The following is a 57671-nucleotide window of genomic DNA, read 5'->3' on the forward strand; positions in this document are numbered from 1 at the left end:
AAAAAGGAAATTGGGTTTATTACGGACTAATGCACGGACCAATAACGGTCGAATTTTATACGGACGGTACGGTTTGGGGCAGTGTGGTGGCCAACATCTACCGGGTCGATTTGAAGAATGCCGGGAAGGGCAACGGTGTCCATGCCTACAGTTTTGAGGTACCAGCGGGATTGAAAGACGGCAACACACGCCTGATTCGGGCCCGGGTGTCGGGTTCAACGTACGATCTGAAAGATTCGGGCAAACCGCTCACCTGTCCCTCGCCGGTTCGGCTGTCGGCCGAAAGCAGCGAAGGGTTACAAGTGACGGTTTTGGGCAATCCGGTTAGCGACCAGATCGAGTTGGAAGTGCGCGGAGCCGAAGGCCAGCCCCTACGGTTTCGGTTGTCCGATGCCAGTGGGCGGCTATTCCAGGAACACCGGATTGAAGCGGCCAAACCGGTGGAACACCAAACCATATCCATCCAGAAGCAGCCACCCGGCCTGCTCCTGCTGCGCGTCGATACCAGGGCGCAAAATCACACGCTGAAAATTCTGAAACGCTAATCATTCATGCCCCCAAAAGACTCGAAGGAGTCTTTTGGGGGCCATCGAAAGTCAGGGGCAACGGCATGGGGATCGATGCAGTTTATAGGGTCTTTTTCCTATATTTACCCCAGATTCCTTTAACCGACAACGCATTCATGCAAGCCACCCTCTCTCCCCCGGTTATACGTACCAAAATCCCCACGTATATCTACGCCGTGGTGTTCTCCTCGCTCTGCATCGTGTGGGGCCTGCTCTGGGACATCATGTGGCACATGAGCATTGGCCGCGACGGCCTGTTTGCGCCCCCGCATCTGCTCATGTACGTTGGAGCCGTCGTAGCGGGTGCTTTTTCCGGGTTTAAGATTCTGCAGTTGACCTTCGCCAAAAGGAGTCCCGAGCGCACCAGCTCCGTCCGGTTCTGGGGCATTTTCTACGGATCGCTGGGGGCCATGTACTGCGTCTGGGGTGCCCTGACCATGCTGACCTCCGCGCCCTTCGACGACTGGTGGCACAACACCTACGGCCTTGACGTCCAGATCCTGACTCCTCCGCATACGGTTTTGCTGATTGGCATGATGACCGTACAATTCGGGGCCATGATTGGCGTGCTGGCGTTGCAAAACCGGGTAACCAACGATCTTTCGGCAGACAGTGCGTGGGATAAGAAACAGGCGCAGCGGCTTAAGATCATGTTTACCATTGCCGCCGGTCTGCTGTTAAGCATCCTGTATACGATGCTCGCCGAAAAACTGGGGCAGTGGGCTTCCCACCATTCCTCCTCCTACATCACCATCGGCATTGCCTTTCCGTTTTACCTGCTGGCAGTGGGCCGCGCGTCGTCACTTCGCTATCCGATCACCCTCACGGCGGCTGCCTACATGCTGACGATGCTGATTCCGAGCTGGATTCTGCCTTTCTTCCCGGCCACGCCCCGGCTTGGCCCGGTTCTGAACCCCATCACCCACTACCAGGCCTTCATGTTCCCGCTCTTGCTGGTCATTCCCGGTTTTGTGCTCGACAAACTGCTCCACCGCTTCGATGGCGGCAAGCTCAACGACTGGCTGCTTTCTGCGCTCACCGGCACGGTTTTCATTCTGGTTGTCACGGGGGTTCAGTGGTATTTCGGCGAATTTCTCCATACATCACCCTACGCCCAAAACGGTTTTTTCTTTTCCAATTCAATGTCGTACGGAGAAGATCCTTCCTGGCCCTATCATCACCAGTTTCATCCCCACTGGCTGCAGTCGACCCCGGACTTTCTGAAGGGCATCGGGATTGCCATTCTGTGCGCCATCGGGTCGGCCCGGGTGGGACTGCTGTGGGGCAACTGGATGAAACGGGTGCAACGCTAAGGATTAAGAGTTAAGAATTATGAGTTAAGAATTATGAGTTAAGAATTATGAGTTAAGAGCTAATAGGTAAGATGGTGCGTCCTTTCAAAATGAAGAATTTCCTGGTGCGGGTCCTGTTGTATTCACTCATTCTCTCATTCACTCATTCTCTCATTGCTTTCGCCCACATCGGTAGTCCGGGCGTGCTGGTGCAGAAGCAGGCCGGAAAATACCAGGTGCTGGTGAGTGTTATTCCGCCGGATGTGGTGCCCGGAACGGCCAAAGTAACGGTTTATGTGGAAAGCGGCCGGGCGTCGTCCATTCTGGCGCGGCCGATCTATTTTTCGTCCGGCGACGAGGGCGCACCGGTTCACGACGAGCTTCAGGCGGTGGGTGAAAACCGCTACGAGGGCGTTGTCTGGATGATGGATTCCGGCTCGTCCAGCATCGAACTGAACATCGGCGGCCCCGACGGAAAAGCCTCCCTGGTGGCCCCGGTTCTCTCCGTCCCGACCAAAATGGAGCCTATGCCTACCGGAACCGGCGTCGGCTTGGCAGCCCTCGGCATTTTACTGGTCGTTCTGTTCATTACAACGGTGGGGGCCAGCCTGGCCGACGGAACGCTGAAACCGGGTCAGTCCGTACCCACCTCTTACCGGCGGAAGCGGCTGATCGGCATGGGCATTGCCGCCATTCTGCTGGGCGTTGGTCTGACCGGCTGGCGAACGTGGTGGACGAGTTGGGCGGACGGCTACCGCAACCACGAATTGTATGCGCCAACACCGATTCAGTCTACCGTGAAAGCAGCGGCCAACGGACAGCCGGTTCTGTCGATCCGGATCGACACCTCGCACTTTGCCGAAGGCGGCATCAAACGCCGTCGCCTGGGTTTCATCGTGCCGGATCACGGCAAGCTGATGCACGTTTTTCTGGCCCGAACGCCCGGACTCAATGCCTTTGCTCACCTCCACCCCGACCGGAAAGAACTCGATCAGTTTGAGTCGAATCTGCCTGATTTGCCCGCAGGCCAGTATCTGCTGTATGCCGATGTGGTATTCCGCAGCGGTTTTGCTGAAACCCTGACCGACACCATCACGATTCCCGATCGTTCCCAAAAAACCGTTGCGGATGGGAAAAACCGGACGGAAACCGATCGGGACGATAGCTGGCTGGTGACGGAAGCCATGGGGGTCAAACCCAATGCCGTGGGCTTGCCTCACCTCGACGATGACATGGTGCTGTGCGGCATTCCGGGGGCCAGTTCAAAGCTGAGCGATGGTTCGACCATGCTCTGGACCGACAAACCGGCTGCTGTGCTGGAAACCGGAACCCCCTATGTCCTTAAGTTCGCCCTTGCCGACGCCCAGGGCAAACCCGCACCCCTGGAACCGTATCTGGGAATGGGTGGCCACGCGGCCATTGTCCGTTCCGACGGCACGGTGTATATTCACCTGCATCCGGTGGGAACGTATTCGATGGCGGCCGAATCCTTTCTGGTCGACCGCATTGCCGACACCACCCGCCGGTTTCAGTATCCTGATGCCACCCAATTCCGCGACAGCATCGACCGCTATGTGGCCCGGCTGAAACAGTTGCCCGAAGCGGAGAAAAATGCGTTGCTGCTGGCGGGGATGCCCGCGATGTCGCACCCGATGAAGGTCAATAACATGGTCGAATTTCCGTATGCTTTTCCCCGATCCGGCCATTATCGCATCTGGATTCAGGTCAAACGCAATGGACAGGTGCTGACGGGCGTTTTTGATACGCAGGTGAAGGACGGTTTGCTCTAATCGTCTATCTTTACGAAAAGTCAACTTTGCGTTATGAGAATTGTGTGTATATGGAGTCTTTTTTTTCTGACGACAACCGTTTTTGCTCAAACTAAAAAACCAGCGTTAAAAGCCGGACCGGGCCACAAGGTGTACGAACAGTATTGCCTCACCTGCCACCAGGCCGATGGCGGTGGCGTTCCGAACCTGAATCCGCCCCTGAAGCAGACCGACTGGGTGCAGGGCGACAAAACCCGGCTGATCAACGTCATTCTGAAAGGACTCCAGGAACCGATCGAAATCAATGGAGAAACGTTTGACAATGTGATGCCCGCCCATGATTTTCTTTCCGATAAAGAAATTGCTGACGTTCTGACGTTCATTCGCAACAGTTTTGGAAACAAAGCCGATGCCATTACGGCGGAGGACGTGAAGAAAGTGCGAAGTGCGAAATAAAACTGTATGCACTGTGATTAGAAAGATTAATGGATTAACTATGACCGTTGATAAATCCTGAAAACCGATCAGGAAACGCCTAAACCCATGAAAAACCGTCTCTTTGCTACCCTTTTTGCCTTTAGTCTGCTGGCTTCGGCCTTTGCCCAACCCAAGTCGCCGGTGGGCCTGCAATTGTATAGTTTCCGGGAACAATTTCCGAAAGATGTGCCCGGAATGCTGGCGAAAGTCCGCCAGATGGGTTTCCGGGAAGTCGAACTGGCCGGAACGTACGGCATGGAACCCGCTGAATTTCGGAAACTGGTTGAAAAAAACGGACTGAAACCGATCAGCACCGGGGCTTCCTACGAGGATTTGTCCAATAACGTTCCGAAGGTACTGGCCGAAGCCAAAGCACTGGGCGTCAAATACGTAATGTGTGCCTGGATTCCGCACAATGGCGACGTCTTTACGCTGGAAGATGCCAAAAAAGCGGCTGATGTGTTCAACACCGCCGGAAAACTCCTGAAAGACCACGGCATTCTGTTCTGCTACCACATTCACGGCTACGAGTTCCAACCGTATAAAGACGGCACGTTTTTCGATTATTTAGCCGAAAATCTGGAGCCTCGCTATTGTAACTTTGAAATGGACGTCTTCTGGGTAAAACACCCCGGTCAGGACCCGATTGCACTCCTGAAAAAATACCCGAACCGCTTCCCGCTCATGCACCTGAAAGACCGCAAACCCGGCACCCCCGGCAACAACACCGGCCACGTCGACGTGGAATCGAACGTGGCCATTGGCAAAGGCGATCTGGGCATTGCCGAGATTATGAAGCAGGCCAAAAAATCGGGCGTCAAGCACTATTTCATCGAAGACGAATCTTCACGCTCGATGGAGCAAATGCCCGAAAGCATAGCGTATTTGCAGAGCTTGAAATAAGCACAAAAAAAGCCCTTGCGGGCTTTTCAAGTCTGTATTGATCTTAAATCAGGCCGAAACCTTCAGGTGTTTGCCACTAGCTTCCCGGTTTTTCTGCGGATCGTAGGCGATGAAGAACGTCAGCCACGAACGACGCGCCAGCCGGAAAAAATAGGGCGTCAGGATCACCAGTGTCGGCACCAGTCCCATCAGGTAATAATCCAGATCGACCTTCAGCCAGCTCACGAACACGAAGAAGGTAAGAAGGGTGTAGATCGTGTAAAATGCGTAACTCACAAACATCGAACCCCAGTAGAATCCCGGTTCCGGAATAAGGGCTTCCCCACAATGCGAACAGTTTTCGTGCATTTCATCAAACCGGCGGCTGTAGGCACTGCTGGTGATGAAAAAGTCGCCCTGATGACAACGGGGACATTTGTTGAACACGACGCTATACAATCGATTATCTTTTAACATGGCTTTCGGACGTTAACATACCCAGAAGCCGCCGGGCGGCCATCAGGTATGCAACAAAGGTACGTCATGGGTCCCCCTTTCGGAAAGACAGAACCGGACAGGTATGGTACAAATCAACGATCAGGCACTCACCGACTGGCGAAATTCGGCGGGCGTTTGGCGGGTGTGTTTTTTGAAAAACCGGACAAAATAAGACGGATCGTCGAAGCCCAGCAGAAAACTGATTTCTTTCACCGACCGGGTGGTATGCGTCAGCAGCCGTTGCGCTTCGATGGTCAGCCGTTCGTGCAGCAACTGGCTGGCGGTTTTTCCCAGCACCTTTTTACAGATGGAATTGAGGTAGTTGGGTGTCAGGTGCATCTGTTCGGCATAAGCCGCCACTTCCCGAACCGTTAAAAACTGCTGTTCCAGCAATTCCTCATACTGCCGGATTTTGTCGAAAAGATGGGTATCGGTATCGGTCTGTTTTTCGGTATATAGCCGGTTGGCGGCTTCCAGCATGAGGTGAACAAAGGAGAGTAAAATCTCCGTCCGGTTGGGCAGTCGCGTTTCGTATTCCTGCCAGGTATACGTAAATAAATCCTGAAAAAGAGCCGACGAACCCGCCACTTCCAGCAGCGGCTGGTGTTGGTGCGAATGGAAAAACGGATACTGAAACAAGCGATTTCCAAACCGGCTTCGGCAAAAATTGGCTTCAAAAAACAGGTTGAAGCCTTCTATATCGTCGGACAACTGCCAGCTGTGAACCTGCCCCGGGGTGAGAAAATAGAGCTGGTGGGGTGCAATCGCATACGTTTTGAAGTCGATGGTATGCGTGCCGCTGCCCTTAACAATCCACATCACGAGGTAAAACGTGTGCGAATGCGGTTTGTCGATTCCTTTAAATTCCTGCACCAGTTTCTCCAGCCGCGTCATGTAAAAGAGCGCGTTGGGCTCGTGACGGGGAAACGCCTGAAGATTGTAAACCGGTACGGGCGTGGACATGGTTGTTTTTAAATTTTATGATAAATGTAAAATGATAAATGATGAATAGAAAAGTGGGGCGGGCGCATGCTAAGCACCTTTACATTCATCATTTATCATTTGATATTTTACATTCTTTTAAATCCCCGTTTTTACAACCCTTTTGACCCGCAAAAATCGGTTCAATTCGTAGGCGTCGAAATTCGGTGCTGCCGGATCGACGCTGGTGACCCGGATGTGGCCCGATGCGTGGATAAACTCGTTGTTACCAATCCACATGGCGACGTGAACCACGCGCTCGGGTTTATCGGCGGTGGCGGGTTCACCAAAGAACAGCAGGTCGCCAGGTTTGAGTTGGGCGAAGGTTTTGTTGGGCGTGTCGATCAGTTCGCCCTCGTTCACCTGCTGCGACGCATCGCGCGACAATTGCTGCCCGTTGAGCAGGTAAACGGTTTTGGTAAAACCGCTGCAATCCATGCCCTTCACCGACGTGCCGCCCCACAAATACGGAATACCCATCAGACTTTTCGCCGTGCTGACCAGGGCTTCTTCCGTGGGTTTGGCGGTTTCTTTCCACCGATCAAACCGCTGGGCTTCCCGTTTGGAAACATAGCCCGTCCGGCCGTCGGGATACCGGACCTGAAAATACTGCCGCTGTTCGCTGACCAGCACCAGCGTATTCCCGGCCACAATGTCGGATACGGTTTGGGATCGTTTGCCCGGTTCGCTGTAGACAAACCCGAAAGGACGCGTGTAGATGATTTTTTCAGCCGACTGCCACTGTTCAAAATCGGCCTTCGTCATCAGTTGGATGGCACCCGCATCTGTCCAGGCAATGTACTGATCGGGCGTTTGCACCTGATACCAGCCCCGGTCTTTGTCCCATACTTTCAGCGGCATGCCCAGCAGGGCCTGCGTGGACAGTTCGGCGGCATTCCGGGCGTTGGAGCGCAAATTGGCAACGGATACATTGGCAACGGCGTAGATCCTTTCACCCAAAACCGGTGAGGGTAACAATTGAATCTGATCGACAACCGCCACATCCGCGGCTTTCAATTGCGTGAGTAAAGCCTGTTTGGCTTCGGGTAGGTTGGTAAAACCGGTCAGTTGACCCGACGAATCTGCTTCCACATTGAAAATCGCCACCCGTTTATCCGGCGCATACTGCTTCCGAACAGCATCAACAACCTGACTGATGGATTGCGTAAAACCGTCGGCGGAGATCATAAAAAGCAGCGAAAATCCAATAAAGATTCGTTTCATGGTACCCAGAAAAGAAGAAAGATAACAGACGAAAGAGAAAAGACCTATACCGAATGATTCAAATTTCTGATATTCATTGCTCTGGAATCGATTGAATCAGGCATCGGCCGGCAGAACGCACAAAAATACAAAAGCCGGAAGCAAATTCGTCTCCGGCTTTTTATAGTTTTTGGTTTACGGTTTTTATTTATTCGCGTTGAAAGACAGCAGCAGTTCGTCGCCAGTTTCGGAGGTTCCGGAAACATTAAAGATGATGAAACCGCCGTCGGCATCGCCAATCCGTTCGCCATCGGCATACAGCCCAAAAACTTTCCCGGACTCCCGCACATCGACTTCCAGGTCTTCCAGCACCGGAATGGTTCCTTCGCCTTCAATCACGAGGTTTACATTCATCAGCACTTTTCCATCCGATTTTTTGGTCAGTTTCACCGTTCCGGAAGCGACCGTTTTGCCGCTTTCCACCACGGGTAATTTTTCCAGTTCGACTTCGTTGGCGCCGTTGATGAAGTGGAAAGAGCTCAGTTTGTACGTTCCTGCTACTTTGGCCGCCGGTTCAGCAGGCTGATCGGGTTTGGGATCGTCGTTGTTGTCCTTTTTACAAGCAGCCAGTACACCGAGTACAAACAGAAAAACGAGTATTTTTTTCATCAGTAGAGTTGTTTTGTTCGCTGCAAACCTAGCGTTGAACAAACCGTATCTCAACCGATGGTTACCTGAATCGTCATTTTGCCTACTTGAACCGTTAGCAATGGTTCCTGAATCCGATCAGGTGGGTAAGCAGGTGACGAAAGACGGGTGCCGGATTTGCGGGTTGGCAGGATGTAAGCGAACCGTAACAGCCTTGCGGAAAGTTGTTTCCGCAAGGCTGCATCGCTCGTTGGTCTATCAGAAGCGGTTTATAGATCGGTTCGTGGTTGTTCTGTTAATAAGTCACCTTGTAACTGTAACAGCCCGGTTTGGGCGGAGCCTCCACGGCAACTGAAAACCGCTCGCAGGGCCGTAGCCCTTGGGTTACGATCAATAATCGTACGAAAGCTGTAAGGGCTAATAAACCCTTACAGCGGTGATGCTAGACTAGTACGCTTCGACCACCTGGTTGATAAAGTCAGTCGAAGCATTGCCCCCGCTGCGGGTATTGAGCGAAACCCGGTAAAACGTTCCGTCTTCGTTGGAACTGATGAAGCTATACCAGGCCAGAATGTCGTTCCCCATCGTATTAAGCTGTCCTACAGACCAGTCCTTCCACTGGTCCCAGTCGCCGGTTGTAAAGGTGACCTGAAAAAACAAGTTCGTAACGGTAGCGGTGTTCCACCACGACAGGCGGTTGGAGTTATAGACGGTGGTTTGCGTAGGCTGGGCCGTCATCCGTATCTGTAGGCGCAATAGATTGTTGGGCGCATCCCGTACCGCCCGGAACTCCAGATTGCCCGCTTTGCAGGTTCGGGACGAATTGGCAAGCCCGACATAGTTCAGCTTGGCTACTGTGACCCCCACGGTGGTGTTCTGCACCGTCACCTGCGACCAGACCGGGCTGGCCGGGGTGCCGACGTTGACGTAAATCCCTTCTCCTTTCAGGTTCGTTCCGGTATGGTAGACTAATAGCCCTTTAGCCGGGGTTGGAATGGTAACCGCATCGGTTTCACTCGTCAAGGCAAGCCGGGGCGGCAGAAAGCCCTTGTTGGTGCTTTCTGCCTCCAGTACGGCACTGGGGTCGATGGTGGTGGGGTTGTTGCCGATTTTGACCTGAGCAAGGATAGTGGTCGGGCAAGTTGCCATCAAAGTTACTGCGGCCACAAATATTTTAACAAGTGTAATTGCTTTCATCGGTTTTTCTTTCTTTTTTTAAATTGTGTGGGATTGAACGAGGGTGACCACGTAGCTACCCGAAAAAGGCACAGGCAAGGACCTATGCAGCATGAAAAAAAGCTATGTCAGTTCGTGTATGCACAAGCAATCTTTTTCAGTTCTGGATCCTTATGGGGTTTTGATTTACCGTCCCTATTTCACGTCAGGGAACGGCTGTGGGTGGGGATTACTCTTCTTAATGGTGCATAGGCGTTCAAAGTTAGTGGGATCTGAATGTCGTTGACTTTAGACATTGACAATTCTGATGCCTGTCTACCCTGAGAAAACGGGTAAGTTTTTTTTGGGAAATAAAAAAGGAGCTTTGGGAGAATGAGTGACTAAATGGAACAAAATGGTACGAAATGGAAGATACTGACAGATTATTTGGATTCGCAGTTAGGGTTGATATCCATTTTGGAACTATGTTTGAGCACCAATGTTTTTTGTCGCAAAAATACGCCTTGTGCCATTCTCCTACGTGCGGGCAGTCTAGCAGTTTAAGACCGGAAAGCAAGGCTTCGTAAGCTTTTGAGTACTCAGTCCGAAATCGCATCCATTTCAATAGTTGCATTTTTGGGGCTGTTTTGACCCTGACCGGCTGCGTACAGGGGTATCCGTAATACGTTCAGAAATGCATTGAAGTCATCTACTCAAAGGAAAAATGCGGAGGCAAGCCCTTACTGCCAGTTTGCGGGGTATCCAACGTTTCCTGTTTTCTACTCACGATGAAAGTACCCTACTCACAGACGATAGGCGAAAAGGTGTTTATTAGTGGCACGTGGTCCCTTAAACTGTTGCTCAACTGGACCATAGGGGGCACTCTTTACTGCATCGTTTTTAAGTTAATTTTCCATTATGCACTGGGAGAATTCCAAATTCAGAATAAAAAATGGATGCTCTGGTTGGTCTTCCAGATCGGTTGTATACCCGGCGCTATTCTACTCGTCGGGTTAGTAACATTCAGCATTTGGGATAACATCTGGCCGGCGACGTATCCCATTCCACTGGGGCTTCGTGAAAAAGCAAGGGCCTTCCTGATTCAGGCTGGCGTTCTTTTTGCCATTTATAGTCTGATTGTACTTTTTTCAATTATCACCAATTGGCTGTTTGATTTCCGCCCCCTATCCATTTGGGCGGTTCCGCTCCATACGGGTTTCGCTTTTATACCGCCTAGTGTCGCTTTTTTCTGGTTTAATACCTATTTAATTGCCGAAAATGAATTTATTAAACTCCAGCAGGAAAGCAGCCCAGCCAGTAAATTGAATCAGGAAAACCTCGTAGAAGTTCTGGATGAAGGGACGCAAACCGAAGAAGCTCCTAAGGAAGATGCTGCCCTTGCGGTATCATCTCTCAAAACCAGCACCGCCCCTGTTGAATACATCAAGCTGTTAGAAAACAACCGGACAATCTTAAGGCTTTTGCCCGAACAGCTCTTCGTGGTTCAATCGCAGGGTAATTATGTCTATGTCTACTGGCTTGAGAAGGGAGAAAAACTGGAAAAAACGCTCCTCCGTACATCCATTAGCAAGATCGAGTTTATGCTCAGGACCTACCCGGTTTTTATGCGCACGCACCGAAGCTACATCATCAATATGGAAAAAGTCCGCAAAGTCGAGGGAAACACCCGGGGGCTGTTTGTCCGGATTGCCCTGCTCGACGATCTTGTGCTCGTTGCCCGTAGCCAGATCGAGACTTTCAAAGAGGCTTTTCTGAAACAAGACATCTACACCGGGTTCTAGCTCTGCCCTAACCAGATGGTTCTGGCTAACCCTAACCCACAGCGATTACGGTTTGTACGAAACCCGGAACCGGCTCAGATCCGGCGGGTTGACTCGTTTCCGCTTGACTTCATAATCGAAAATGATTCGTCCCAGATTCGCCATAAACGGGTAGCCTACGGTTTGGTAATCGTAGGCATCGTCGTTGAAAATACCGTCTTCGTTGCAGTAAATCACCGCCGACAACAGAAACTCCACACCCCTATCAAAGTCCACGATGTAGGCATTGTCGATCATGTATCCGTAAGCATCCCCCACTTTATTAAAAATCCGGACCGACGGCGGAAGTTGGCTTTTGGCATCGCCAAACACCAGAAACTTGCAATAGCTGTCGTAATACGTAGAATCATAAGTCGGAAACTTCGATTCGCGCGGCAACTGGGACAGGTAACGGTATAAAAACCGGTAGTCGTTGGAGGTCAGGTCGAACCGTTTCCGCACCGGCACGTCATCGGGAAACAAAACCGCCTTCAGCATTTCCTGCTGGTCTTCGAGCGAAAAGTAGTTCTTTTCGGTAAAATCGAACGGTTCCTTCACCAGCGTGCCACCTTTCAGGTAGCCGACGCCCCGGCGAATGGCTTTCTCAGGCCGGAAGATTTTGTCGCAAACCTGCACGGGCTGCTGGTACAAAACCGTATCGGATTTGACCAATCGAATGGCGTTGGTTTGGCGGTTTTGTTCGGGGGTCAGCGGGATGGAAAGCCGGTGAACAATGCGCAAATCCCGGTACCCTTTGTCACGCAGCCGTTCATTCATTTCGCAGGGTCCGACAAACTCATACAGGCGGTTGAACGCATCGTTGTCGCTGACCATCAGGATTTTCCGGGCGTAGTGCGCCACCGACGGCAGCCCGTTTTCCGCCGTCGTGTCGGTGCTAACGGCGGACTGTATACCGGCCAGCGAGTCGGTCAGCAGGGGGGTATAAATCGACAAACCCGGCTGTTTTTTGCTGAGCTGATTGATTTTCTCCAGTGCGAGCAGAACCGCTGGCAGTTTGACGGTACTGGCCGGATAAAAATACCGGTCTTTGTCGAGCCGGTAGCGGTAACTTTTGAAAAGCGGGCGGTTTTTCTCGTCGCGGTTGATTTGCGTATAAATAATCTGAACGTCGTATTTGGCCGGATTGGCCAGAACCCGGCCAAACAATTCCGGATTCTTTTTCAGGAGTTCGTCCAGAAATTTATCGGTTTGCTGGGCCGTGGTTTGAAACCCGGAAAGGGAAAGTAAGGTGGCAAGAACGCTAACATACCACCTTCGCCGATTATCGTTACACTCACCTCGTTTTTCCATACAGAAAGTCGCCTAGTTGTTCGATGTCCTCCGGTTGGTGCATCGCGTTGATCACAATGCGCGTATTGGGCTTGTCGGTGGGCGACGGATACGCAAACGAATAGACAAAAATCCGGTTCGCCAACAGGGACGAATATAACTGATCCTGAGCAGTATAAAAGACCGGATAAGCGGGAATGTGCTGAAATAAATCGGAATCGCCGACCCGGTTTTCAAACCGCCGGATGTTCTCAAGCAGCCGGTCAAAGGCCGCATGGTAAAGCCCCTGAGCCTGACCGAAGGCATGGAGATAGGCCGGTGGTGTGGGCGAACAGGCCCCGAAAAAGGCCGTCCGGCGAATGGACGCCAGCGTTTGGGGATCGGAAAAAATGACCCCGCCCGGCAAGCCCATCGCCTTCGCCAGCGATGCCGTGATAATCAGCCGGACGTTGTCCCGCCGGGGTATTTGCGAACCGATGCCGCTGCCCGCCGGGCCGATGACGCCCAAACCGTGCGAGTCATCGACCAGCAACGTAATCTCCTGATCAGCGGGCAATTGATGGACCCACTCGAACGAGTAGCCGACCGAAAACAAGGCATCCAGCGAATTGAGCGCAATGACGATGTGTCGCGTGGGGGCCGTTGCCACCAGTTCGGGCAATTGCTTCGTCCAGTCGTCGAACGAAAGCGTTGGCAAACGGATGTTCGGCTCCTGCCAGATGGCGGGATGGGCGTTAGGGCCATACAGAAAGCCAAACCCCTGCCCTTTCAGCCAGTTCACCACGGCCTGCCCCGCCAGCATACCCGACGAGAGGGTCAAAGCGGCTTCGGCGCGGGCAAAGGCCGCCAGTTTGGCTTCCGCTTCATCGTAAATACGGAGTTGCAGATTGCCGTTGCGCGACGAACCGAAAACCGTGCCATACTGCGCCATGCCTTCGGTCAGCAACGCCCGAAACGCCGGGTTCTGTGCCATGCCGAGGTACGACGTTCCACTGAAAAACAAATACGCCTGGCCGTCGAGGTCGATGGTTCGGCCGGGCAAATGGTCAATTGAATAAGGGTCGGTCATGAGTTGCGGGTAAGGTTCGCCCCCGTTCCATTCTCGTCGGCGTAAATCACCCGGCCAAAATCGAAGGTGACGCCCGTTGCGGGATCGTTGGTAATGAGCAGCGTGCCGTCCATGTCGACGTAATCGAGCAGGGGCAGCAACTGCGCAATGGCCGAGATGCCGACGCTGGTTTCGTTCATGCAACCGACCATAACTTTCAGGCCCAGTTGCCGCGCTTTGTCGATCATGCGCCGGGCGGGCGTCAACCCGCCACATTTGGTCAGTTTGATGTTGATGCCGTGAAAATATCCCGCACACCGTTCGACATCGCTTTCGACAATGCAACTTTCGTCGGCAATAACGGGCAGAACACTTTCCCGAACCACCCGTTTCATACCTTCCCAGTCGTCGGCTTTAAGCGGTTGTTCGATAAATTCGACGCCCAACGCTTTAAAATCCGGCGCATACAGAATGGCGGTTTCAGCGGTCCAGGCGCAGTTGGCATCCACGCGAAAAACCGCATCGGTGTGTTGTCGAAGCGCCCGGACAATGGCCAGATCGTCGGGCGTTCCGAGCTTGATTTTGTAGAGCGGCCAGGGCAATTCCTGCATTTTCCGCACCATATTGTCTACCGAATCGATCCCGATCGTGTAATCGGTGATCGGGTTTTGGCTCGCATCCAGGTTCCAGTGCCGGTACAGCGGTTTTCCGGCGCGTTTGGCCACCAGATCATGCGCGGCTTCGTCCAACGCACACTGGGCGAACGGGTTGTCTTTCAACGACTCATGCGCCAGTTGCCAGAGGTCTTCAGCCGTCGTCCATTCGCCTGATTCAATCAACCCGCGAATGCCTTCGAGGTCGTTGATCATACGGTCGAGCGTAATGCCGTAATATTTATTGGAAGTCGCTTCACCAAAACCGCTCAATGGGCCGTTGCGGAGTTCAACGATGAGCGATGGCTGGACGTCGCGGGAGTCGTGGGCAATGGTAAAGGTGTGTTTCAGTCGAAGGTCGAAACGGTGGAAATGGAGAGAAATGGGCATAATGGTTGATGATGATTAAAGAGTTTGTTTTCGGGTTACTGTTTCCGGTATATGGTGGCTGGCGCATACAAACAGAAACGCGTCAGCCAACCGAAAACGGAAAACCAAAAACACATTTACTGCCGGTTTGACAGCATGATCGCCGTCAAATCTTCAGCATTTTTCAGGTCCTGGGCAATTTTACGGTTCCAGCGCTCCTGCTCGGCGCGGTTGATGCCGTGCTGGGTTTCGCCGTCATACTGCTCCTGCCAGCGGTTCATGTCGCGGTAGGCTTCCAGGTACAGAAACTGCACGCGGCTGTTGTACTCCTCGAAATCCATGTCCGGGTCGGCGATGATGCGCTGTTTAAACCGCTCGACAACCAGTTTGACAATATCGAAATGTTTCTGTTCATGCAGCAGCCCGTAGGCGTCGGTATGCCCCGGACGCACCCACGACATGCTTTTTACCATGAACGTTTTGAACGTGAGTTGCACCTCAATAAAGCCATTGACCCAACGGCTGTGGCCTTCGTACGAAAACGTGGGAAAAATCGAAGCCGCATTGCGACTGCCGATGCGCGGAGCTGCCTGAAAATCGTCCCAGGACAGCGGCCGAAGCGGGTGGTAAAAAACCGTATCGCCCGACGCCTGCTGAATGCTGTGGTCGATATACACAAATTTAAGACCTTTCACCAGCGCCGGGCTTTTGTCGCGGTTGATTTTGATCCAATTGGACAGGTACTGTGCGGCACTTTCGAGGGCTTTGCGGGCCACCAGTTCCAGCCGGTCGGTTTGCCCGAACGAGCGCGTGTAAATCGTTCGGGCGGTATAGGTGGTCAACTGAACCGGTTTTCCGTCGCGCATCACATCGAAAGCCAGTTCCAGGCGGCAGGTGCCGTCGGCCTGAAATTCCTTTTTTGCTTTTTCGAAAAAAATGAGTTCCTGAATGCGGATGATAATGGGTACGCGCGTGGAGTCGGGCTGGAAACCGGGACTCAGCAAATCATCGAAGGTCGACGCGATTTCGTCGTTGCTGCGAACGGCGATACTGCTTTTCGGACCCGATAAGATGGTTCCCAAGTGCGCCTTAAAGGACCGCTCATCCCGAATTTTCAACAGTGAAAACGTGGGATTACGAACGAAAACGGGTTCTTTTTTGAACGAAATCCATACCGGTTCCTGCCCCGCCATCAGAAAATGCGGAAGCGAAAGAAGCAGGATGGATAGAACCCGTTTCACGATAGCTGAGGATGTTAGCGGAATGTATAAACCGGAAAGGCTTCGCCTTCGCTGAACTCAGCCCTTTCCGGCGGCAACTCCATAAAACCGTCGCATTGCAGCAAATTGGCATAGTCGGCTGACCCACTGCCCGGTAAAGGCGTGGCCAATCCGATTCCGTCCGAACTGACCGACAAACGAACGGGCAAAAAATACGTTAATAGGGGCGAAAATGAAACCGACCGGGCCAGGCGGGCGACGGAAGGCTGCAAAACCGGTAAACCCAGCGACGCCTTCAGCCACGGCAGCAGGTACCGGTACGCACAGAGGAACGTCGAAACCGGATTTCCGGGCAGGCCAAAAACGACCTTCTCCGCGTCGGAGGCCCCAAACCACAGCGGTTTTCCGGGGCGTTGCGCCACCTGATGAAACCGTTGCCGGACGCCCAGCCGTTCCATCACTTTCGGCACAAAGTCGGCTTTCCCGGCTGAAACGCCCCCGCTTAAGACGAGCGCATCGTACTCCGTCAGCAGCGTTTTCAGGGCGGTTTCCATCGTGTCGGCGTCGTCGGGCAAATGCAGCAGGGAGGTTTCGGCCCCGGCGGTTTGCAAAACCGTTTGCAAAAGATAGGTATTCGACCGGCGAATCTGATAGGGTTCAGGCGTTTCCGAAACATCGACCAGTTCGTCGCCCGTCGAAATCAGGGCAATTCGGGGTCGTTTGCTGACCAGAATTGTCGCTTTGCCAACCGATGCGGCCACGGCCATTTCCGGCGGACCCAGCCGTGTTCCAATCGGAACCAGTTCCTCGTATTGTTTCCGATCCGTCGCCCGGTGGTGCACATTCTGGCCAGCCTGAATGGCATCAATCCGAATTTCAGCCTGGCCGTCGGTGATTTGAAGATCTTCGTAGCGGATAACCGTATCGGTTCCCGTCGGTAACATGGCCCCCGTCATTACTTCGAGGCAAGCGGTTCGCTCGGTCAAATTTTGCGCCGGTTGCCCGGCAAACTGCGTTCCGGCGACCCGAAACTGCCGCTGTCCGGTTTCAAAAGCCGCAAACTGAATGGCGATGCCATCCATCGATACGCGGTTGAAAGGCGGCAGATCGCGGTCGGCAGTCAGCGGTTCGCGCAACACCCGCCCGGCAGCCTGCGATAAAGGGACGGGTTCAGCCGGCAACACCAGCAGGTGATTCAGGACAACGGAATAGGCTTCGGCGACGGAGAGCATAGGCAAGTTTTTTACAAAAAAACAAAAGAACACCACGCAACAACGCAGAGGGCGGAGAATTTACCAGAATCTTAGCAAATACCCCACCCTCCGCGTTTTTTTAGCAACGTCTTTTTTAGTCTTCGATCAAAATTCCCATTTTTCCCATCCGGTAATCGCGGTAGGCTTCCATCACTTCCACCTCGTTATTGAGCACAAACGGCCCCTGCGCCAGGATTTTTTCGCCAATCGGTTCGCCCGACATCAGCAAAATCCGGGTGTCTTCGAGGGCTTCGAGGGTGATGCCGTCGCCGTCGTTTTCCGGCACCACCATATACCGGGCGTTCACCTCCGTCTGGTCGCCGACGCGCAGTTTTCCGTCCAGCAAATACAGGAAGGCGTTGTGGCTGGCGGGCAGCGGCAGATAGATTTTACCACCGGTTTTCAGAGACAGAGTCGCGGAATTGATGGGCGAGAAGGTCGGGATAGGGCCTTTCAGACCCAGCAAGTCGCCCGTCACCACATTAACCGTCACCTTACCGTCATCGCTGACGAACGACGGCGTTTCTTCTTTCAACAGCGGGTGATAGCTTGGCTGGTCTTTCTTGTGTGCAGACGGTGTATTGACCCACATCTGAATGATTTCCAGTTCGTCGGACAGCGGACGTTCGCTGTGCATGATGCCCAAACCGGCGTTCATCCATTGCGTGCCGCCTTCAAACACACTCCGGTCATTGCCCCGACTGTCGCGGTGCCGCACCCCGCCTTTGAACACAAATGTGACCGGCGAGAAGCCCCGGTGCGGGTGCGGTCCTACGCCAGCGTGGTTGGGGTTTTCATTTTCTTTCAGGAAACTATGGCCGTGGTGTAACAGGACAAACGGGTCCAGGTAACTCAGCCGACCCGAGGGCAGCGGCTGGCGAACCCGGAGTTCGCCCATGCTCATCAACGGGGCGGGTATCAATTGTTGTACGGTGCGTTCAGTTTTCATCGTCGGAAGGATTTACAAGTAATTACATTTAATGTATATACATTTATATTGTACCAAAAGTTCATACCCATCACGCATATACTTAATACCATATCTCCAAACCCTGAAAGGGTTCTATCACTAGCCCCGGATGCAATCCGGGGTTGTGGATCACGATGGTCGGGGGTCGGGTGTTGTGGTTTATTTGGGGATCTTGTTGTTGAATTGGGAGAAAAAACCGTTTTTACAAACTCCCGGCTGATTTGGCGGGTTTACCTTTTGAATCCTTTTTTAGTTCTATGAGTGCCGACGCAACCGTTCCAACTCCATCATCCGATTTAACATCGCCCCTTTCTAATCAAACCGTTACCGGCCATACCGGGGTGCATTACGAGATTTTCATCCGGGCTTTCTGCGACTCCAACGGCGACGGCATTGGCGATCTCAACGGCGTTACCTCCAAACTGGATTATTTGAAAGACCTGGGCGTGTCGGCCATCTGGCTCATGCCCGTCAATCCCTCGCCGAGCTACCATATGTACGACGTAACGGATTATTACGGCATTGCACCCGAATACGGCACGATGGACGACTTCCGGCGGCTGGTTTCGGAAGCGCATCAACGAGGTATCAAGGTCCTTTTGGATTTCGTGATTAACCACACCAGCCGCCAGCATCCGTGGTTTGTGGAAGCCTGCAAAAGCAAGGACAATCCGTATCACGACTGGTACGTCTGGATGAGCCAGCAGGAAATCGACGCGCTCAACATTGCGACCCGTGAAATCACCGCCGATTCGCAGGAGAAAAACCCCTGGCACCGCGTTCCGGGTGCGCCGTTTTCGGAGAAATACTACGCCCTGTTCTGGAGCGGCATGCCGGATCTGAACTACGATAATCCGAAGGTGCGGGAAGAAATTTACAAAGCCGGGAAGTTCTGGCTGACCGACGTTGGCGTCGACGGTTTTCGGCTCGACGCGGCCCGGCACATTTACCCGGATTGGGAAGAACCGAAAAATCACCAGTTCTGGGAAGAATTTGGTCAGGTCATGGAAGCGGCAAAACCGGGCGTTTATACCGTCGGCGAGGTCTGGACGCGGGCCGAACGCATTGCGCCCTACTTCCGGGGACTGAAAGCCAACTTCAATTTCGACCTCAGCCTGGCTTTGCAGGAAATTCCGTTCAAGGAGCGGGACACGGCGGAAATCGTGCAGATGCTGGTGCGGAATCACTCAATTTTTGCCGAAGTGAATCCGAATTTTATCGACGCCATCATGCTCTCCAACCACGACCAAACCCGGATCGGCAGTTTTCTGAACGGCAACCTGAACCACCTGAAAGTGGCCGCCAGTCTGCTGCTGACGCTGCCCGGCAATCCCTACCTCTATTATGGGGAGGAAATCGGAATGCTGGGCGCCAAACCCGACGAAAACATCCGCGAACCGTTTCTCTGGGACATCGACAAAAATGACCCGGAACGCGCCCGCTGGCGCAAGGCCCGGTATTCGACCAGCCGAACCGTGACACCCCTGACGCAGCAGCAAACCGACCCGAATTCGCTTTACAACCACTACAAAAAACTCATTCACTTCCGCAACAGCCACCCGGTTTTGAACGACAACCTGAGCAAACTGGAAGTGACGGGCATTCAGCACAAAAACGTGATTGCGTTTGCCCGAAAATCCGGAAACCGGTCGGTGCTGGTCATCCACAACCTGGTCAAACGGGGGCTGGATGCGGTTCTGTATCCCTCCGAACTGGCTGAAGGAAAGCGCATTGTACTGGATACGGCGGGGGGCGCCAAGCTATTCAAAAATGGAAAAGTCCGGGTTCCGGCGTATGGCTGCGTAGTGCTGGAGTAATCCACTTCGAAACGAGGTCACATCCCCGGGCAGCAGGAAACCAGAAGTTGAAAAATAGTACCATAAATTGGAAAGAAAAGAAAAGAAAGCCGCCTGAGCAGCCCGTATATTTGCTACACGCCTTCTGAGTCGACGGTATTTTTCAGGAGCACCTTTTCGCTCACCCTGCCTTCGCAGGAATGGCTGAAAAGTACCGCCGGTTCAAGAGCATTCCTAACCCTTTTCTTTTTACCGTAGCAGGCCAGGCCCATGCGAGCCCCTATTTACCAATTTTCACTGCTGAGCTTTCTGCTGGTGGCAGGCTGTACGACGTACTGGCAGCAAAAAAAGACCGTTTCTTCCCCAACGGCCCAACCCCAACCCTACAGCGGCAACGCATTTGACGAACACATCCGCTCGACGGCGGCCCGCTCACCGGCAGACGAACAGGCCTGTTTTACGCTACCGCCCGGTTTTGAGATCGAGTTGTTTGCTTCCGAGCCGCAAATTGGCAAACCCATCAACCTGGCCTTCGATGCCAAAGGACGCCTGTGGGTCACGCAATCGGTGGAATATCCGTTTCCGGCGCAACCCGGCAATGGGCACGACCGGCTCACGATCCTGGAAGACCGGGATCACGACGGCAAAGCCGACACCTTTACCCCCGTCAGCGATACGCTCAACATTCCCATCGGTATTTTACCGGTTCAGGACGGAGCCGTGGCGTTCAGCATTCCGAACGTGTATCAACTCACCGATGCCAACGGGGACGATCAAATCGAGACCAGCCGTCGGCTGCTGGGGCCGTTTGGCTTCAAAGACACCCACGGCATGGTTAATCACTTCCGGCGCGGTTTCGACGGCTGGATTCATGCCTGCCACGGGTTTACGAACCTGTCGAAAATTGCCGGAACCGACGGCGACTCCCTGACGCTGGGCTCCGGCAACACCTTCCGGTTTCGGGCCGACGGCAGCCGGGTGGAACAAACGACGTTTGGCCGCGTCAATCCCTTTGGTCTGACCTTCGACGACTGGGGCTATCTCTACTCTTCGGATTGCCACTCTTCTCCCCTTTACCAACTGATCCGGGGAGCCGAATACCCGTATTTTGGACGGTTGCCGGAAGGAATCGGTTTTGCGCCCATCATGAAACCGCACGAACGGGAAGCCACCGCCCTGTCGGGTCTGGCCCTCAGCAGCGGCACCACGTTTCCCGAACCGTATCGCAACAGCCTGTTCATGGGCGATGTCGTAAAATGCCGCATTTACCGCAGTTCGTATGCCTTCAAAGGCTCCTCGCCGGTGGGGAAAATGGAAGAAGATTTTCTGCGGAGCACCGACCCCTGGTTTCGGCCCGCCGACATTGTTCAGGGGCCGGACGGCGCGTTATACGTGGCAGATTTCTACAACCGCATCATTGGTCACTATGAGGTGCCGCTCGACAACCCCGGCCGCGATCACGTTTTGGGCCGCATCTGGCGCATCACCTACAAAGGTCAGCTCGATAAAACCGGTCTGAAAGACTGGACAAAAGCCGGTCTCGACGACCTGCTGGAAGGGTTATCGGCCGACAATCTGTCTGTCCGGATGACCGTGGCCGATCAACTGATTCACCGCATCGGCAAATCGGCCATTCAACCCGTCGAAAGACTTCTGAATCAGCGCAAAACATCTGAAACGGCTTACGCGCAGGGCTTGTGGGTCCTGTACCAGTTGGACGCATTGCCGGACGAGTCCCTGCTCAGGGCGCTCCGGCACCCCCAGCCGCTCGTCCGGACGCACGCGCTGCGCATCGTTCGGGAAATGAAGACGCCCGGATCACCGTTTCAGGAACTGGTAAAAACCGCCCTGAACGACGCAAATCCCCACGTACAGCGGGCTGCGGTGGAAGCCCTGACCACGTATCCAATGCTGGAAACCGTTAAAACGCTGGTGGCTTTTCAGCAAAACATACCGGCTTTCGATACACACCTGGCCTATACCACCCGGCTTGTTCTCCGTGATTTATTGCGGGCAAAACCGTTGGGAACGCAAGCTACGCAGACAGCCTGGAGTCAGCCTGATCAAATCGCCCTGACCGAATCCCTGATCGGGGTCAATACCGTGTATGCCAGCGAGTTTCTGTTAAAAACGCTGAAAACCGTTTCTCTCCCGAAAGAAACGGAATTGAAGATGCTCCGCCAGACGGCGCTCTATCTGCCTGTTGCCCAACGCGATGATCTGGTGCGGTTTATCATCCAGAAATACCAGGGCGATCCGGGCAGCCAATACAAGCTGTTTACGGTGATTCAGCAAAGCATCAAACAGCAGGGCGGTATCGTGGACGAATCCGTCCGGAAATGGGGCATTGCACTGGCACAGAGCCTGATCGTGTCCCCGGCACCGGACTGGACGTACGCGCTGGAAGGGAATTTATACTTGAAAGACCTGCCGGTGGCGATTCGGATTCCGCCCGTCACCACCCTTTTGTCGCCCGACATTCGGATGTTTGGTTTTGATCTGGGTGGTCTCAAAGGCGTTGTCCGGTCGCCGGTTTTTACGGCTCCTGCGTCGCTGGAATTTTCTACGGTGAACTACAATCTCAAAACCAACACCGATCCCGAAAACCGGGTGCAGTTGCGACTGGCAGACGATACGACCCAGATCATTGCCCGAAAATCCTTTCTGAAAGCGAATGATTATCAGGCCGAAACCGTCACCTGGGATTTGCAGGCTTATCAGGGCAAACGCGTGTATCTGGAACTGGTCGATCAGGCTTCCGGGCTGATCTGGGTGGGGAATTTCAAAACGAATGCGCTTCAGGTTCCGGCCATCAACCCGAAGGAACAGGGGGAACAGCAACGGTTTGCAATCGAAACCGCCGGCGAATCGGGCATTATGTCCCTGGAGCCAACGATTCAAAAGCTGCTATCGAGTCCATCGACGGCTTATTTTATCAAAGTAGCCAGCATGCGGGCTCTGCTCCGGCTGGCTCCCGAGCGGTATGCGGCCCAGGCGGTTTCCCTCCTCTCCGATGACTCATCGCCCCAGCCGTATCGCAAAGAGATCGCCGGTATGCTGGGTGAGTTTCCGCTGTCGCAGACGGGCAAAGTGCTGGCCGACGGACTGAAAAAAACGACGGGCGATGTGCAGCTCGAGCTGCTGAAGGCACTGGCCACCACGTCAGACGGCAAAGACCTCATTCTGAAACAAGTCCGGAATGGCATTCTGTACACCCGGATTTTGCGGCAACCGGGTCTGGAAGACCGGCTGTTGCTGAACGCCAGCCCGAGACAACTGGCCGAATTCACCCAATTAACTGCGAACCTAAGTCCGATTGACGAAACCCGGGAAACACTCATCAAAGACCGGCTGGCGCACCTGGACGCTTCGGCCACCGGCGGACGGCAGATTTTCATCCAGAACTGCTCGCCCTGCCACCAGATCAACAAGGAGGGCGGGATGATTGGCCCGCAGTTGGACGGCATCGGCAGCTGGGGCAGTCAGTCGCTGGCCACCAAAATTCTGGACCCGAACCGGAACATCTCGGAAGCGTTCCGAACGTACACGATCAAGTTGAAAAACGGCAGCGTCAAAACCGGGTTGTTTCGCCGGGAAGAAGCCGCATCCGTGGTCTACGCCAATGCGGCTGGTGAGGAATTTTTTGTGCCGAAAAAAGACATTGCTGAAAGTCAGGCGTCCCGGTATACGCTGATGCCCGATCATTTTGGCCAGACCATTCCGCAGGCTCAGTTCAATCAGTTGCTCGGTTATTTGCTGAGTGTTAAGTAAAACCGCCACTGATTTCGGCGTTTTTGGCACCGTATTTTCCGAAAGTGCTCCGGCTGATGGGGACGGTTTGAATCATTTTCCGGGCCGAATGGCTATTTCCTGGTAAATGAAAGCCGGGAAATCCATCCAATTTCTCACCTTTGCAGTACCATGTCACAAAACCGCCGAAATTTCGTCAAAAAGCTGGCTGCAGCCGGCAGTGCGTTCTCCCTCAATAGCCTGTTCAACACGGTCCATGCTGCGGATTGGGCCGTTGCCAACGAGCGGGTTCAGCACCTCAGTCCGTTGCAGGTTGCGGCCGACGAGGATTATTGGGCGACCATTCAGCAGGGCTACACGGCCTCATCGTCGAGCATCATCATTCTGAACAACGGGGGCGTTTCGCCGTCTCCGCTGGTGGTGCAACAGGCCGTCGAACGCTACAACCACATGGTAAACCAGGGACCGTCGTATTACATGTGGCGGATTCTGGATCAGGGACGCGAGCCGGTGCGCGAAAAACTGGCGTTGCTGGCGGGTACGCTTCCCGACGAAATTGCCATCAACCGCAATGCTACCGAAGCGCTCAATACGGTTATCTATGGGCTTGATCTGGCAAAAGGCGACGAGGTAATCGGGACGTTGCAGGACTATCCCAACATCATTCAGGCCTGGCGGCAACGGGCGCAACGCGAGGGCATTGTCTACAAACAGCTCAGTTTCAATTTCCCGATCGAAGACGACGAGCAGATTGTCCGCGAATACGAAAAAGCCATTACGCCCAGAACCAAAATCATCCACGTCACGCATGTCATCAACTGGGTAGGCCAGATCATGCCGGTTCAGAAAATCTGTCGCATGGCCCACAAACAAGGCATTGAGGTGGTCGTGGATGGTGCGCACTCGTTTGGTTTGCTGGATTTCAAGGTGTCGGAACTGGGTTGCGATTACTTCGGAACGAGCCTGCACAAGTTTTTGTCGGCCCCCGTCGGCAGTGGGATGCTGTGGATTAAAAAGGAGAAAATTGCCAAAATATGGCCGCTGTTGTGCAACAGCCAACCAAAAAGCGACGACATCCGCAAATTTGAGACGCTTGGCACCCGCAGTTTCCCGATCGAACAGGGCATTGGCGAAGCCATCAATTTTCACAACGCCATTGGCAACAAACGCAAGGAAGAACGGGTGCGGTATCTGAAAAACTACTGGGCCGAAAAAGTGCTGAAGTTCCCCGGCGTCCGGCTGTCGACTTCGCTCAAATCCCAGTTTTCGTGCGGGATTTGCGGGGTAAGCATCGACGGCATGACGCCCGGCGAAGTGGAAGGCAAGCTCATGTCGAAATACAAAATCAACACCTCGCCCACAGTTTGGGAAAACATCAGTTGCGTCCGGGTGACACCCCACGTCTACACAACACTGACCGATCTGGACAAACTGGTGCGGGCGATTGGGGAAATTGCTGCGGAGAAAAAGAAGGCGTGAGGGGGTGATAGGCGATGCTCCATCACGCTTACTCAATGGACTTCATTAAACTATTCAATGCTATCCCCGCCATAGCCTCGTTTGTTTTCCTGTCAGACCGATCAAAACCGCCAAAAAAATCAGGGGCGTGATCAACTGGCGATGGTCAGCCGGATCATTGGCCGGCAAAAAACCGTCCTGCTTTTTGCCGTACAGCACCAGAACCGGATCACCCGACTTCAAATTCTCATACAAGTTTTTCGAAACCGGCATCCTCCGCTCCTGATTCCGGAATTGAAAAACCGCCTGGTAGCGATACGTTTTCGCCCGGCTTTTTTGCGTGCCTTTCCCCACCACGGTTCGCTCGGTCCGCTGAACGATCACGGCCATCGATTGCCCGTTTTCCCGGATTTGGTAAAAATTTCGATAATACACCACGGTCGTGTTCGTAAAAAACAAAGTCGTGAAACCCAGCGTAAGGCTCAGTGCAAGCCGGAGGAGTTGTTGCCGGGTCGCAACGCCATGCTGTGGAAAAACGGGATGATAAGTCAGTTGCCGGATCATGGTTCCGAAGACGATGAGAAGGTGATGATGCGTTTGTCACTTGCTTATCCCGGAAAAGTGAAAAGGTTATCAGACCGATTAAGTCGGCATTGGATTTGAAAACCGGCGATGCAAAAGCTATCTTTGCCAAACTTTTCCTCCTCATTCGCGCCATGCAACAACTCAGCGTCCGACACCTGCTGGGCATTAAGAACCTGACCGAGAACGACATTCAACTCATTTTAGGAACGGCTCGCGAGTTCAAAGACGTCATCAACCGACCCATCAAAAAAGTGCCGTCGCTGCGCGATATCACGATTGCCAACGTTTTTTTCGAAAATTCGACCCGCACCCGGCTGTCGTTCGAGCTGGCTGAAAAACGGTTATCGGCCGATGTGGTCAATTTTTCGGCCTCAGGCAGTTCGGTCAAAAAGGGTGAGACGTTGCTGGATACCGTCAACAACATTCTGGCCATGAAGGTCGATATGATCGTCATGCGCCACAGCAGCCCCGGTGCCCCACATTACCTGTCGGACCGCATCAAAGCCAACGTGGTCAACGCGGGCGACGGCACCCATGAACACCCGACGCAGGCCCTGCTCGACTCGTTTTCCATTCAGGACAAACTGGGTGATGTCGCGGGCAAACGCGTCGCCATCATCGGCGATATTCTGCACTCCCGTGTGGCCTTGTCCAATATTTTCTGTCTGCAAAAGCAAGGTGCGGAGGTGATGGTTTGCGGCCCTACGACACTGATTCCCAAGTACATCAACGAACTGGGTGTCAAGGTAAGCCACGACGTTCGGGAAGCCCTCAACTGGTGCGACGTCGCCAACGTGCTGCGGATTCAACTGGAGCGGCAACAGATCAAGTATTTCCCTTCGCTGCGGGAATATTCGCTCTATTATGGGATTTCCAAAAAGATGCTGGACGAACTCGACCGCCCAATTGTGTTGATGCACCCCGGCCCCATCAATCGGGGCGTCGAACTGACCTCCGACGCGGCTGATTCGCATCATTCGATTATTCTGGATCAGGTGGAGAATGGCGTAGCGGTTCGGATGGCGGTTTTGTATCTGCTGGCGCAGATGTAAGCACCCACGGACTTTAGTCCATGAGCTCACTGATAGTAAAAGGTAAACACGGACTAAAGTCCGTGGGTACGTGTATTCCTAAACCCATCGTCAATCAATGAAAACATTTTTACGCTTCACTTGCGGACTGATTCTTTGCGCATTCAGTTGCTCACTTCTTGCCCAACCCACCCAAACCTTCACCACCGCCAAATCCCCCGCCGATGCCGGGTTCTCCGCCGACCGGCTCAAACGTTTGGATGACTACCTGCAAAGTTTCATCGACAAAGGAATCGCCCCCAATGCCGTCACGTTCGTCGCCCGGAATGGCAAGATCGTCCATTACAAAGCGTTCGGTTACAGCAATGTGGAGAAGAAAACCCCGCTCAAACGCGACGATCTGTACCGCATTGCTTCCCAGTCGAAAGCCGTGGTGACGGTTGCGCTAATGACTTTATTTGAAGAAGAAAAATTCCTGCTCGATGATCCCATTTCCAAATACATTCCGGCCTTCAAAAATCCGCGCGTGCTGGTGAGCGTCGATAAAGAAAAAGGCACTTACGAAACCCGTCCGGCGAAAAGCGAAGTGACCATTCGCCAGTTGCTGAGCCACAACGCCGGGATTCCCTATGACCACCCGCTCGACCAGCGCCCGGAATTTAAAGTGCCGTTTTACAACTCGATCCAGCCGGATAAACTCGAAGATGTCGTCAACCGGATTGCCGCCCGCCCGCTTACCAAAGACCCCGGTGAAGCCTTCGTATATGGATTGAATACCGACATCATTGGCCGACTGATCGAAATCCTGGCCGGAAAACCGCTGGATGTGGCCCTGCGCGAACGGGTGCTGGAACCGGTCGGCATGAACGACACCTATTTTTATCTCCCGGCCAACAAAGCCAGTCGGCTGGTGGAACTCTATTCCAAAGCCAGCCCCGAAAAACCGCTGACCCTACATGAAAACAACGCCTACCGCTCGTTTGCCGTGGAAGGTGCCAAAACGTATTTTTCGGGGGGTGCCGGGCTGGTCAGCACGGTGGAAGATTACGCCAAATTCTGCCAGATGATGCTCAACGGCGGCAGCTTTAACAACAAACGAATTCTGGGGCGAAAAACCGTTGAGATGATGCTGCGCAACCAGATTGGCGATGCCAAAACCAGTGCCTACAACGACAAATTCGGGCTTGGTTTCCAGCTCGTTACGCCAGAAAGCAGCTATGGCAACGAAACCAGTCCGGGCACGTTTGGCTGGGGCGGCATGTATTGTTCCGAATACACCATCGATCCGAAAGAAAACCTGATCCTGCTGGTTTTCACCAATGTGCAGCCCTACGCCCACTCCACCGAATTCCGACGAAAATTTAAAATTGCGGTGTATCAGGCGCTGGAGTGACTCGTTCAGGAATAATAAATGTAAAATGATAAATATCAAATGTAAAATTGATCGGTACAATGCTCTTTACTTTTACATTCGATATTTATCATTTTACATTTATCATTCGAAACCCTCAAACTACTTCCTTCTCCCACTCAACTTTATATGACAGCACGGCTTCCGAGGCTTTGGCGCCCTGTTTGATGAAAAACGGCAGCACCAGGTCACGGAACCAGACGGCAATGGGATTCGTCACCACTTTTCCGTTGCCCGTCCGCCGGGCTTGGCGAACAATCTTCTCAACCCGCTCCCGGCGCAGGCTCTCGAACTTCGAAAAAGCGTGTTCCACCTTCAGCGAATCGCGCAGGCACTGGGCCAGCACGGCGGCATCTTCCAGGGCCAGCGACGCGCCCTGTCCCGAATGGGGTGAGGTTGCATGGGCGGCATCCCCCACCAGACAAACCGGCCCCTTGTGCCAGGCCGGCAGCGACGGCAGGTCGTAGACCGGCCATTTGCCGATGTCGCCGGGGGTCGACTGAATAATCTCCGGAACCGGGGCCGGGTCGTTGCCGTGGTTGCGGAGCAACTGCTGCCGCCAGGCTTCGCTGGACAGGGCGTTCAGTTCGTTCCGCTTCGGTTCGTTAGGCCAGGCCACGTTGCTGAACCAGTAGACCTCGCCGTCCGGTTTGGCGATGTACCCAAAAAAGGCTTTTTTTCCGAAGATCATCTGCATGGCCCCGGAGGTCGACAAACCGGGCGGGCATTGGGCAAAACCGCCACAATCGACAACCCCGGTATAGGTCGGTTTGGGGGCATTCGGAAAAAGCAGTTGGCGGGTTTGGGAGTGGATTCCGTCACACCCGATCAGAAAATTCCCCTCGGCTTGCGAGCCGTCTTCAAACCGGGCCGTTACGCCCTGAAAACCGTTGAGTTGAATCCCGCGAAGCTTCTTACCAAACCGAACCGGAATGTTCCGCCGAAGGGCTTCGTCGCGCAGGATCTGGTGCAATTGTCCCCGTTTGATCATGATGTTGCGGCTCCCAAACCGTTCTTCTTCATCGCAGCTTTCCAGTTGAGCCAACTGCCTGCCGTCGCTGTTGAAGAAATCCATTCCCACCGAATGAAAACCGTCTTTTTCCAGCAGGTGATCGATGTCCAGCGCTTTCAGGACGTTGACGCCGTTGGGGGCCAGGTTCAGAAACGCACCTGCTTCGTCCAGGCTTTCTGGTTTCGATTCGTAGATTTCGGCGTCAATGCCTGCCTGCTGTAAAAAAAGGGCTACCACCGGGCCGGCAATGCCGCAACCGATGATGAGGGCTTTCTGGGGAGTCGTCATGGTCGTTCTGCTGATTGAATGATCCAAAAGTAGAACAGCCCGCCCACCTATGCCTGCCGATTTTCGCGAACCGCCATTTTTGGCCGACGAGCGAACAATTCCAACCGACCGGGCGCGTTGCTTTTCTATACCACCCGAATTGTCTAGCTTTAACGTTCACCATTTAACAACACCCACAAGCCATGAATGCATCCAAAACCGCCCTGGTCCTGATCGAGTACCAAAACGATTTTACCTCACCGGGAGGCAGCCTGCACGACGCCGTCAAAGGCGTGATGGACTCCACCAACATGCTGGAGAATACGAAAGACGTTCTGACGAAAGCCCGGGAAGCCGGGGTTACAATCATCCATTCGCCAATCAGTTTTCACGAAGGCTATTACGAGATTACGGCTCATCCGTACGGCATTCTGAAAGGCGTGGTCGATAGCCAGTCGTTTCGGAAAGGCAGTTGGGGCGTCGAGATTGTCGATGATGTGAAGCCGGAACCGGGCGAGATCGTCCTGGAAGGCAAACGTGGCCTCGATGCATTCGCCAGCACCAACCTGGATTTTATTCTCCGCAGCAAAGGCATCGAAACCATTGCACTGGGCGGTTTTCTGACGAATTGCTGCGTGGAATCGACCATGCGCTCCGGTTATGAAAAAGGCTTTGAAGTCATCACCTTAACCGACTGTACGGCCACCCTGAGTGAAGAAGAACAGACATTTGCCTGCGCCAAAAACTTCCCCATGTTCTCCAAACCGATGTCCCACGACCAGTTTATAGACGAACTATCGGGCGAAAAGGTGACGGAAATTGAAGGACGCGGATACTCGGCGTAAAAATGAAAAGAATTTTAAATGGTAAATGATGAACGCTAAATGTAAAAGTGAACAGCACCTGGATACTTTTACATTTAGCGTTTACCATTTAAATTTCTCTCTTTTCAACGATCACACCAAGGCACGGCCCTCGATTTCAACTGCTTTTTTCATTAACTTACCCGCCCATCCTTGACCAACCATTGTTATGAAGAAGGTGTCCGTGCTGTTTTTTACGTTTTGGCTGGCTACGGCGGCAATAGCCCAGGTTCCGGCGCTCATCGACCGGCAACTGATTTTTGGCGATCCCGACATCATCGGCGCGCAGCTTTCGCCCGATGGGGCCTACATGTCGTTCATCAAACCGTATAAAGGAACCCGCAACATCTGGGTCAAAAAACGCGACGATCCGTTCACCGCGGCCAAACCGGTGACGGCCGACACGACCCGGCCCATCGCCAACTACTTCTGGTCGCGGGACGGCAAGTATGTGCTTTACGTGCAGGACAAGGGCGGAAATGAGAATTTCAACATCTACGCGGTCAGCCCCGCCGAGGGTCTGAAAGCCAGCACCGTACCGGCGGCCCGGAACCTGACCGATGTCAACGGGGTGCGGGCGGCTATTTACCGCGTTCCCAAAACCGACCCCAACACCCTCTACATTGGTTTGAACGACCGCGACAAAGCCTGGCACGATCTTTACAAACTGAACCTGACTACCGGTGAAAAAACGCTCGTTCGCAAGAATACCGACCGCGTTACCGGCTGGATTTTCGACTGGGACGACAAACTGCGGCTGGCCACCAGCACCGCAGCCGACGGCAGTTCCGACATCCTGCGGGTCGATGAGGCCGGTATGACCAAAATTTACTCCACGACGATTTACGAAACCAGCTATCCCATTGGTTTTCACAAGGATAACCAGCGGGTTTATCTGGTCACCAACAAAGACAAGTCGGACCTTCAGAAACTCATTCTGCTCAACCCGGTTTCGCTCAAGGAGCAGTCTGTCGAATCCGATCCGATGAAAAAGGTGGATTTCGGAAGCATTCTTATTTCGGAAGTAACCCGGGAACCCATTTTTACGACCTACACCGACGACCGGCTGCGCCGGTACTGGAAAGACAAACTGTTTGAAAAAGACTTTCAGTTCATTCTGCGGGAGCTTCCGGGCGTCGATGTTCTGTTCGGTTCGGCCACCGACGATGAGCAATACTGGCTGCTGTCGGCCACGAGCGACACCGACCCCGGCGCCACGTTTCTGTTCGACCGCAAAACCAAAGAACTGACGTTCCAATACCGCCCCCGCCCCAAACTGCCGATCAACGACCTGGCGCGTATGGAAGTCATCCGGTACAAGTCTTCCGACGGCATGGAAATCCCCGCGTTTCTGACCTTGCCCAAAGGCCGCGACCACAAGAATTTGCCGGTGGTGATTGTTCCCCACGGCGGACCGTGGGCGCGTGATGCCTGGGGGTATAATGCCTACCACCAGTTTCTGGCGAATCGAGGCTATGCGGTTTTGTCCATGAATTTCCGGTCGTCAACCGGCTACGGCAAGCAGTTTCTGAACGCGGGCAACAAGCAGTGGGGCGAAAAAATGCAGGACGACATCACCTGGGGTGTCAAATACCTGATCGATCAGGGCATTGCCGATCCGAAGCGCGTCGGCATCATGGGCGGTTCCTACGGCGGTTATGCCACGCTGGCGGGTCTGGCCTTCACACCCGACGTCTACGCGGCAGGTGTTGCCATTGTTGCGCCGTCCAACATCATCACGTTGCTAAACTCGATTCCGCCCTACTGGGAGTCGGTTCGGAAAACCTTCTACGAACGCATGGGCGACCCCAACACGCCCGAAGGCAAAGCGCAGTTGATGAAACAATCGCCCCTGTTTTCGGCCGACAAAATCAAATCGCCCCTGCTGGTGGTGCAGGGCGCCAACGACCCGCGCGTCAACAAAGCCGAGTCCGACCAGATTGTGGTGGCCCTCCGCGACCGCGGTTTCCCGGTCGAATACCTCTGTGCGCCCGACGAAGGCCACGGTTTTGCGCGACCCGTCAACAACATGGCGATGCTGGCCCTGGCGGAGAAATTTCTGGCCAAACACCTGGGCGGCCGGTTTCAGGAGTCCATGCCGGAGAACGTGGCCAACCGGTTGAAAGAGATCACGGTGGATGTGAAAACCGTGCAGTTGGCGGATAAGAAACCCTGACAGCGGTTGATGGTGTATGCTTTCTAAAAACTTATGCCCCATGAATACGGGGCATAAGTTTTTAGCTCAAAACCGGGCACCAACGCCAACCGTCAGCAGCGGCATAAAATCGCCGTCGATGATGAAATTTTGCCGGATGCCGAGATTCAGGTGTCGGTTTAGTTTATAATCGTAGCTAATCAGAAAGTTGCCAGCCGGACTTATCCGACGCCGACTTTCGATCATATATCCATCCGGATTGCTGTAGGTCCAAAACTGCGTGTACATTTTATAGCGAACCCCGACACCGGCTCCGATCAGAAAGAGACTTCGTGAATCATCCAGGGGTGCCCATACGGCACTCACAAAACCCGCGACAATCGATTCATGCTGCACCCGCTTATTTTTCAAAAAGCTGGGCACAACTACATTCTCTGAACGATTCTCGTAAATCTTGTTTTTAAATCCTTCGTGACGAGTTAAATACTGCACATTGCCACTTAAGAAAAAGTGTTTTTTCAGCTCCCGCAGATACTCACCCGAAAAGGCAATCCCGCCTTTCATACCAGATCCTTCTCCCGTATAGGGCCAGTGGGTACCGATGCCAACGCGAAGAATATTTTTCGAAACTGACTGGCTATGAGCCTGATCAGCGAGAATGGCTATCAAAAACAGGCAAACGAATACATTCTTGTTCATATGGGTTATGGATAGGATTTAAAAACTATCGAACTTCAATCACTCGCTCGAACGGCTCGCTTTCGGAAGTCCGGTCGGTGCTTTTGTCCGTCACGACCACACTCATCCGGTATTGGCCCGCTGGTACGGACGTCGGAAACTGAAAATATGCCGTAAAATGATCTAAAACCGCCCGGTTGTAGACCTCAACCTGAAACGGGATTTCGACAACTTGCCGAGACTGACCAACCGAAACCAGTTTCAAACTCGTCAGAACATTGCCCCCCGACATCGGAGCCGTTTGTAAAAAGAGTTGAAAGCGCCCGCCATCGGCCGCATTTCGGATGATGTACAACGGGTTTTCAGGGTTGCAAAAATCATTACTGGGAAGGTATGTCTTGCTGTTGGAATTTCCGAAGTTCGTAATGTAAGGCTGGTCGTCGGTTTTGGTCACAGCCAAGCGGTAACAGGTCGACGCGGCCTGCCCATTTTCCAAAACGCGCATCATGTAATGACCCGGTTTTGCATCGGCACCCGGCGCGAAGATCAGGGCCGTTCCTGAACGGTTAAAGCGCAGCGGTTTCCGGCGAAGAATCGTACCGTCGAGGTGTTTCAGTTCCACTTCCAGCTTACTGTCTTCAAACAGATTCAGCCCTTCTATCGTCACTTCATTTCCATTCAGGGAACACTGCGGAATAATGTAATTGGGGAAAGTGCCCAACGTGATCAGTCCTTTTTTAACCACTAACAGATCGGGCGACACCGCCGAACGGTCGTTGGCCTTTTTCAGTTCCAGGGTATATTCGCCGGGTAGCAAGGCTATTTTATCCGGTAAACGCACCCGGATTTGCACCGGATATTGCGTGTTGGTTACGCCCGCATCCACAATATACTGCTCCCGTTCGCTGCTGGAAATTATAAACCGGTCGCCTTCCGAGCCGCCCTTTCGGGTCAGAATGAGTTGGGCTGTGTTGTCACTGCCGTCGTAAAAGTTTTCGCCGACCAGGATAAAACCGTCGCGGTCGCCAATGGTATACGTATTGAAACCAGCCTCAGGAATCAAACGAATCGCCAGCTTTCCGGGCTGAACAATCTTGATTTTGTATTCAACCACCTCATTCGCTGGAAGTTGTTGAGCCGAACTTTCAGCAGCTACGCCAACAAGCGGTGTATTTGCCCGCAAATTTCCGAAATCAAAATTGATCAGGGCGGCCTCGTAACTTTCGCCGATTTTTGACAAAACCCGGCTGTTGGGCGTCAACGTAAACACCACCTGGGGCCGCCGAATCGTATAGTTATCAGGCAGCGTAATCGTGATTTCATGCTTTTCCTGATCGATCCGAACGTTGTTATCCGGGATTCCTTCCAGCCGCATACGGAGGATGCGCGGGTTTGTCGACGGTTCCGGAGTTGCTTTGTCGGAATCGCGTTTGCAGGTGATTAGGGTAATCCCCAAAAAAAGCAAAACCGCCTGAAAGTAAAATGAGTAAGGCATAAACGACAGGAGTTTAGGTTGTAGATACAGCTTACAGACCCAATCGGATACCGAATCGATGTAATTTATGAATATATCTAAATAAAACCGTTTAGATTGCAGTAGTACCCCCGTTCAAACCCGCACACCCCGTGCGAAATCGCACACTTTTAGATAGCAAAAAAGACGATAAATAGTTAACTATCAACCATTTATCAACTGGCACATCGTTTGGATAATCTCTGTCAACAGGAAGACAACAAATGGACAGAGAATTAGCCCCCGAAATCGTCAGGCAAAGCCGGACCAAAAATTACCTCATCGTCTTTGTCGTGCTGGTCGTTGCCGGAATCGCGATTTACTTCTTCCGGCGTGTTTTAAAAACATCCGTCGAAGCCTCGCGCATCCGGACAGCGACGGCGGAGATTGGCCCGGTCGAGAATTCGCTGAGCGCCACGGGCGAAGTCATTCCGGCTTACGAACAAATCATCACCAGCCCCATTCGCGCCAGCATCCGGCGCGTCCTGCTGACCCCCGGTACGCAGATTAAACCGGGTCAGGCCATTCTGGATCTGGACAAATCGCTGACCCTCATCGAGTTCGAAAAGATGAAAGATCAGTTGGCGCTCAAACGCAACAGCATCGAGCAATTGCGGATGAAGCTTAACAAAAACCTCTTCGATGCCGAAGCCGACGACCAGATCAAATCCCTCAACATCAACCGGCTGAAAGCCGAGCTGGAAGATGCCCGACGCCTGCTGAAAGTCGGGGGACAAACCCAGGAAGACGTCACCCGCGCCGAAAACAACCTTCGCATTGCCGAACTGGAAAAGAAAAAACTGGAAAACGACCTTTCCTACAACCGCCAGTCGATGGGTGCCAGCCTGAAAGAAACCACCTTGCAGGCGCAGATCGAGGAAAAAAACCTGAGCGAACTGGACCGGAAACTGAATCAGGCCAACATCATCGCCGACCGCCCCGGCGTGCTGACCTGGGTGAACGAAAACATCGGCTCAGCGGTCAACGAAGGCGAAATTCTGGCGAAACTGGCCGATCTGGGCAGTTTTCGGATTGAAGGTTCCTGCTCCGATGTCTACGCCGATCAGGTGAAAACCGGTTTGCCGGTCATCGTCAAGGTCAACGAAACCAATTTGCGCGGCCTCATTACGCAGGTAAAACCGTCGGTGAAAAACGGCGTCATCCAGTTTGTGGTGCAACTGAACGATAACCACCACGCGTCGCTGCGACCCAACATGAAAGTGGAAGTCTTCGTGGTAACCAGCCAAACCGCCAAAGCCGTTCGGGTGGCCAACGGACCGGCGTTCAAAGGCAAGAAAAACCAGTTCGTTTACATCCTGAATAACCAGGGAATCGCCCAACGCCGGGAGGTGCAGGTCGGTTTGTCCAACTTCGATTACGTGGAGATCAAAAGCGGCATTCAGCCGGGCGAGAACGTTATCATCACCGATTTGAGCGAGTTCGAACATTTGCAGGAAATCACCATCGACAACCATGCAAACTGAACACGCGACCCCGAACAAGCCGCTGATTACCGAAAAAAAGACGGCTCTTCTGATTAGTCTTGGTCTTCTTGTGCTGCTTTTGCTGGGACATACCCTACAGGCTCAGCCCCAGTTGCTGACGCTTGACGAGGTGGTGCAGATGGCGAAGTCGCAGTCGATTTCGGCGAAACAGGCCGCTACGCAGAAGCAGACCAGCTACTGGCAATACCGAACGTTTCAGGCGGGTTTCAAACCACAACTGAGCCTCGACGGTTCGCTGCCGAACTTCGAACGGTCCTTTATCCAGGTAACGCAGCCCGACGGAACGATTAGCTTCCAGCCGATTTCCAACAACAATTCGGTTTTGAATCTCTCGCTGAGCCAAAACATTGCGCCAACCGGCGGGTCGGTTTTCGTGCAGAAACAGATTCAGCGGTTTGACGATTTCGAGCGAAATAACCGGCTTTACAACGGCATTCCGTTTGCGGTCGGGCTGCGGCAGCCGCTGTTTCAATTCAACCAAATGAAGTGGGATCGCAAAATTGAGCCGTTAAAATTTGAAGAAAGCAACCAGTTTTTCATCGAGTCGATGGAGAAAGTGACGGTTTCGGCCACGGGCTATTATTTCGATTTGCTGGTGGCGCAGGTCAATTTGCAGATTGCCGAAAAAAACCTGAGCAACAACGACACGCTGTACAAAATTGCCCAACACAAACTGGAACTGGGTAAGATTTCCCAGAATGACATCCTGCAATTGCAAATGGGCGTGCTAACGGCCAAAAAAGAGTTCGCTTCGGCCCGCCAGAATGCCGAAATTGCTTCGCTGAGCCTGCGTTCGTACATGGGCTACCGCGACGACCGGAAACTGGAACTGGTGGTGCCGACCCACATGACTGAACTTACCATCGACGTCCAAAAAGCCCTGAATGAAGCTTTCAACAACCGCTCCGATGCCATCGCCTTCCGGCGAAAAGCCCTGGAAGCGCAGCGCGATGTGGACAAAGCCCGCAAAGACAACGGCCTGAATGCTACGCTGAATGCGGCTTTTGGTCTGTCGAACCGGGGCGCTAATCTGGGCGATATTTACATCCGTCCGCAGGATCGGGAATACCTCGAAGTGCAGTTTGTGCTGCCCATCATGACCTGGGGACGCGCCCAGGCCCGAACCGAAACCGCCAAAGCCACACAGCAGTTGGTGACGCAAACCGTGGAGCAGGACAAGCTGACGTTCGAACAGGCGATTTACACGCAGGTCACCCTACTACAAATGCTGCAACAGCAGGTTAAACTCACCGCCGAAGCCGACCACATTGGCCAGCAACGCTACCAGATTGCCCAGAACCGCTTTATCCTGAGTGATTTGAGTGTCACGGATTTAGGCATTGCCATGCAGGAAAAAGACCGCGCCCGGCGTGATGCGATTCTGGCCCTGCGGGATTACTGGACGGCTTTTTACACCATCCGCCTGCTGACGCTGTACGATTTTGAACGCAATGAAAAAATCAAATACTAACATGATCAACCTTACGAACATCGAAAAAGTGTACCGCACCAGCAGCATCGAGACGCTGGCGCTCAACAACATCAACCTCAACATCCGCAAGGGTGAATTTGTCTCCATCATGGGACCGTCGGGCTGCGGCAAATCGACGCTGCTCAACATCATGGGGCTGCTGGACGAACCTTCGAAAGGTACCGTGGAACTGGATGGTCAGCGGGTGTCGACCTACCGCGACAAGGAACTGGCCCGGTTGCGCAACGAGAAGATCGGTTTCATTTTCCAGAGCTTCCACCTGATCAACGACTTATCGGTGGTCGACAACGTCGAAATCCCGCTGCTGTATCGCTCCACGAACGGAAAACCGCGCCAGACCTACGCCAAAGAAGCCCTGGAAAAAGTGGGCCTGAGCAACCGCATCAAGCACTTTCCGAAGCAGTTGTCGGGCGGCCAGAAACAGCGCGTCGCGATCGCCCGCGCCATTGTTGGCAAACCGGAAATCATCCTGGCCGATGAACCCACCGGAAACCTCGACAGCGCGATGGGCAACGAAATCATGAACATCCTCCAGGGATTGAACGACGAAGGTGCCACGATCATCATGGTGACGCACGACGAAAACATGGCCAAACGCACGCATCGATTGATCCGCCTTTTCGACGGGACTCAGGTACAATAGGAACACGGATTTAACAGATCGTACGGATTTTAACGGATAAAATAAATCAGTTTTTATCTGTTCGATCCGTCCAATCCGTGTTCCTATCAAACTCTTATAAACTTATGCTCTCCAACTACATAAAAATCGCCTGGAAGGTCCTCTTGCGGCATCCGTTTTACACCTTCATTACGCTTTTCGGCATCAGCCTGACCCTGACGGTGCTGATGGTGCTGACCTCGTTTCTCGACCATTTGTTCGGGAGCCATTACCCGGAAACCAAACGCGACCGGTCGCTTTACGTCATGCAGATGAGAACCCAGGATTCAACCCGAACCGGCAGCAGTTCGGGGCCGATGAGCTTCAAGTTTTTGACGGAATACGCCAAATCGCTGAAAACCGCCGAACGGGTCACGATCTGTACCTTTGTCAATAGCTCCAACGCCTACGTGGGTTCGCAGAAAATCAAGCTGAACACCAAGTATACCGACGCGGATTTCTGGGAAGTGACCGAGTTTGACTTTCTGGAAGGCAAGCCCTACAACGAGCAAAATATTGCCAACAGCGATCAGGTCGTCGTCATTACGGACGACTTCAAAAAGCACTATTTTGGCAGTACTGAAGCATCCGTAATTGGCAAAGACGTTGAAATTGAGAACCTTCACTACCGCGTCATTGGGGTGGTGAAAGGCAGCCCGGTGACCCGGCCGTTTACCTACGCCGACGTGTATTATCCGTACACCACGCCTAAAAGTAATTACCAGCGAACCGGCATGCGGGGCGGTTACGTGGCGATTCTGCTGGCGAAAAAGACGTCCGATCTCAAAACCGTTCGGGATGAATTTCAGAGCCACATCGCCCGAATCCCGTTGCCGGGCGTTGAGGATGGGTATAAATATGCGTATGTGGAAGTGAAAAGCGAGCCGTATGTGGAAAATTTCGTCGGCACCCTCAACGGCAACAAAGGACTGAAAACCGTCTTTTTCGGTATCATTGCCTTTATCATGCTCATGTTGATTGGACTTCCGGCCATCAATCTGGTGAACGTGAACGTCAGCCGGATCATGGAACGGGCCTCGGAAATCGGCATCCGGAAAGCGTTTGGTGCCCCCGTCCGAACCCTCATGTGGCAGTTTATCATCGAAAACATTTTCATCACGCTGATCGGTGGCGGCATCGCTCTCGTTCTAACCCTGATTGTCATACAACTCATCAACAGCAGCGGCATCATTGCCTACGCCGACCTGACCATCAATCTGAACGTATTCCTGGTCAGCCTGTTGGTCTGTCTCGTCTTCGGGCTCCTGTCCGGCGTCCTGCCCGCCCTGCGCATGTCAAAACTCAAAATCGCGGAAGCGTTGAAATCATAATGAGTGATTGAGTGAAGGAGCGATTGAGTGAAGGAACACCGCTCATTCGCTCATTCACTCAATCGCCCAATCACTTATTCACTCAATAATCTTATGATCCGACATCTTTTTAAATTAATCTGGAACAAGAAGAAAGCTCACTCGCTGCTGCTGGTGGAGATTTGGGCTTCGTTTCTGGTCCTCTTCGGACTGACTTCGCTGATTGTGTACAACGTCCGGAATTACCGCGAACCGCTGGGATTTGAATATCAGAATGCCTGGGCCATCAGCCTGAAAAGCAATGAAGATACCACCGAACTCGCCCAAAAAATCGAGATGGTTTTGCAACGAGTCAAGGCGTACCCCGAAGTTGAATCAGCGTCCCGAATGAGCAACAATTTTCCGTTTTCACAGAGTTCGAGGAACAATGGCATCGATTATAATAAAAAGCATGTATTAGCAGATTTTTATGTAACCGATGAAAATTATGCCAAAACAATGGTGATTCCCGTTGTTGAAGGGCGCTGGTACCGAAGTGCGGATAGTGTCGGCAAATACTCGCCGGTTGTTATCAATCGAAAATTGAAGGAGGAATTGTTCGGCGACGAAAAACCGCTGGGGAAAATCATTAGCGAACGATTCAAAGTAACCGGTGTTGTCAATACGTTTAAGTCGAAGGGCGAATTTATGGTGGACAAACCGGCGTTGTTTGAACTGGTGGATGCGAAATCACCCTGGAACGATTTGCTGATGATTCGAGTAAAACCGGGGACCGATGCGGTTTTTGAAGCTAAAATGGTGAAAGCGATTACGACGATGGTAGCTGGCTGGAGCGTCGAAGTCGACCACCTGACGGATTCGCGAAAAACCACGCATAACCTGACCCTCGTGCCGGTTATTATCTTCCTGATCGTGTCGGGTTTCCTGCTGATCAACGTCGCCCTCGGGTTGTTCGGCGTTCTGAATCTGAGCATTGCCAAACGCCGGGGCGAAATCGGTTTGCGCCGGGCCCTGGGGGCCACCGGAAACGGTATTTCGCAACAATTCATCAGCGAAATCCTGGTACTGGCGACGTTTGCGCTCTTGATTGGACTATTGTTTGCGATGCAATTCCCATTGATGAACGTCTTCGATATTCATGCCGGTATATACCTGACTGCCATTGCCATATCGGTCGTGGTCATTTACGGGATTGTCACACTCTGCGCCATCTTCCCCAGTCGCCTGGCCGCACGGATTCAACCGGCGGTGGCGTTGCATGAAGAATAAGTATTTGTTTCGCGGAGTTAAGCACAGAAAAGCAGAGAAAAAAAGTTTTTCGATGCAAACTCTGCTAAACTCTGATTTTCTCTGCTTAACTCTGCGAAATAACTTTTAACATGCTCTTAATTATCGACGACGATATTGCGGTTCAGACCTCCCTTTCGCTCCTGCTGCGGAGGGATGGGTTCACCGTGAAAACCGCTGAGAATCCCGCACAGGCCCTGGAAGCCCTCGACGCCGAAACGCCGGAACTGGTGTTGCTGGACATGAATTTTTCCATCGAAACCTCCGGCGCAGAAGGTCTGAAACTCCTGAATGTGATTCGGATGGGCCATCCAACGGTTCCGGTGATTCTGATTACGGGCTGGGGAACCATCGATCTGGCCGTGCAGGGCATGAAAGCCGGGGCGAAAGACTTCATCACCAAACCGTGGCAAAATGACTATGTGCTGCAATCCATCCGCACGATTTTAAATCTAGCCCAGCCCAAACCGGCCCAGCCGCTGTCGCCCAGCCGCCAGAGACTCGATCAGCAGTATCAGTTTGAACACATCGTTGGGGAAGACGTCAAGTTACTCGACATTCTGGAAACGATCGGTCGCGTGTCGCCCACCGACGCGCCGGTTTTGATTACGGGTGAAAGTGGAACGGGCAAGGAACTCATTGCCGAAGCCATTCACCAGAACAGCCGACGCCGGAGCAAACCGTTCGTGAAGGTCAATCTGGGGGGTATTTCATCGACTTTATTTGAAAGTGAACTGTTCGGCCACCTGCGCGGGGCTTTCACCGACGCCAAATCCGACCGCGTTGGGCGGTTTGAGCTCGCCAACAAAGGCAGCATTTTTCTGGACGAAATCGGCGATCTCGATCTGTCGAGCCAGGTCAAATTGCTGCGGGTATTGCAGGACCGCACCTTCGAACCGCTGGGCAGCAGCCGCAGCAAGTCGGTCGATGTGCGCGTCATCTGCGCCACCAACCGGAATCTGGAAGAGATGGTTGCCAAAGGCACGTTTCGTGAGGATTTGTTTTACCGCATCAACCTCATCACCGTCAAACTTCCGGCCCTGCGCGAACGGCCCGACGACATTCCCCCGCTGGTGACGTATTTTGTCAACAACCTGAAAACCATCTACGAGCGGCCCCGGCTGACCATCAATCCGTCGGCGCTGAAATGGGCGCGAAACCTGGCGTTGCCGGGCAACATCCGCCAGTTGAAAAACATCGTGGAACGCACGGTTTTGTTATCCACCAAAGACGAACTGGAAATCAGCGACTTTCAGAAGCACGTTCCGCTTTCGACCATCCGGCAAGAATCGGTGCGGTTACCCGAAATCGGCACCATCACGCTGGACGAACTGGAATTCCAGATGATTCGCCGGGCAATGGATTTCTACAACAACCGGGTTTCGAAAGTGGCGCGGGCGCTCGGCATTACGCGGTTTGCGCTGTATCGGCGGCTGGAAAAATACGGAATCCCGTTTGATGGGAACGCGGATTGAACGGATTTTCACGGATAAATAAACCTTTTTCAATCCGTGAAAATCCGTTTCAATCCGTTCAATCCGCGTTCCTATCGTTTATCTTGGATTCATGAAACTTTCCCTTCGGATCAAATACCTGCTCTACATCATCGCGATCCACGCGGCTCTGATTTTCCTCATTTTTAAATGGCTTCAGGAAAACAAGCTGCTGTTCATCGTTTCGGAGGTGCTGGTGCTGGCTTCGGTGCTGGCAGCCATCCAGATTTACCGGGCTTTCGGGCAACCGTCACAATTTATTTCAGCGGGTATTGAAGCGATTAAGGACAAGGATTTTACGATCAAGTTTGTGCCCACCGGCAACCGCGAAGTGGATGGGCTGATCGACGTCTACAACCTCATGATCGACCAGCTCCGTGAGGAACGCACCAAACAAATGGAACAGCAGTTTTTTCTGGAAAAGCTCATCGAAGCCTCCCCCATCGCCACGCTGATTTTCGATTTCGACCGGCGGATTTCGTCGGCCAACCCGAAGGCAACGGCCTTGCTGCAACGCCCTGCGAACCAGTTGACCGGACGGCATTTATCAGAAATAGACCACCCGTTGCTGAACCAATTGCTGCCATCGGACGACAGCGAAACCCGAACCCTGAAAGGAACCGGGATTGAAACCTACCGGATTCAGCGCTCCCACTTCATGGACCGGGGGTTTCGGCGCGATTTCATGTTGATTGAGGAACTGACGAGCGAGATTCTGGAGTCCGAGAAAAAAGCCTACAGCAAGGTGATTCGGATGATGGCCCACGAAGTAAACAACTCCATCGGTGCCATCAACTCCATTCTGAACGTCACCAAAACCTACATGGATACCCCTGACCAGGAGGATGTTAGCCACGCGCTCCAAATTGCTATTGAACGCAACGACCGCCTGAACCTTTTCATGCGCCGGTTTGCCGACGTCGTCCGGCTGCCACAGCCCCATAAAAACCTCACTGACCTGAACGACATGGTGCGCAATGTAAGCCGATTGATGCACCCACAGGCGGCTGCGCGCGGGGTTGTGCTCCACCATGAGCTGCCGCCCGATGCCGTACGGGTTCCGGTGGATGTCGTCCAACTGGAACAGGTCTTGGTGAATGTCATTAAGAATGCCATTGAAGCCTGTGTTGCCGGACAAACAGTCGAGATTCTGGTCACCACTGAACACCTGATGATCCGTGATAATGGCGTCCCGATCAGCCCGGATCTGGAAACCAACCTGTTCAACCCCTTTTTCAGCACCAAACCCGACGGCCAGGGCATCGGTCTTACCCTCACCCGCGACATTCTGCTCAACCACGGTTTTCCTTTTTCCCTCAAAACCAATCCGGATGGCTGGACGGAATTCACCATTCTGTTCAGGAAGTAAGCGGTTTTTGTTTTTATTAATGCAACCTAGTTGCATATCATTGCACAGTTTCTATTTTTGCAACATTGTTGCATCAATAAAAGCTCCGATGAAAAAAACAACGCTACTTTCCCGGTTCTGGATGATGGGTTTACTCGCAGCCAGCCTGTCGGCCTGTCACACCGACGATTCAAAAAACGTACAACCCACCGACAACGAAGCGGCTTTTACGCGCCTGCTGGTCAGCGATGCCGAAACTGGTGACCTGACGCTGGTCAATCCCGCGAGACAAACCACCGAAAAATTTTCGGCCCCGTTTGGCTCCAACGCCCTTTACCCAACCGCCAGTGGCCGGTTTTCGGCGGTAGTCAATCGGGCGAACAACCACGTCCGGTTTTTTGACAGCGGTATTGTCGACCACGGTGACCATGCCGACGTGAAAGGAACGCCCAAATGGGCAGCTCTGACGCTCGAAGCCAGTTTGCCCACGCACGTTTATGTCTGGGGAAACCGCATTGTCGTTTTCAATGACGGCGAAGGTTCTCTGTCGCTGACGACGGAGGATGAACTGCACACGGCGGGGGCCAAAGCCAAAGTGATTAAAGTGGATGTGCCGCACCACGGCGCGGTGGTTCCCTTCAGCAATGGCACATTTGCCGTGACCAAAAAGGACCATTCAGTTGCCGGGACGTTGCCTCAGGGCGTGAAAATCGTTGACGAAAATGGGGTTGTCATCAAAGAATCGACGATTGCCGTCACCAGCATTCACGGCGATGCGGGCAATGGCGATGTGGCCCTTTTCGGTACCACCAGTGGGATTCTGGCTGTCAATAAAGATGGTAGTCAGCAATTGATCAAGTATCCGTCCGATTTTGGAACCGGCTGGCTGGGCTCCATCGTCTATGACCAAAGCTCGAAGACTTTCTATGGTTTCGGAGCCGCCTTGGGCGTGTATCGAATCGATCTCGTCACCAACACACTGACCCCGATCCTCAAAACCGATCAGCTTCACACCTTTAAAGTTTCGAATGATGGGGATGTTTTTGCGATGCTAACCGACGGTACGCTGAAGGGTTTCAGCGCTTCCGGTTCGGCACTGCGCGATTTAAAAGTCGTAGACGCCATTGCGGCTGATGCCAAAGTGAAACCGGATTTCAGCATCACGAAGCGGTATGTATACGTAACCGATCCGGTCAAAAATCAAATCATCCCGGTCCTGCGCAGTAACTTTTCGTCCAAACCGGCGATTTCCGTTCCGGGTAAACCGTACCGGATTGTGGTGATTGGCGCTCAGCAGGATAAAAGAGGAGAAGACTAATTCTAACCACAGCAGGTTCAAATCGGGGGATTACAAAATGATCCATCCCTACGGGATTGGTTGGATTTGGTGATGCCTCTTCGGCGGGTTAAAACCCTCCGCTACAAAATGGTCCATCCCTACGGGATTGGTTATATTTGATAAAACCGTTTCGGCGGGTTAAAACCCTCTGCTACAAAATGCTCCATCCCTACGGGATTGGTTATATTTGATAAAACCGTTCCGACGGGGTAGAACCCTCTGCTACAAAATGGTCCATCCCTACGGGATTGGTTGGATTTGATGAAACCGTTTCGACGGGATCGATCGAACCTACACTTTAATCCATCCCATCCCTACGGGATTTTTGGATTGGGCAATCCCATAGGGATGGATCATCTTATAGCCCCCCGGTTCAAATCGGAGTCTAAATGAATCCCGGAGTCTAAAATCCCGAGGGGATGACCGATAAATGACCAGGATCGACTGCTCCTTGAAAAACCAACCGTGGGAATACACAACCCGGCTTTTTGGCCGGGTTTCTTTTTGAGGTTTCCAACACGGGCTACATGACAGCCCGTTGCTATTTTTTTTCAAAAAAAATCCCGAACCGTAGCATTGCTCATTTGAACTTGTACCTTTGCAATAATTTATAATCAGTCCAAATAAGAATAGTTAATCAATCTAAATAAAAATTATTCTCTGTAGCAATGCGGTACGTTTTCCTCTATCTGTGCTGTTTCCAACTGATCAGTACGCTGGTCCGGGCGCAGGAATCAACCGGAAAAATCAGCGGGAGGGTGGTTTCTGCCGACGGAAAACCAGCGGTTTCGGCGACGGTTCTGCTGAAATCAACCCGGTATGGAACCAATACAGACGCGGAAGGACACTATTTTCTGGAAGCCCCGGAAGGTCGCTATAGTGTAGTGATTCAGTCGCTTGGCTTCGGAACCCAAACCATTCCGGTTCGCGTAAAAGTCGGCGAAACCGTCACGATTCCGTTAACCATTCTCAGCGAATCGGCCCGCCAACTGGACGATGTGGTCGTTACCGGCCAGTACGAACCGCAATCCGTCCGGCAGTCGGTCTACCAGATTCGCACCATCGACCGTGAGCGCATTCAACTGCGGGGTGCCACCAACCTCATCGGCGTGTTAAACAACGAACTGGGCATCCGGTTTTCCAACGATGCGACGCTGGGTACCTCAGACATTCAACTGATGGGAATGTCGGGCCGGAACGTCAAAATTCTGCTCGACGGCGTTCCGATGGTCGACCGGGGCGACACCCGCGAAAGCCTGAACCAGATCGACATCAACACCATCGAACGCGTCGAAATCGTCGAAGGCCCTATGTCGGTTTCCTACGGCACCGACGCGCTGGCCGGCATCATTAATATCATCACCAAAAAACCGGGCAGCGAACGACTCGCGCTGTCGGGGCGCATTCAGGAAGAATCCGTCGGGAAGGAATACAAAGGATTTAGCGGAAAAGGTGCGCACAACCAGAACCTGGGAGCGACCTGGCAGAAGAATGGCTGGCACGTGGGCGTAGGCGGAACGCACAATGACTTTGGCGGCTGGCAGGGAACGTCGTTGACCCGAACGAAAGACTGGCACGCCAAAGAGCAGTGGCTGGGCAACGTCAAATTCGGATTTCGAAATGATAATTTCAACGTCTGGTACCGGCTGGATGCGGTCGATGAAACCATCAATGCGCTGGGTGCCGTTAACGTGAACACCAACCAGGCCCGGGACCAGAACTTCATCACCAGCCGGTTGACCCACCAGGTGCAGGGTGACTGGCGGGCCAGTGAACGGCTGCAACTGAACGGTATTGTGTCGTACACCGACTACAGCCGTCGCACCCAGACCACTACCCTCGATTTAACGACCGGTCGGCGAACGTTGTCACTCGGCCAGGGCGAGCAGGATGTTTCGGACTTTGTCAGCCAGGTGTTTCGGGTCACGGCCCACTACAAAGTCTCGTCGGCGGTTTCGCTACAGCCCGGCATCGACATCAACACGGAAAACGCCAGCGGTGCCCGCATCCTGGGTTCACCGTCGATCAACGACTACGCTTTTTTTGTTTCGTCGGAACTCAAACCGTCCTCCGCCATCACCATCCGGCCGGGTTTGCGGTTTGTAAAAAACTCGGTTTACGACGCGCCACCGGTTATTCCGTCCCTGAATACGAAAATCACCCTACACAAAAATACGGATCTGCGGCTGGCCTACGCCCGCGGTTTTCGTTCGCCGGCTTTGCGTGAGTTGTATTTTAACTTCTTCGATGCCAGCCATTCCATCACCGGCAACCCAAACCTGAAAGCCGAGTATTCCAACAGTTTCAACGGTTCCATCACCTGGCGGTCAGTGACCACCGGCTCGCTCCGGCTTACATCCACCCTGACCGGTTTTTACAACGATTTCCATGATTTGATTGCGTATGGCAACGACCCCAATAATCCGGGCGTGATGAAAACCATCAACATCGACCGGTTCAAAACCACTGGCGGCACGTTCAATAACACCCTGAATACGACCCACCTTCAGCTAACCATCGGTTTTTCACACATCGGTCGCTATAACAGTTTAACGCAGGACGACCGGAGTTTACCCGAGTTTGTCTGGTCACCGGAGGTCAATGCCAACCTGACCTATCACCTGCAAAAGATCGACACCAAGGTCAGTCTCTTTTATAAGTACACCGGCAAAAGGCCGACTTACGAAAGCCTGACCGACGCAGAAGGAAAACCGGTCACACGCCTGGCCGAAACCGCCGATTACCACTGGGCCGACCTGACGATCAGCAAATCCATTACGAAATACGTCACACTGAATGGCGGTGCCAAAAACCTGTTCAATGTCACGCGGCTCAACAATACGTCGACCGACACCGGCGGTTCGCACAGCACCGGCGGGGCCGTTCCGCTGAGTTACGGACGGTCTTATTTTGTCGGGTTACATTTCCAGTGGAGTAAGTAATTTTTCTAGAATAAAGAGTAGCGCCAAGAGAGTAAAGACAACAAACCAGCCCTCATCCTCCAGTCTTTGCTCTCTTGTCTAAGCTCTTTATTCTCAAATCAATCCAATTAATTTTCTGTATTTCATAAATTCAGTACATCCATGAACACCGTACGTTCCTTTTTCGTATTCCTCGCTTTTAGTGTCTGCCTCAGTGCCTGCAAACAGGATGATCCCCCGCTACCCGATAACCTGGTTCAATTTGATGCCAGTGAGCAGGGGTTTGAATCCGATAAAACCGAAACGGAAGTCAAATTATCATTGACGCGAAATGCCGAAACCGCCACGGCCATCACCATCGATCTCGCACCCAGCGGTATCGCCTACGGCACCCAGTTTACAACCAATCCGGCGGCAACGAACAACAGCCTGACCTTTACCATTCCGGCCGGAAGCAACACGGGTTCATTCAAAGTAATCAAAGCCGCCAATCTTTTTTTGAGCGGAACAGAGGCCATTAATTTCACGATTAAGTCAGCCGCCAGCCCGGTTTTAGTCGGCACAAAAGCCACGGCAGCGCTGAAGTTTTCATCGATCGTATCGACGGGTTCGCAACTGAAATTAAACGGTGGCGAAGGTGGTTCCAGCGCGGTCAATTCGGTTTTTGTCGATTTCAGCAACAACGCCCAAACCTCGGTGGCCCGCAATAGCTGGGATCTTGGGTTCTACGGCGGTACGGATTTTCGCGTTGTCATCAATGGCACAACGGGTGCTTCGGCCAAAGAACTGACCAAAACGGACTTGAGTCAGGTTACAGCCGCAGACACGGTCGGCTTGCGGAACATCCTGATTCTGAGCCAGGGAACGGGCAGCTTCGATAATGTGGATGATGTAGAAGGCGATGTAACCAAAACCGTTATCAAAACCATTTCCGCTACGGATGCCGACAATAAAGTATACATCATCAATCCGGGAACGTCAGGAACGGCGGCCAAAGCCTGGTATAAAGTGCGGGTGATCCGCAAGGGAACCGGTTATACGCTGCAATATGCGCAGATTGCCGAAACTACGTTTAAGACGCTGGATATCGCGAAAGACGCCAATTTAAATTTCAGTTATGTATCCTTCGAAAAAGGGCTAACCGAAGTGGAACCGGCGAAAACCAATTGGGATATCGAATGGACATTAGCGACCTATAAAGCGGCTTTAAGCGCGACGGCATCCGTTCCTTATACCTACGCGGATTTTGTTTTCATCAATCACCTGGGCGGTGTTGAAGCGGCAGAAGTGCTGACCAGCACCGTTACCTACGAAGCCTATGCCGAAACGAACATTACGACAACGACATTCAAAAAAGAACGCAATGTAATCGGCAGCAACTGGCGTACCTCAGCGGGTCCGAATGGCGTTGCTGCGGGGGTTAAATCCGATCGGTTTTACGTCATAAAAGACGCCGTCGGCAACGTTTATAAATTGAAATTCCTGAATTATACCTCGTCCGATGGTGGCGTAAGAGGCTATCCGAATATCGAATACAAACTGGTGAAGAAAGTCTAACGGTTTACGTTTACGGTGGCTGACGCATTCTTTTGTAAGCGCGCGTCAGCCACCATAAACTGAATATCATAATCCGTAAACCTATCTGGCCTGATCGGCGACATAATTCCGGCGGAAACTCTCGACTTCTTCGTTGGTAAATCCGTAAATACCCTGAATTCTCGCTACGGCCTGGCTCAATTTTGGCAATTCCTCGGTGGTATTGGTCACGAAGCGATACACCGATGCAGAACGGTCGTAAGGCGCATTTAACAGGGTCAGTAGTTCGTCAATCTGGTTGTCCGTAATTTTCTTATTGCCTGCGTCAATCGTCCGCCAGCCGTGCAGGAAACCGGCGGCTTCGCTGATCAAATGCAACACATCCGCCCGCTGCTGCTCCGTCAGGCCGGTTGAATTCAGAATCGAAGTACTGGCGTGAATGGTATTGATGACCGTGGCCGCGTTGATTTTTTCCCAGTTCAGTTTGATGGCAGCCAGGGCTTCATCCCGGTAGGTATTGTAATCCTCTCCTTCCTGCAAAGCCGCCTGCAATGTAATGAATGCCAGGCGGTTTTGACTGTATAAACCCGTACCGGTGGCATCATCCCGCCGGGCCGCATAAGCCGCCATCAGCCGGTCGGGATTCTGGTAAAAAGTGCCGTTATCGCTGTTGTAAAACATCGGGCTGGCTCCGTATACATATAGAATCTGGTCGGCTGTCGCCGGGGTAAAAGTCCCTTTGGTCAGCGATAGGGCGTAATTGTACAAAGCCGCGCCATACAGCCCTTTTTCAATCATCTGCCCCATTTCCAAACCGTATTCATCAAACAGGTACGTGCCATAAACGCCCCCTTCCCAACTCCGGTCAAACGGATAAAACGTTCCGCCACTGGCTTTCGAGAGTTCAGCAAAAAAACCGTTGTTCTGGGCCTGAAGACGGCTGGCAAAATACGGCGTTGTGACGGACAGCAAACTGAAATTGCCCTGCGTAAAAGCCGCGTTGAGCGATTCCTCCGAAACATACGTCCCCCGTTGTCCTCCTTTCCGGGCCTCCCCAACCAAATCCGCAAATTGCTGAATCAGAGGCTGCAACGGCTCCGAATTAAAACGATACCCGACACTGTCGTACACCTGTGGAATGTTCAGCCTGGGCCGGACATCCGGGTCCCTTTCTTCCTGGCAGGAAACCAGCCCAATCGTGAAGCCGCTTACCAGCAGAAGGGCCAACCGCCGGATTTGATACACTTTACTCATTGTGTTTTATTTTTGATTAAAGGAGATTGAGCAAAGAATAGAGACCTAGATCGCTATTTATCAGTATCAACCACCGTAATTCCAAGTCTCTGCTCTTTATTACTACGTGCAAAGGTCTGACGAATTGTCCTATTAAAAAAAAAGCAGCGTCAAAGACCCTGCTTTTTCTATCCTACTCACTATAGCTTTTACTGTATTGTCTTCGTTTTTTCCCCAGACGTAACTTAATTTAGTTCCGTCCACGCTTTCTCCAGCGTATTCATCCGCGCCATGGCGTTGTGCAGGATGCCTTTCAACTGTTCCAGTTCGATCCTCGTGAAACAGAAATACAAGGGTTCAACGGTTGTGCCGAGGTAAAGCCGCCGAATCTCACCGGCGCAATCCGCCGGGTGCCGGGCAAAAAAACCGTCGATATCGATCGACTCGACGTGCCGGAATAATTGCTGGAACTCGCCCGGTGACATAATCTGGAAGATGTTGTTGAACCGAAAACTAAGGTTGGCCTTGCAACCCCGGCAGAGGTGAATCTCGCCGTGTTCGGTTTGGGCCAGTGTAATAAAACGGGCATCGCGGTCAGCCATAACAAAGTCGGTAAAGCCGGCGGAGTCACGGATGCGTCCGCCGGATGATGTGGATAGCGTACGGGTTACTGGATTTTTTTGCTGCCGTCAGGTTGGTACGCATAGCGAAAGGTGTAATACCGGCTTTCGCTGCCAGGTCCGTCCGGCCCGCCTTTGTAATAGCCCAGAATCTCTACTTTGGCGTATTTGCCATCGCCGGTGCGGATCACGAGAATTTTATCGGCCGTCGGGGCAATCACGCCACCGCCGTAGGTATACCAGCCATTTCCCGAACCGGTCGGAATCGCCAGTTTGTTGGCATTGTCATCGACGGCAAAGGCTGCGTTTTCCGGTAGGGCGGTCAGGCTTTCGAATGTTCCGTTGTGGACATACGCGCCCCCCTGACCCGCCCGCCCGGTTCCGCCATTCACAATAATGGTTGTAGCCCGAAAACCGATGTCCCATTTCGCCGTCGCGGAATCGCTGTTGGGGACTTGTTTGCCGTCTTTAAAACTAAAAAACGTAAACCGGTTGGTCGAGCCCATCGGTCGGCCCGACTGCGGGTCGTTGCTGGCCGGATCGGCGGGCAAATCATGGACGGTATCGACTTTTACCGATTGGGCCTGAACGGATGGGTGCAGCAACACGGCACCCAGAAGCAGCTTTGCGATCGTTAAAGAATTCATTTTCAGAGGGTACGGTTTTACTGAGTAGTTTGGTGGTTTACCGGTTTTTCAGATCAGGACAGCACTTCACATGCGATACCGGCTTTGGTCAACAGGCGGATGACAGCCTGTTCGTTAAGCGATTCCAAACCATTTTCCTGGGACTCGATCCGCAACACACAATCACGGTCTTCCATGTCGACGCTCCACCGGCAAATGCCCCGGAGTTTACACAACCGGCAAGCCGCTTTGTGAAGCCGCTGCCCGGAATTGATGTTCGTTCGAAAGACCAGTACGTTCATCAGTGTGTGGCTCCTGCCAGCGCCGTTTGCGCAATGACATCACGCCATTCGGTTTTTTCGGGAAGACCGGGTTTCCGTTTGCCAAAAATCAGCGCAATCTGATTGCCTTCCGCGTCGTATAATTCCAGGCTGGTGACAATGCCGTCAGTCGTGGGCTTTTTCACGACCCAGGCCGACGCGACCTGGTCTTCCCGCAGGTGTAGGTTGAACTGCGGATCGAGCACGTTAAACCACGGCCCCATCGAAACCAGTTTCCGGACTTCACCCGTATGAATCTGGATGCAACCCCGGTTTCCCACAAAAATCATAATCGGCAACCCGGTTTTGGAAACCTCGGCAAACACCTTTTTCACCGCTTCCATTGTGATCGGGAGGGCATGACCTTCCGGTGCCAGGTGCATGGCCTGCAAACGGGAGACCTTGTGTTTCCGCAACATCTCGAAAAACTCGTGCGTATCCTTCAGGTTGAGCCAGGATTCCTGAAAAGCCGCCCCGTCGATGTCCGCATCCGGCGTTGGAACGACCGCTTCCGGTTTGGGTTCAAGGTCCAGATTTCCCGTCTGCTCAGCCGCCCGGTAGTTGGCAACCAGGGCGTCATAAGCCGTACCATTGCTTTGGTCGGTCAGGTAAATTTTGTGAACCGCTTCGCCATCGCCCGCAAAAAACTGCAAGCTCCGGCGGTCGTTTTCGTGGACGGCAAACCCGAACTTCCAGTTTGCCAGAAACAGGCGCAGGTCGATGTCTTCGCCCAATACCAGACCGACATGGCCGTTGAACGACACGTTGAGGTAGTTGCCTTTTCGTTCGTGAACCACGCTGTCGTTGCGGGTCAGGGCCATAACGTAGCCCAGCGTCGGCACTTCTTTCAGCAGTTCGCGAAAATCACCTTCCAGTTGGATGGCGGTTTCGCCCAGGCCCGTCGCCACCAGTTCGGCTTCGCTGACACCCAGTTGGTTAGCCGCATCGCGAATGCGCACTTTGGGATTTTCGGCCTTAAAAGCCGCATACTGTTTTTTGAGATCCAGAACGGTTGTTGTCATGTTTTTGGTTCGCTAAATTGGAGAAGGAAAGGGAACAGGAACAGTCTGCCGGGTGTGAACGATCAACGGGCCATCCAGTTCCGGCTGGTGAATAATTTGTACGGATAAATGAAACGCTTTAAAAATGGAATCCGCCGTCAGAACGGAAACCGGTTTGCCAAAAGCCAGCGCCTTGCCTTCCTTGAGCAACAGCACTTTATCGGCGTATTGCATCACCAGATTGAGGTCATGCAGAATGGCGATGACGCCGTAACCGCGCCGGGTCAACCCGCTGGCCACTTCCAGCAAACTGTGCTGGTAATAAAAATCCAGCCCCGTAGTCGGTTCGTCGAGCAGCAGGTATTTGGGTTGGCGAAGGGGCACTTCGGGCTGGTTCATTTCGTCAACATCCATCAGTTGAGCCAGTATTTTAGCCAGATGCACCCGTTGCTGCTCCCCGCCCGACAGCGTCGGCACGGCCCGCCCGGACAAATGCAAAATACCGGTTCGCTCCAGGGCATACGCGACAATTGCGTGATCTTCAGGCCGTGGATGACCATCAAAATGCGGATACCGCCCCATCATCACCAATTCATAGACGCTGAATTCAAAGGCCAGCGGGTTTTGCTGGGCCAAAACCGCCCGTCGCCGGGCCAGTTCCAGGGCCGAAAATCCCCGAATCGGTTTTTTATCCAGCAATACGAGTCCCTGCGTGGGCGTCAGTTCCCGGCTGAAGGTTTTCAGCAAGGTCGATTTCCCGGCCCCATTGGCTCCGACCACCGCCACCAGTTCCCCCGGCCTTACCGCCAGTGACACGTCGTCCAGCAGAATTTTTCGGTTGATTTGGCAGGTGATGTGTTGCGCTTCCAGCATAGAACTTCGTGGTTGATTGGTTTATGGTTTCTCGCCCGCGCCCCGCACCAGCATGAACAGAAACGTTGGCGCGCCGATCATTCCGGTAATGATTCCGATGGGCAGTTCGGCAGGTGCCACCAGCGTTCGGGCAACAAGGTCCGATAACGTCAAGACAATGGCTCCCAACAAAGCGGAACCGGGCAATACCGTGCGGTGGTTGGCACCCGAAACAAGCCGGATCAGGTGCGGAATGACCAGCCCGATGAAACCGATGACGCCCGAAACCGCCACCGCAACGCCCACACCGAGCGTGGCCAGAATGACCACATTCCGTTTCAGTTTTGACACATCGACGCCGAGGTGTCCGGCCTGACTCTCGCCCAGTGCAAACGCATTCATAGATTTGCTCAGACGCGGCATCAGCAGAACCGGCACCAGCAGAAAGGGCGTGGCCACCTGCAACACCTCCCAACTGGCACCGCCCAGACTCCCCAGACTCCAGTAGGAAATCGCCCGAAGCTGAGCATCATCGGCCAGATACATCATCAGTCCGCGCAGGGCTTCGCAAAAAACGTTGATGGCAACGCCGACCAGTAACATTGTCGAAACCACGGTTCGGCCGTTTTTACGAGCCAGGGTATAGACCAGGAGCGTCGTGCCGACCGCACCGGCAAAAGCCGCCAGCGACAGCGCATACAAACCGGATAGCGACGACAGATCGCTGAAAACCCGCAGTTGCAACACGATCATCAAAACCGCCATGACCGATGCACCCGACGAAATCCCGATCAGACCCGGGTCCGCCAGCGGGTTCCGGAACAAGCCCTGAATGGCGGCTCCCGAAATTCCCAACACGGCCCCCACCAGCACACCCAGCAGGATTCGCGGTAACCGGATGACGGTCAAAACCGTCTCCTGCTGGGTTTCTACGACGCCAACTTCCCAACCCATCTGTTTGAGGAGAATGGCCAGCACATCCGGAATGGGAATCGACACGGCACCGATGCCCACCGACCAGATCATCACAACAATCAACAGGACGGCCAGCAAGCCATTCAGCCACCAGCCACTGGAGCGGGACAAGCCGGGCCGGGAAGCCTGCGGGAGCGGCTGGGTCGTTACGGGTGGTGTCAAATCCGTTTGCATCCGAGTAGGGCTATTCCGTTTTATTTCAAGGATACTTCCTGACTGAGTTTCCGGCTCAACTCCTGCACGGCCAGTCCCAGTCGGGGGCTAAAACCGGTCAGCAACTGCCCGTCCATTTCAATCACCCGGCGGTTCCGACCAGCGTTGGTTTGGGCAACGCCCTGCACCTTCAGCAAACCGTCGATCCCGCCCAGGCTTTCCAATCCGCTGGTAAACAGCAGAATCACATCCGGATTACCACTCACCAGGGCTTCCGGTGTCAGCGGTTTGAAGCTTTCGAATTCGTTGAAGGCATTCTGCGCCCCGGCTAGTTGGATAATTTTCTCGATGGGTGTATTCCGGCCCGAAACCATCATGGTTCCGGTGCCGCGGGCATAGATGAAGAGTACTTTCTGGACTTTAGCCGGTTTTCGTACCCTGGCCAGATCGGCGTCCAGTTTGCGGGTGAGGGCCACTGCTTTCGCCGAAGCACCAAAGGCTTTCGCGACCTCAGCAATCAGTTTTTTGGTGCCGGCCACACTCGTTTCCTGATCAAAAATCAGTGTTTTCACCCCGGCACTTTTGAATTGTTGCAGCACTTCCGGCTTCAGATCCATGCTTCCGTTGGATCGAACACCAATGATGACGGTGGGACGCAGGGCCAGAACGGCTTCGGCACCGATGTTTCGATTGTGTCCCACTTTCGGCATTTTCTCCATAGCCGCCGGATAGGTACTGGTGATGTCGACACCGACCAACTGGTTTTGCAGCCCCAGATCGCAGAGAATTTCGGTCAGGGTTCCGTTCAGGGAGACGATCCGCTCGGTTTTCGGAACGCCCTGCGCAAACGTCGTTACACGGAGCGTCAGGAAAATGATAAGCCAATAGAGTTTCTTCGCCATGTTGAACCAGTCGTTTGGGTAGCACAAATTAATTAGACTATTTCTAAATAAACAACTGTTAAGCTAGATTATTTTTTACTAGTCTAAATTAGAATTGTGTCAAAACTGGTTTGACAGGCCTAAAAACAAAAAAGCCGCTCATTGCTGAGCGGCTTTCGTACGTTATAGAAACGTAGAATTATTTTGCTGAATCAGCAGCCATGCTGTCAGTTGCCATCGTCGTGTCAGACATCATAGAAGAGTCTGAAGACATTGCAGTTGAGTCCGTCGTTGAAGTTGTATCTTCAGCTTTTTTTGATTGACAAGCAGCAGCCAAAGAAACCATTGTAGCAACGAACAATACAGATTTAACGATACGTTTCATGAGAGTAGTTAGTTTAAAAGTTTTTTAGATCTCACCTTTAATACCGAAATGACCATTAGGTAACCCATCTTTTTTCAGAAAAATTAAAATTTATTTTTGGGTTACATTTGACCCGGAATCGTATTAAGTATGCAAGGAACCAATGACAGAGTCCAACCGTTTGCATGTATCTGACGACCAACTGCTTGCAGGGTTAGCCAACGGTTCGGACGAGATGCTGGAAGAACTATACAGGCGGTATTTTCCGATGGTTTTGCACCTGATTCAGAATAACAGCGGCACCGAAGACGATGCCAAAGATATTTATCAGGAAACGCTGATCGTCCTGTACGAGAAAGTGACATCGGATTCGCTGGAATTGCATTGCCAGTTAAAGACGTATCTCTATTCGGTGAGTCGCCGGCTCTGGCTCAAGCAGTTATCGAAGCGGAGTCGAAACGGATATTCACTGATCGATACCGAAGATCTGGCCGATGTGGACGCTGATCTGATTGATCATGAGGCTCGTGACCGCCAGTTCGACCTGATGGCCGATTCGCTCGACCGCCTGGGAGAACCCTGCCGGACGCTGCTGGAGGATTTTTACATCCGCCATCTGTCGATGCAGGACATTACCGAAAAATTTGGCTATACGAACGCCGACAATGCCAAAACACAGAAATACAAGTGTCTGATGCGGCTTAAACGGTTGTTCTTTTCAGTTTTTAAAGAGGAGTAAGATGATCGACCACCAAAAATTCACCGACTGGATTGACAAATGGCTTCGGAACGAGCTGACGGAAACGGAACGGCTGGAATTTGAAACGCTCCGTCGGTCAGATCCGGTTTTGGCCCAGCGCGCCCTGGAACAACAGCAACTGGCAAAGGCCCTGAAAAACTACGGCCAGCGGACGGACTTCCGCAGCCGTCTGAACCGGATTCATGCCCGCCTGGACATGGACGCCGTTCGGGACGAAGCCAGTCAGGTGTCTAAAGTTCGGAAACTGCACCGCAACGGCGGAACGATCCGGCAGTTGTGGCAAACCTACCGCCCCATTCTGGCGGTGGCCGCTTCGGTTGCGCTCATTACGACCTTCGGAACGCTGATGCTGGTGCGGCAATACCAGTCGAGCCACAAGCA

49 protein-coding genes (1 of these 49 running past the window's edge) are annotated in these 57671 nt (G+C 52.9%); 25 read left to right on the forward strand and 24 right to left on the reverse strand.

Going from position 1 to position 57671, the window contains the following annotated elements; all coding sequences use genetic code 11:
* The 5 genes from FH871_RS00005 to FH871_RS00025 all read left to right on the forward strand — a co-directional run.
* The coding region (locus tag FH871_RS00005) for a T9SS type A sorting domain-containing protein (protein WP_212768188.1) at nucleotides 1-545 on the forward strand (545 nt) is incomplete at its 5' end.
* A gap of 137 nt (nucleotides 546-682) precedes the next feature.
* Complete coding sequence (locus FH871_RS00010) at nucleotides 683-1879, forward strand: hypothetical protein (RefSeq protein ID WP_138989305.1); 1197 nt, start codon at nucleotides 683-685, stop codon at nucleotides 1877-1879.
* An 89-nt stretch (nucleotides 1880-1968) separates the two neighbouring features.
* Nucleotides 1969-3648: a hypothetical protein gene (locus FH871_RS00015; protein ID WP_171062717.1), complete on the forward strand. Its 1680-nt coding sequence runs from the start codon at nucleotides 1969-1971 to the stop codon at nucleotides 3646-3648.
* 33 nt (nucleotides 3649-3681) lie between these two features.
* Nucleotides 3682-4083 carry a cytochrome c gene (locus tag FH871_RS00020; protein ID WP_138989307.1) on the forward strand — a complete coding sequence of 134 codons (402 nt, stop codon included), beginning with the start codon at nucleotides 3682-3684 and terminating at the stop codon, nucleotides 4081-4083.
* 87 nt (nucleotides 4084-4170) lie between these two features.
* The gene (locus FH871_RS00025; RefSeq protein ID WP_138989308.1) at nucleotides 4171-5007 is read left to right on the forward strand and encodes a sugar phosphate isomerase/epimerase; all 837 of its coding nucleotides are present in this window, start codon (nucleotides 4171-4173) and stop codon (nucleotides 5005-5007) included.
* Nucleotides 5008-5055: 48 nt separating this feature from the next.
* Here the strand turns inward: FH871_RS00025 and FH871_RS00030 are convergent, their stop codons facing one another.
* From FH871_RS00030 to FH871_RS00050, 5 genes are all read right to left on the reverse strand, one after another.
* On the reverse strand, nucleotides 5056-5463 hold the full coding sequence (locus FH871_RS00030; RefSeq protein ID WP_114405731.1) for a DUF983 domain-containing protein: 408 nt from the start codon (nucleotides 5461-5463) through the stop codon (nucleotides 5056-5058).
* 120 nt (nucleotides 5464-5583) lie between these two features.
* Nucleotides 5584-6447, reverse strand: a complete 864-nt coding sequence (locus FH871_RS00035; RefSeq protein ID WP_138989309.1) for an AraC family transcriptional regulator — start codon at nucleotides 6445-6447, stop codon at nucleotides 5584-5586.
* A 117-nt stretch (nucleotides 6448-6564) separates the two neighbouring features.
* Nucleotides 6565-7689: an NlpC/P60 family protein gene (locus FH871_RS00040; RefSeq protein ID WP_138989310.1), complete on the reverse strand. Its 1125-nt coding sequence runs from the start codon at nucleotides 7687-7689 to the stop codon at nucleotides 6565-6567.
* Between the two features lie 183 nt (nucleotides 7690-7872).
* Nucleotides 7873-8337: a hypothetical protein gene (locus tag FH871_RS00045; RefSeq protein ID WP_138989311.1), complete on the reverse strand. Its 465-nt coding sequence runs from the start codon at nucleotides 8335-8337 to the stop codon at nucleotides 7873-7875.
* 426 nt (nucleotides 8338-8763) lie between these two features.
* Complete coding sequence (locus FH871_RS00050; RefSeq protein WP_138989312.1) at nucleotides 8764-9513, reverse strand: hypothetical protein; 750 nt, start codon at nucleotides 9511-9513, stop codon at nucleotides 8764-8766.
* Between the two features lie 746 nt (nucleotides 9514-10259).
* Here FH871_RS00050 and FH871_RS00055 point away from each other — a divergent pair.
* Entirely contained in the window at nucleotides 10260-11273 is a 1014-nt protein-coding gene (locus FH871_RS00055; RefSeq protein ID WP_138989313.1) for a LytTR family DNA-binding domain-containing protein, read from the forward strand.
* Between the two features lie 45 nt (nucleotides 11274-11318).
* On the opposite strand, the gene FH871_RS00060 is transcribed toward FH871_RS00055, so the two are convergent.
* The 6 genes from FH871_RS00060 to FH871_RS00085 form a co-directional block, all read right to left on the reverse strand.
* Entirely contained in the window at nucleotides 11319-12602 is a 1284-nt protein-coding gene (locus FH871_RS00060) for a serine hydrolase (protein ID WP_138989314.1), read from the reverse strand.
* Complete coding sequence (locus FH871_RS00065) at nucleotides 12586-13650, reverse strand: aminotransferase class I/II-fold pyridoxal phosphate-dependent enzyme (protein WP_138989315.1); 1065 nt, start codon at nucleotides 13648-13650, stop codon at nucleotides 12586-12588. Before FH871_RS00065 ends, FH871_RS00060 begins: the two co-directional genes overlap by 17 nt.
* Nucleotides 13647-14666, reverse strand: a complete 1020-nt coding sequence (locus FH871_RS00070; protein ID WP_138990199.1) for a dipeptide epimerase — start codon at nucleotides 14664-14666, stop codon at nucleotides 13647-13649. Before FH871_RS00070 ends, FH871_RS00065 begins: the two co-directional genes overlap by 4 nt.
* 122 nt (nucleotides 14667-14788) lie before the next feature.
* Complete coding sequence (locus FH871_RS00075; protein WP_138989316.1) at nucleotides 14789-15892, reverse strand: DUF922 domain-containing protein; 1104 nt, start codon at nucleotides 15890-15892, stop codon at nucleotides 14789-14791.
* A gap of 14 nt (nucleotides 15893-15906) precedes the next feature.
* A complete protein-coding gene (locus tag FH871_RS00080; RefSeq protein WP_138989317.1) occupies nucleotides 15907-17103 on the reverse strand; it encodes a molybdopterin molybdotransferase MoeA in 1197 nt (398 codons plus the stop codon).
* Between the two features lie 115 nt (nucleotides 17104-17218).
* Entirely contained in the window at nucleotides 17219-18073 is an 855-nt protein-coding gene (locus FH871_RS00085; RefSeq protein ID WP_138989318.1) for a pirin family protein, read from the reverse strand.
* 278 nt (nucleotides 18074-18351) lie between these two features.
* Here FH871_RS00085 and FH871_RS00090 point away from each other — a divergent pair, with 278 nt between their 5' ends.
* From FH871_RS00090 to FH871_RS00100, 3 genes are all read left to right on the forward strand, one after another.
* Nucleotides 18352-19911 (forward strand): alpha-amylase family glycosyl hydrolase, encoded by a 1560-nt coding sequence (locus tag FH871_RS00090; protein WP_138989319.1) that lies wholly within the window; start codon nucleotides 18352-18354, stop codon nucleotides 19909-19911.
* A gap of 249 nt (nucleotides 19912-20160) precedes the next feature.
* Complete coding sequence (locus FH871_RS00095; RefSeq protein WP_138989320.1) at nucleotides 20161-23661, forward strand: PVC-type heme-binding CxxCH protein; 3501 nt, start codon at nucleotides 20161-20163, stop codon at nucleotides 23659-23661.
* 150 nt (nucleotides 23662-23811) lie between these two features.
* Nucleotides 23812-25119 (forward strand): aminotransferase class V-fold PLP-dependent enzyme, encoded by a 1308-nt coding sequence (locus tag FH871_RS00100; RefSeq protein WP_138989321.1) that lies wholly within the window; start codon nucleotides 23812-23814, stop codon nucleotides 25117-25119.
* Between the two features lie 60 nt (nucleotides 25120-25179).
* Here FH871_RS00100 and FH871_RS00105 read toward each other — a convergent pair whose 3' ends face one another.
* Entirely contained in the window at nucleotides 25180-25662 is a 483-nt protein-coding gene (locus FH871_RS00105; protein ID WP_138989322.1) for a hypothetical protein, read from the reverse strand.
* A gap of 152 nt (nucleotides 25663-25814) precedes the next feature.
* Between FH871_RS00105 and FH871_RS00110 the strand changes: the two genes are divergently transcribed.
* Together FH871_RS00110 and FH871_RS00115 are read left to right on the forward strand one after the other, a co-directional pair.
* Nucleotides 25815-26735: an aspartate carbamoyltransferase catalytic subunit gene (locus FH871_RS00110; protein ID WP_124876694.1), complete on the forward strand. Its 921-nt coding sequence runs from the start codon at nucleotides 25815-25817 to the stop codon at nucleotides 26733-26735.
* A 97-nt stretch (nucleotides 26736-26832) separates the two neighbouring features.
* Nucleotides 26833-28107: a serine hydrolase gene (locus FH871_RS00115; protein WP_138989323.1), complete on the forward strand. Its 1275-nt coding sequence runs from the start codon at nucleotides 26833-26835 to the stop codon at nucleotides 28105-28107.
* A 115-nt stretch (nucleotides 28108-28222) separates the two neighbouring features.
* Here FH871_RS00115 and FH871_RS00120 read toward each other — a convergent pair whose 3' ends face one another.
* Entirely contained in the window at nucleotides 28223-29425 is a 1203-nt protein-coding gene (locus FH871_RS00120; protein WP_138989324.1) for an NAD(P)/FAD-dependent oxidoreductase, read from the reverse strand.
* A 182-nt stretch (nucleotides 29426-29607) separates the two neighbouring features.
* On the opposite strand from FH871_RS00120, the gene FH871_RS00125 reads away from it, so the two are divergent.
* Nucleotides 29608-30249, forward strand: a complete 642-nt coding sequence (locus tag FH871_RS00125) for a cysteine hydrolase (RefSeq protein WP_138989325.1) — start codon at nucleotides 29608-29610, stop codon at nucleotides 30247-30249.
* Nucleotides 30250-30436: 187 nt separating this feature from the next.
* Nucleotides 30437-32443, forward strand: a complete 2007-nt coding sequence (locus tag FH871_RS00130) for a S9 family peptidase (protein WP_138989326.1) — start codon at nucleotides 30437-30439, stop codon at nucleotides 32441-32443.
* A gap of 66 nt (nucleotides 32444-32509) precedes the next feature.
* On the opposite strand, the gene FH871_RS00135 is transcribed toward FH871_RS00130, so the two are convergent.
* Together FH871_RS00135 and FH871_RS00140 are read right to left on the reverse strand one after the other, a co-directional pair.
* Entirely contained in the window at nucleotides 32510-33121 is a 612-nt protein-coding gene (locus FH871_RS00135; RefSeq protein WP_138989327.1) for a hypothetical protein, read from the reverse strand.
* A gap of 25 nt (nucleotides 33122-33146) precedes the next feature.
* Entirely contained in the window at nucleotides 33147-34595 is a 1449-nt protein-coding gene (locus FH871_RS00140; RefSeq protein WP_138989328.1) for a hypothetical protein, read from the reverse strand.
* Between the two features lie 242 nt (nucleotides 34596-34837).
* Between FH871_RS00140 and FH871_RS00145 the strand changes: the two genes are divergently transcribed.
* The 10 genes from FH871_RS00145 to FH871_RS00190 all read left to right on the forward strand — a co-directional run bounded on the left by FH871_RS00145 (nucleotide 34838) and on the right by FH871_RS00190 (nucleotide 49526).
* Nucleotides 34838-36097: an efflux RND transporter periplasmic adaptor subunit gene (locus FH871_RS00145; RefSeq protein ID WP_138989329.1), complete on the forward strand. Its 1260-nt coding sequence runs from the start codon at nucleotides 34838-34840 to the stop codon at nucleotides 36095-36097.
* Nucleotides 36087-37589 carry a TolC family protein gene (locus tag FH871_RS00150; RefSeq protein ID WP_138989330.1) on the forward strand — a complete coding sequence of 501 codons (1503 nt, stop codon included), beginning with the start codon at nucleotides 36087-36089 and terminating at the stop codon, nucleotides 37587-37589. Before FH871_RS00145 ends, FH871_RS00150 begins: the two co-directional genes overlap by 11 nt.
* Before the next feature lies 1 nt (nucleotide 37590).
* Nucleotides 37591-38253 carry an ABC transporter ATP-binding protein gene (locus FH871_RS00155; RefSeq protein WP_138989331.1) on the forward strand — a complete coding sequence of 221 codons (663 nt, stop codon included), beginning with the start codon at nucleotides 37591-37593 and terminating at the stop codon, nucleotides 38251-38253.
* Between the two features lie 104 nt (nucleotides 38254-38357).
* The gene (locus FH871_RS00160; protein ID WP_138989332.1) at nucleotides 38358-39602 is read left to right on the forward strand and encodes an ABC transporter permease; all 1245 of its coding nucleotides are present in this window, start codon (nucleotides 38358-38360) and stop codon (nucleotides 39600-39602) included.
* 93 nt (nucleotides 39603-39695) lie between these two features.
* The gene (locus tag FH871_RS00165) at nucleotides 39696-40850 is read left to right on the forward strand and encodes an ABC transporter permease (RefSeq protein WP_138989333.1); all 1155 of its coding nucleotides are present in this window, start codon (nucleotides 39696-39698) and stop codon (nucleotides 40848-40850) included.
* A 110-nt stretch (nucleotides 40851-40960) separates the two neighbouring features.
* On the forward strand, nucleotides 40961-42343 hold the full coding sequence (locus FH871_RS00170) for a sigma-54 dependent transcriptional regulator (protein ID WP_138989334.1): 1383 nt from the start codon (nucleotides 40961-40963) through the stop codon (nucleotides 42341-42343).
* Nucleotides 42344-42434: 91 nt separating this feature from the next.
* Nucleotides 42435-43730, forward strand: a complete 1296-nt coding sequence (locus tag FH871_RS00175) for a PAS domain-containing sensor histidine kinase (protein ID WP_138989335.1) — start codon at nucleotides 42435-42437, stop codon at nucleotides 43728-43730.
* 88 nt (nucleotides 43731-43818) lie between these two features.
* Nucleotides 43819-45027 (forward strand): hypothetical protein, encoded by a 1209-nt coding sequence (locus FH871_RS00180; protein WP_138989336.1) that lies wholly within the window; start codon nucleotides 43819-43821, stop codon nucleotides 45025-45027.
* A gap of 689 nt (nucleotides 45028-45716) precedes the next feature.
* The gene (locus FH871_RS00185; RefSeq protein ID WP_138989337.1) at nucleotides 45717-47990 is read left to right on the forward strand and encodes a TonB-dependent receptor; all 2274 of its coding nucleotides are present in this window, start codon (nucleotides 45717-45719) and stop codon (nucleotides 47988-47990) included.
* A gap of 141 nt (nucleotides 47991-48131) precedes the next feature.
* On the forward strand, nucleotides 48132-49526 hold the full coding sequence (locus tag FH871_RS00190; protein WP_138989338.1) for an HmuY family protein: 1395 nt from the start codon (nucleotides 48132-48134) through the stop codon (nucleotides 49524-49526).
* 81 nt (nucleotides 49527-49607) lie between these two features.
* On the opposite strand, the gene FH871_RS00195 is transcribed toward FH871_RS00190, so the two are convergent.
* From FH871_RS00195 to FH871_RS00235, 9 genes are all read right to left on the reverse strand, one after another.
* The gene (locus FH871_RS00195) at nucleotides 49608-50759 is read right to left on the reverse strand and encodes a hypothetical protein (protein WP_138989339.1); all 1152 of its coding nucleotides are present in this window, start codon (nucleotides 50757-50759) and stop codon (nucleotides 49608-49610) included.
* Between the two features lie 224 nt (nucleotides 50760-50983).
* Entirely contained in the window at nucleotides 50984-51340 is a 357-nt protein-coding gene (locus FH871_RS00200) for a DUF6686 family protein (RefSeq protein ID WP_138989340.1), read from the reverse strand.
* Nucleotides 51341-51405: 65 nt separating this feature from the next.
* Nucleotides 51406-52005, reverse strand: coding sequence for an HmuY family protein (locus FH871_RS00205; protein ID WP_138989341.1), 600 nt, complete (start codon nucleotides 52003-52005; stop codon nucleotides 51406-51408).
* 53 nt (nucleotides 52006-52058) lie between these two features.
* A complete protein-coding gene (locus FH871_RS00210) occupies nucleotides 52059-52286 on the reverse strand; it encodes a hypothetical protein (RefSeq protein WP_138989342.1) in 228 nt (75 codons plus the stop codon).
* Nucleotides 52286-53326 (reverse strand): hemin-degrading factor, encoded by a 1041-nt coding sequence (locus tag FH871_RS00215; RefSeq protein ID WP_138989343.1) that lies wholly within the window; start codon nucleotides 53324-53326, stop codon nucleotides 52286-52288. Before FH871_RS00215 ends, FH871_RS00210 begins: the two co-directional genes overlap by 1 nt.
* Nucleotides 53327-53338: 12 nt before the next feature.
* On the reverse strand, nucleotides 53339-54178 hold the full coding sequence (locus FH871_RS00220) for a heme ABC transporter ATP-binding protein (protein ID WP_138989344.1): 840 nt from the start codon (nucleotides 54176-54178) through the stop codon (nucleotides 53339-53341).
* 21 nt (nucleotides 54179-54199) lie between these two features.
* A complete protein-coding gene (locus tag FH871_RS00225) occupies nucleotides 54200-55306 on the reverse strand; it encodes an iron ABC transporter permease (protein WP_138989345.1) in 1107 nt (368 codons plus the stop codon).
* Between the two features lie 20 nt (nucleotides 55307-55326).
* Nucleotides 55327-56187, reverse strand: a complete 861-nt coding sequence (locus FH871_RS00230) for a hemin ABC transporter substrate-binding protein (protein ID WP_138989346.1) — start codon at nucleotides 56185-56187, stop codon at nucleotides 55327-55329.
* A gap of 178 nt (nucleotides 56188-56365) precedes the next feature.
* The gene (locus FH871_RS00235) at nucleotides 56366-56551 is read right to left on the reverse strand and encodes a hypothetical protein (RefSeq protein ID WP_114405693.1); all 186 of its coding nucleotides are present in this window, start codon (nucleotides 56549-56551) and stop codon (nucleotides 56366-56368) included.
* Between the two features lie 142 nt (nucleotides 56552-56693).
* On the opposite strand from FH871_RS00235, the gene FH871_RS00240 reads away from it, so the two are divergent.
* Nucleotides 56694-57269, forward strand: coding sequence for an RNA polymerase sigma factor (locus FH871_RS00240; protein WP_138989347.1), 576 nt, complete (start codon nucleotides 56694-56696; stop codon nucleotides 57267-57269).
* A 1-nt stretch (nucleotide 57270) separates the two neighbouring features.
* Nucleotides 57271-57671, forward strand: partial view of a serine protease gene (locus FH871_RS00245; protein WP_138989348.1) — the 5' portion only. Its footprint extends 742 nt past the window's final position; the window shows 401 of its 1143 coding nt (coding positions 1-401); the start codon lies at nucleotides 57271-57273; its stop codon lies off the right edge, out of view.

This window comes from Larkinella sp. C7 (assembly GCF_006149005.1).
Taxonomy (GTDB): Bacteria; Bacteroidota; Bacteroidia; order Cytophagales; family Spirosomataceae; genus Larkinella.

Bases quoted from the DNA above. Each gene is read 5' to 3' on its own strand.
- FH871_RS00010 (WP_138989305.1), top strand. From the start codon at position 683: ATGCAAGCCACCCTCTCTCCCCCGGTTATACGTACCAAAATCCCCACG.
- FH871_RS00015 (WP_171062717.1), top strand. From the start codon at position 1,969: ATGAAGAATTTCCTGGTGCGGGTCCTGTTGTATTCACTCATTCTCTCA.
- FH871_RS00020 (WP_138989307.1), top strand. From the start codon at position 3,682: ATGAGAATTGTGTGTATATGGAGTCTTTTTTTTCTGACGACAACCGTT.
- FH871_RS00025 (WP_138989308.1), top strand. From the start codon at position 4,171: ATGAAAAACCGTCTCTTTGCTACCCTTTTTGCCTTTAGTCTGCTGGCT.
- FH871_RS00030 (WP_114405731.1), bottom strand. From the start codon at position 5,463: ATGTTAAAAGATAATCGATTGTATAGCGTCGTGTTCAACAAATGTCCC.
- FH871_RS00035 (WP_138989309.1), bottom strand. From the start codon at position 6,447: ATGTCCACGCCCGTACCGGTTTACAATCTTCAGGCGTTTCCCCGTCAC.
- FH871_RS00040 (WP_138989310.1), bottom strand. From the start codon at position 7,689: ATGAAACGAATCTTTATTGGATTTTCGCTGCTTTTTATGATCTCCGCC.
- FH871_RS00045 (WP_138989311.1), bottom strand. From the start codon at position 8,337: ATGAAAAAAATACTCGTTTTTCTGTTTGTACTCGGTGTACTGGCTGCT.
- FH871_RS00050 (WP_138989312.1), bottom strand. From the start codon at position 9,513: ATGAAAGCAATTACACTTGTTAAAATATTTGTGGCCGCAGTAACTTTG.
- FH871_RS00055 (WP_138989313.1), top strand. From the start codon at position 10,260: ATGAAAGTACCCTACTCACAGACGATAGGCGAAAAGGTGTTTATTAGT.
- FH871_RS00060 (WP_138989314.1), bottom strand. From the start codon at position 12,602: ATGGAAAAACGAGGTGAGTGTAACGATAATCGGCGAAGGTGGTATGTT.
- FH871_RS00065 (WP_138989315.1), bottom strand. From the start codon at position 13,650: ATGACCGACCCTTATTCAATTGACCATTTGCCCGGCCGAACCATCGAC.
- FH871_RS00080 (WP_138989317.1), bottom strand. From the start codon at position 17,103: ATGCTCTCCGTCGCCGAAGCCTATTCCGTTGTCCTGAATCACCTGCTG.
- FH871_RS00085 (WP_138989318.1), bottom strand. From the start codon at position 18,073: ATGAAAACTGAACGCACCGTACAACAATTGATACCCGCCCCGTTGATG.
- FH871_RS00090 (WP_138989319.1), top strand. From the start codon at position 18,352: ATGAGTGCCGACGCAACCGTTCCAACTCCATCATCCGATTTAACATCG.
- FH871_RS00095 (WP_138989320.1), top strand. From the start codon at position 20,161: ATGCGAGCCCCTATTTACCAATTTTCACTGCTGAGCTTTCTGCTGGTG.
- FH871_RS00100 (WP_138989321.1), top strand. From the start codon at position 23,812: ATGTCACAAAACCGCCGAAATTTCGTCAAAAAGCTGGCTGCAGCCGGC.
- FH871_RS00105 (WP_138989322.1), bottom strand. From the start codon at position 25,662: ATGATCCGGCAACTGACTTATCATCCCGTTTTTCCACAGCATGGCGTT.
- FH871_RS00110 (WP_124876694.1), top strand. From the start codon at position 25,815: ATGCAACAACTCAGCGTCCGACACCTGCTGGGCATTAAGAACCTGACC.
- FH871_RS00115 (WP_138989323.1), top strand. From the start codon at position 26,833: ATGAAAACATTTTTACGCTTCACTTGCGGACTGATTCTTTGCGCATTC.
- FH871_RS00120 (WP_138989324.1), bottom strand. From the start codon at position 29,425: ATGACGACTCCCCAGAAAGCCCTCATCATCGGTTGCGGCATTGCCGGC.
- FH871_RS00125 (WP_138989325.1), top strand. From the start codon at position 29,608: ATGAATGCATCCAAAACCGCCCTGGTCCTGATCGAGTACCAAAACGAT.
- FH871_RS00130 (WP_138989326.1), top strand. From the start codon at position 30,437: ATGAAGAAGGTGTCCGTGCTGTTTTTTACGTTTTGGCTGGCTACGGCG.
- FH871_RS00135 (WP_138989327.1), bottom strand. From the start codon at position 33,121: ATGAACAAGAATGTATTCGTTTGCCTGTTTTTGATAGCCATTCTCGCT.
- FH871_RS00140 (WP_138989328.1), bottom strand. From the start codon at position 34,595: ATGCCTTACTCATTTTACTTTCAGGCGGTTTTGCTTTTTTTGGGGATT.
- FH871_RS00145 (WP_138989329.1), top strand. From the start codon at position 34,838: ATGGACAGAGAATTAGCCCCCGAAATCGTCAGGCAAAGCCGGACCAAA.
- FH871_RS00150 (WP_138989330.1), top strand. From the start codon at position 36,087: ATGCAAACTGAACACGCGACCCCGAACAAGCCGCTGATTACCGAAAAA.
- FH871_RS00155 (WP_138989331.1), top strand. From the start codon at position 37,591: ATGATCAACCTTACGAACATCGAAAAAGTGTACCGCACCAGCAGCATC.
- FH871_RS00160 (WP_138989332.1), top strand. From the start codon at position 38,358: ATGCTCTCCAACTACATAAAAATCGCCTGGAAGGTCCTCTTGCGGCAT.
- FH871_RS00165 (WP_138989333.1), top strand. From the start codon at position 39,696: ATGATCCGACATCTTTTTAAATTAATCTGGAACAAGAAGAAAGCTCAC.
- FH871_RS00170 (WP_138989334.1), top strand. From the start codon at position 40,961: ATGCTCTTAATTATCGACGACGATATTGCGGTTCAGACCTCCCTTTCG.
- FH871_RS00175 (WP_138989335.1), top strand. From the start codon at position 42,435: ATGAAACTTTCCCTTCGGATCAAATACCTGCTCTACATCATCGCGATC.
- FH871_RS00180 (WP_138989336.1), top strand. From the start codon at position 43,819: ATGAAAAAAACAACGCTACTTTCCCGGTTCTGGATGATGGGTTTACTC.
- FH871_RS00185 (WP_138989337.1), top strand. From the start codon at position 45,717: ATGCGGTACGTTTTCCTCTATCTGTGCTGTTTCCAACTGATCAGTACG.
- FH871_RS00190 (WP_138989338.1), top strand. From the start codon at position 48,132: ATGAACACCGTACGTTCCTTTTTCGTATTCCTCGCTTTTAGTGTCTGC.
- FH871_RS00195 (WP_138989339.1), bottom strand. From the start codon at position 50,759: ATGAGTAAAGTGTATCAAATCCGGCGGTTGGCCCTTCTGCTGGTAAGC.
- FH871_RS00200 (WP_138989340.1), bottom strand. From the start codon at position 51,340: ATGGCTGACCGCGATGCCCGTTTTATTACACTGGCCCAAACCGAACAC.
- FH871_RS00205 (WP_138989341.1), bottom strand. From the start codon at position 52,005: ATGAATTCTTTAACGATCGCAAAGCTGCTTCTGGGTGCCGTGTTGCTG.
- FH871_RS00210 (WP_138989342.1), bottom strand. From the start codon at position 52,286: ATGAACGTACTGGTCTTTCGAACGAACATCAATTCCGGGCAGCGGCTT.
- FH871_RS00215 (WP_138989343.1), bottom strand. From the start codon at position 53,326: ATGACAACAACCGTTCTGGATCTCAAAAAACAGTATGCGGCTTTTAAG.
- FH871_RS00220 (WP_138989344.1), bottom strand. From the start codon at position 54,178: ATGCTGGAAGCGCAACACATCACCTGCCAAATCAACCGAAAAATTCTG.
- FH871_RS00225 (WP_138989345.1), bottom strand. From the start codon at position 55,306: ATGCAAACGGATTTGACACCACCCGTAACGACCCAGCCGCTCCCGCAG.
- FH871_RS00230 (WP_138989346.1), bottom strand. From the start codon at position 56,187: ATGGCGAAGAAACTCTATTGGCTTATCATTTTCCTGACGCTCCGTGTA.
- FH871_RS00235 (WP_114405693.1), bottom strand. From the start codon at position 56,551: ATGAAACGTATCGTTAAATCTGTATTGTTCGTTGCTACAATGGTTTCT.
- FH871_RS00240 (WP_138989347.1), top strand. From the start codon at position 56,694: ATGACAGAGTCCAACCGTTTGCATGTATCTGACGACCAACTGCTTGCA.